53 protein-coding genes and 1 riboswitch (2 of these 54 cut by a window edge) are annotated in these 57,671 nt (G+C 49.9%); of the genes, 21 read left to right on the forward strand and 32 right to left on the reverse strand.

Annotated features, from left to right (window positions below; translation table 11 throughout):
- Both BFW38_RS06050 and BFW38_RS06055 read right to left on the reverse strand, forming a co-directional pair.
- Positions 1–633 carry the beginning of a carboxyl transferase domain-containing protein gene (locus BFW38_RS06050; protein WP_068997589.1) on the reverse strand. The gene continues 975 nt to the left of window position 1, outside the view, so the window shows 633 of its 1,608 coding nt (coding positions 1–633); its start codon is at positions 631–633; its stop codon lies off the left edge, out of view.
- Between the two features lie 121 nt (positions 634–754).
- On the reverse strand, positions 755–1,924 hold the full coding sequence (locus BFW38_RS06055; RefSeq protein ID WP_068997590.1) for an isovaleryl-CoA dehydrogenase: 1,170 nt from the start codon (positions 1,922–1,924) through the stop codon (positions 755–757).
- A 406-nt stretch (positions 1,925–2,330) separates the two neighbouring features.
- Between BFW38_RS06055 and BFW38_RS06060 the strand changes: the two genes are divergently transcribed.
- Positions 2,331–3,374: a ChuX/HutX family heme-like substrate-binding protein gene (locus BFW38_RS06060; RefSeq protein ID WP_068997591.1), complete on the forward strand. Its 1,044-nt coding sequence runs from the start codon at positions 2,331–2,333 to the stop codon at positions 3,372–3,374.
- 166 nt (positions 3,375–3,540) lie between these two features.
- Here BFW38_RS06060 and BFW38_RS06065 read toward each other — a convergent pair whose 3' ends face one another.
- The 6 genes from BFW38_RS06065 to BFW38_RS06090 form a co-directional block, all read right to left on the reverse strand.
- Positions 3,541–4,761 carry a multidrug effflux MFS transporter gene (locus tag BFW38_RS06065; protein ID WP_069000253.1) on the reverse strand — a complete coding sequence of 407 codons (1,221 nt, stop codon included), beginning with the start codon at positions 4,759–4,761 and terminating at the stop codon, positions 3,541–3,543.
- A 209-nt stretch (positions 4,762–4,970) separates the two neighbouring features.
- Positions 4,971–5,828, reverse strand: coding sequence for a universal stress protein (locus tag BFW38_RS06070; protein WP_068997592.1), 858 nt, complete (start codon positions 5,826–5,828; stop codon positions 4,971–4,973).
- A gap of 32 nt (positions 5,829–5,860) precedes the next feature.
- Positions 5,861–7,351, reverse strand: a complete 1,491-nt coding sequence (locus BFW38_RS06075; protein WP_068997593.1) for a SulP family inorganic anion transporter — start codon at positions 7,349–7,351, stop codon at positions 5,861–5,863.
- Between the two features lie 453 nt (positions 7,352–7,804).
- Entirely contained in the window at positions 7,805–8,422 is a 618-nt protein-coding gene (locus BFW38_RS06080) for a TetR/AcrR family transcriptional regulator (protein ID WP_068997594.1), read from the reverse strand.
- A 420-nt stretch (positions 8,423–8,842) separates the two neighbouring features.
- Positions 8,843–9,805 carry a ribonuclease Z gene (locus tag BFW38_RS06085; RefSeq protein ID WP_068997595.1) on the reverse strand — a complete coding sequence of 321 codons (963 nt, stop codon included), beginning with the start codon at positions 9,803–9,805 and terminating at the stop codon, positions 8,843–8,845.
- A 22-nt stretch (positions 9,806–9,827) separates the two neighbouring features.
- Positions 9,828–10,721, reverse strand: coding sequence for a LysR family transcriptional regulator (locus BFW38_RS06090; protein ID WP_068997596.1), 894 nt, complete (start codon positions 10,719–10,721; stop codon positions 9,828–9,830).
- Between the two features lie 109 nt (positions 10,722–10,830).
- On the opposite strand from BFW38_RS06090, the gene BFW38_RS06095 reads away from it, so the two are divergent.
- The 3 genes from BFW38_RS06095 to BFW38_RS06105 all read left to right on the forward strand — a co-directional run bounded on the left by BFW38_RS06095 (position 10,831) and on the right by BFW38_RS06105 (position 13,433).
- Complete coding sequence (locus tag BFW38_RS06095; RefSeq protein WP_218186370.1) at positions 10,831–11,244, forward strand: CidA/LrgA family protein; 414 nt, start codon at positions 10,831–10,833, stop codon at positions 11,242–11,244.
- A gap of 2 nt (positions 11,245–11,246) precedes the next feature.
- A complete protein-coding gene (locus BFW38_RS06100) occupies positions 11,247–11,957 on the forward strand; it encodes an LrgB family protein (RefSeq protein ID WP_068997598.1) in 711 nt (236 codons plus the stop codon).
- A 204-nt stretch (positions 11,958–12,161) separates the two neighbouring features.
- A complete protein-coding gene (locus BFW38_RS06105) occupies positions 12,162–13,433 on the forward strand; it encodes an Nramp family divalent metal transporter (protein WP_084004489.1) in 1,272 nt (423 codons plus the stop codon).
- A 43-nt stretch (positions 13,434–13,476) separates the two neighbouring features.
- Here the strand turns inward: BFW38_RS06105 and BFW38_RS18310 are convergent, their stop codons facing one another.
- From BFW38_RS18310 to BFW38_RS06125, 5 genes are all read right to left on the reverse strand, one after another.
- A complete protein-coding gene (locus tag BFW38_RS18310; RefSeq protein WP_281180370.1) occupies positions 13,477–13,611 on the reverse strand; it encodes a hypothetical protein in 135 nt (44 codons plus the stop codon).
- 163 nt (positions 13,612–13,774) lie between these two features.
- Positions 13,775–14,617 (reverse strand): amino acid ABC transporter ATP-binding protein, encoded by an 843-nt coding sequence (locus BFW38_RS06110; RefSeq protein WP_245686085.1) that lies wholly within the window; start codon positions 14,615–14,617, stop codon positions 13,775–13,777.
- Complete coding sequence (locus tag BFW38_RS06115; RefSeq protein WP_068997599.1) at positions 14,610–15,275, reverse strand: amino acid ABC transporter permease; 666 nt, start codon at positions 15,273–15,275, stop codon at positions 14,610–14,612. Before BFW38_RS06115 ends, BFW38_RS06110 begins: the two co-directional genes overlap by 8 nt.
- 41 nt (positions 15,276–15,316) lie before the next feature.
- A complete protein-coding gene (locus BFW38_RS06120; RefSeq protein ID WP_068997600.1) occupies positions 15,317–15,958 on the reverse strand; it encodes an amino acid ABC transporter permease in 642 nt (213 codons plus the stop codon).
- 165 nt (positions 15,959–16,123) lie between these two features.
- Positions 16,124–17,026, reverse strand: coding sequence for a transporter substrate-binding domain-containing protein (locus tag BFW38_RS06125; RefSeq protein WP_084004789.1), 903 nt, complete (start codon positions 17,024–17,026; stop codon positions 16,124–16,126).
- A gap of 278 nt (positions 17,027–17,304) precedes the next feature.
- Here BFW38_RS06125 and pdxR point away from each other — a divergent pair, with 278 nt between their 5' ends.
- Positions 17,305–18,768 carry a MocR-like pyridoxine biosynthesis transcription factor PdxR gene (gene pdxR / locus BFW38_RS06130; protein ID WP_245686086.1) on the forward strand — a complete coding sequence of 488 codons (1,464 nt, stop codon included), beginning with the start codon at positions 17,305–17,307 and terminating at the stop codon, positions 18,766–18,768.
- Positions 18,769–18,955: 187 nt separating this feature from the next.
- Here pdxR and BFW38_RS06135 read toward each other — a convergent pair whose 3' ends face one another.
- On the reverse strand, positions 18,956–20,317 hold the full coding sequence (locus tag BFW38_RS06135; protein WP_084004490.1) for an aspartate aminotransferase family protein: 1,362 nt from the start codon (positions 20,315–20,317) through the stop codon (positions 18,956–18,958).
- Positions 20,318–20,619: 302 nt separating this feature from the next.
- On the opposite strand from BFW38_RS06135, the gene BFW38_RS06140 reads away from it, so the two are divergent.
- Both BFW38_RS06140 and BFW38_RS06145 read left to right on the forward strand, forming a co-directional pair.
- Entirely contained in the window at positions 20,620–21,378 is a 759-nt protein-coding gene (locus BFW38_RS06140) for an SDR family NAD(P)-dependent oxidoreductase (protein WP_068997602.1), read from the forward strand.
- Between the two features lie 571 nt (positions 21,379–21,949).
- Positions 21,950–22,378 carry a hypothetical protein gene (locus tag BFW38_RS06145; RefSeq protein WP_139116567.1) on the forward strand — a complete coding sequence of 143 codons (429 nt, stop codon included), beginning with the start codon at positions 21,950–21,952 and terminating at the stop codon, positions 22,376–22,378.
- A gap of 150 nt (positions 22,379–22,528) precedes the next feature.
- Here BFW38_RS06145 and thiE read toward each other — a convergent pair whose 3' ends face one another.
- The 9 genes from thiE to BFW38_RS06190 all read right to left on the reverse strand — a co-directional run bounded on the left by thiE (position 22,529) and on the right by BFW38_RS06190 (position 31,431).
- Positions 22,529–23,230 carry a thiamine phosphate synthase gene (gene thiE, locus BFW38_RS06150; protein WP_084004491.1) on the reverse strand — a complete coding sequence of 234 codons (702 nt, stop codon included), beginning with the start codon at positions 23,228–23,230 and terminating at the stop codon, positions 22,529–22,531.
- Entirely contained in the window at positions 23,227–24,048 is an 822-nt protein-coding gene (gene thiM / locus BFW38_RS06155) for a hydroxyethylthiazole kinase (protein ID WP_068997604.1), read from the reverse strand. Before thiM ends, thiE begins: the two co-directional genes overlap by 4 nt.
- Positions 24,049–24,159: 111 nt before the next feature.
- Positions 24,160–24,253, reverse strand: a riboswitch (TPP riboswitch).
- Between the two features lie 129 nt (positions 24,254–24,382).
- Entirely contained in the window at positions 24,383–25,333 is a 951-nt protein-coding gene (locus BFW38_RS06160) for a HEPN domain-containing protein (protein ID WP_139116568.1), read from the reverse strand.
- Between the two features lie 912 nt (positions 25,334–26,245).
- Entirely contained in the window at positions 26,246–26,779 is a 534-nt protein-coding gene (locus BFW38_RS06165; RefSeq protein WP_068997605.1) for a hypothetical protein, read from the reverse strand.
- Between the two features lie 3 nt (positions 26,780–26,782).
- On the reverse strand, positions 26,783–27,286 hold the full coding sequence (locus BFW38_RS06170; protein WP_068997606.1) for a hypothetical protein: 504 nt from the start codon (positions 27,284–27,286) through the stop codon (positions 26,783–26,785).
- Between the two features lie 453 nt (positions 27,287–27,739).
- A complete protein-coding gene (locus BFW38_RS06175) occupies positions 27,740–28,480 on the reverse strand; it encodes a DUF4145 domain-containing protein (protein WP_068997607.1) in 741 nt (246 codons plus the stop codon).
- The gene (locus BFW38_RS06180) at positions 28,477–29,049 is read right to left on the reverse strand and encodes a hypothetical protein (protein WP_068997608.1); all 573 of its coding nucleotides are present in this window, start codon (positions 29,047–29,049) and stop codon (positions 28,477–28,479) included. The genes BFW38_RS06175 and BFW38_RS06180 overlap by 4 nt, the downstream gene beginning before the upstream one ends.
- Before the next feature lie 98 nt (positions 29,050–29,147).
- Positions 29,148–30,065 carry a hypothetical protein gene (locus BFW38_RS06185; protein ID WP_068997609.1) on the reverse strand — a complete coding sequence of 306 codons (918 nt, stop codon included), beginning with the start codon at positions 30,063–30,065 and terminating at the stop codon, positions 29,148–29,150.
- Positions 30,066–30,540: 475 nt separating this feature from the next.
- Complete coding sequence (locus tag BFW38_RS06190) at positions 30,541–31,431, reverse strand: LysR substrate-binding domain-containing protein (RefSeq protein WP_068997610.1); 891 nt, start codon at positions 31,429–31,431, stop codon at positions 30,541–30,543.
- A 209-nt stretch (positions 31,432–31,640) separates the two neighbouring features.
- Here BFW38_RS06190 and BFW38_RS06195 point away from each other — a divergent pair, with 209 nt between their 5' ends.
- The 6 genes from BFW38_RS06195 to BFW38_RS06220 all read left to right on the forward strand — a co-directional run bounded on the left by BFW38_RS06195 (position 31,641) and on the right by BFW38_RS06220 (position 37,846).
- The gene (locus BFW38_RS06195) at positions 31,641–32,018 is read left to right on the forward strand and encodes a carboxymuconolactone decarboxylase family protein (protein ID WP_175400946.1); all 378 of its coding nucleotides are present in this window, start codon (positions 31,641–31,643) and stop codon (positions 32,016–32,018) included.
- Complete coding sequence (locus BFW38_RS06200; protein WP_068997611.1) at positions 32,009–32,416, forward strand: tautomerase family protein; 408 nt, start codon at positions 32,009–32,011, stop codon at positions 32,414–32,416. The genes BFW38_RS06195 and BFW38_RS06200 overlap by 10 nt, the downstream gene beginning before the upstream one ends.
- Before the next feature lie 241 nt (positions 32,417–32,657).
- Positions 32,658–33,764 (forward strand): glycerol dehydrogenase, encoded by a 1,107-nt coding sequence (locus BFW38_RS06205; RefSeq protein ID WP_068997612.1) that lies wholly within the window; start codon positions 32,658–32,660, stop codon positions 33,762–33,764.
- Positions 33,765–33,908: 144 nt separating this feature from the next.
- On the forward strand, positions 33,909–35,165 hold the full coding sequence (locus BFW38_RS06210) for a glycosyltransferase (RefSeq protein WP_068997613.1): 1,257 nt from the start codon (positions 33,909–33,911) through the stop codon (positions 35,163–35,165).
- Positions 35,166–35,172: 7 nt separating this feature from the next.
- Entirely contained in the window at positions 35,173–36,498 is a 1,326-nt protein-coding gene (locus tag BFW38_RS06215; RefSeq protein WP_068997614.1) for a PIG-L deacetylase family protein, read from the forward strand.
- Between the two features lie 235 nt (positions 36,499–36,733).
- Positions 36,734–37,846, forward strand: a complete 1,113-nt coding sequence (locus BFW38_RS06220) for a hypothetical protein (RefSeq protein ID WP_068997615.1) — start codon at positions 36,734–36,736, stop codon at positions 37,844–37,846.
- Positions 37,847–38,073: 227 nt separating this feature from the next.
- On the opposite strand, the gene BFW38_RS06225 is transcribed toward BFW38_RS06220, so the two are convergent.
- Positions 38,074–40,146, reverse strand: coding sequence for a TonB-dependent receptor family protein (locus BFW38_RS06225; RefSeq protein WP_084004493.1), 2,073 nt, complete (start codon positions 40,144–40,146; stop codon positions 38,074–38,076).
- Positions 40,147–40,631: 485 nt separating this feature from the next.
- On the reverse strand, positions 40,632–41,963 hold the full coding sequence (locus BFW38_RS06230) for a 2-hydroxycarboxylate transporter family protein (RefSeq protein WP_068997617.1): 1,332 nt from the start codon (positions 41,961–41,963) through the stop codon (positions 40,632–40,634).
- Between the two features lie 537 nt (positions 41,964–42,500).
- On the opposite strand from BFW38_RS06230, the gene BFW38_RS06235 reads away from it, so the two are divergent.
- The 6 genes from BFW38_RS06235 to BFW38_RS06260 all read left to right on the forward strand — a co-directional run bounded on the left by BFW38_RS06235 (position 42,501) and on the right by BFW38_RS06260 (position 48,827).
- The gene (locus BFW38_RS06235; protein WP_139116569.1) at positions 42,501–44,165 is read left to right on the forward strand and encodes an ATP-binding protein; all 1,665 of its coding nucleotides are present in this window, start codon (positions 42,501–42,503) and stop codon (positions 44,163–44,165) included.
- Positions 44,146–44,886, forward strand: coding sequence for a response regulator (locus BFW38_RS06240; protein WP_342668842.1), 741 nt, complete (start codon positions 44,146–44,148; stop codon positions 44,884–44,886). Before BFW38_RS06235 ends, BFW38_RS06240 begins: the two co-directional genes overlap by 20 nt.
- 97 nt (positions 44,887–44,983) lie before the next feature.
- A complete protein-coding gene (locus tag BFW38_RS06245) occupies positions 44,984–45,691 on the forward strand; it encodes a TIGR00266 family protein (RefSeq protein ID WP_068997618.1) in 708 nt (235 codons plus the stop codon).
- A 179-nt stretch (positions 45,692–45,870) separates the two neighbouring features.
- Positions 45,871–46,536, forward strand: coding sequence for a response regulator (locus BFW38_RS06250; protein ID WP_068997619.1), 666 nt, complete (start codon positions 45,871–45,873; stop codon positions 46,534–46,536).
- A complete protein-coding gene (locus tag BFW38_RS06255) occupies positions 46,533–47,993 on the forward strand; it encodes an ATP-binding protein (protein ID WP_342668844.1) in 1,461 nt (486 codons plus the stop codon). Before BFW38_RS06250 ends, BFW38_RS06255 begins: the two co-directional genes overlap by 4 nt.
- A 423-nt stretch (positions 47,994–48,416) precedes the next feature.
- Positions 48,417–48,827: a helix-turn-helix domain-containing protein gene (locus BFW38_RS06260; protein ID WP_068997620.1), complete on the forward strand. Its 411-nt coding sequence runs from the start codon at positions 48,417–48,419 to the stop codon at positions 48,825–48,827.
- Between the two features lie 403 nt (positions 48,828–49,230).
- On the opposite strand, the gene BFW38_RS06265 is transcribed toward BFW38_RS06260, so the two are convergent.
- Positions 49,231–51,126 carry a HAMP domain-containing methyl-accepting chemotaxis protein gene (locus BFW38_RS06265; protein WP_068997621.1) on the reverse strand — a complete coding sequence of 632 codons (1,896 nt, stop codon included), beginning with the start codon at positions 51,124–51,126 and terminating at the stop codon, positions 49,231–49,233.
- A gap of 192 nt (positions 51,127–51,318) precedes the next feature.
- Entirely contained in the window at positions 51,319–53,010 is a 1,692-nt protein-coding gene (glpD, locus tag BFW38_RS06270) for a glycerol-3-phosphate dehydrogenase (protein WP_342668845.1), read from the reverse strand.
- Between the two features lie 187 nt (positions 53,011–53,197).
- Between glpD and glpK the strand changes: the two genes are divergently transcribed.
- The gene (gene glpK, locus BFW38_RS06275) at positions 53,198–54,691 is read left to right on the forward strand and encodes a glycerol kinase GlpK (protein ID WP_068997623.1); all 1,494 of its coding nucleotides are present in this window, start codon (positions 53,198–53,200) and stop codon (positions 54,689–54,691) included.
- Positions 54,692–54,947: 256 nt separating this feature from the next.
- Positions 54,948–55,838, forward strand: a complete 891-nt coding sequence (locus BFW38_RS06280) for a PAS domain S-box protein (protein ID WP_068997624.1) — start codon at positions 54,948–54,950, stop codon at positions 55,836–55,838.
- 90 nt (positions 55,839–55,928) lie between these two features.
- Here BFW38_RS06280 and BFW38_RS06285 read toward each other — a convergent pair whose 3' ends face one another.
- The 5 genes in view from BFW38_RS06285 to BFW38_RS06305 are tightly spaced (at most 53 nt apart) and all read right to left on the reverse strand, a layout consistent with a single transcriptional unit that may run on beyond the window.
- Complete coding sequence (locus BFW38_RS06285; RefSeq protein ID WP_084004495.1) at positions 55,929–56,288, reverse strand: Mor transcription activator family protein; 360 nt, start codon at positions 56,286–56,288, stop codon at positions 55,929–55,931.
- 1 nt (position 56,289) lies between these two features.
- Positions 56,290–56,727, reverse strand: coding sequence for a gp16 family protein (locus tag BFW38_RS06290; RefSeq protein WP_068997625.1), 438 nt, complete (start codon positions 56,725–56,727; stop codon positions 56,290–56,292).
- Between the two features lie 53 nt (positions 56,728–56,780).
- Positions 56,781–57,392 carry a DUF3164 family protein gene (locus BFW38_RS06295; protein ID WP_068997626.1) on the reverse strand — a complete coding sequence of 204 codons (612 nt, stop codon included), beginning with the start codon at positions 57,390–57,392 and terminating at the stop codon, positions 56,781–56,783.
- A gap of 44 nt (positions 57,393–57,436) precedes the next feature.
- Positions 57,437–57,616, reverse strand: coding sequence for a hypothetical protein (locus BFW38_RS06300; RefSeq protein ID WP_068997627.1), 180 nt, complete (start codon positions 57,614–57,616; stop codon positions 57,437–57,439).
- A 1-nt stretch (position 57,617) separates the two neighbouring features.
- A protein-coding gene (locus tag BFW38_RS06305) for a hypothetical protein (protein WP_068997628.1) crosses the window boundary here: on the reverse strand, positions 57,618–57,671 show its 3' portion. The gene runs 180 nt beyond the window's last position; only the last 54 of its 234 coding nucleotides appear in the window; its start codon lies beyond the right edge, outside the window; its stop codon occupies positions 57,618–57,620.

Here is a 57,671-nt window from a genome sequence, read left to right on the forward strand (position 1 = left end):
GATGGTGCCTTGTGACTTGACGATGATGGATTCATCCGCCATCGCCGGGACATAGGCGCCCCCAGCGGTACAGGCCCCCATGACCACCGCAATTTGCGGAATGCCCGCTGCTGAAAGGGTGGCTTGGTTATAGAAAATGCGGCCAAAGTGCTCGCGATCGGGAAAGACTTCATCCTGGTGCGGTAAATGAGCCCCACCCGAGTCGACCAGATAAACACAAGGTAATCGATGCCGACGGGCCACTTCTTGGGCGCGCAGGTGTTTTTTGACGGTCAAAGGGTAATAGGTGCCCCCCTTGGTGGTGGCATCATTCGCGACAATGACACATTCAACCCCCTGAATCCGCCCAATGCCCGTGATCAGCCCAGCACTGGGTACTGGATCGTCATAGACCTCCCAGGCGGCGAGCGCAGAGAGCTCCAAAAAAGGGGCGCCTGGGTCGAGTAAACGCTCAATTCGAGTTCTCGGCAGTTGTTTGCCCCGAGACAAATGACGTTGCTGTGCCCGCTCACCCCCTCCGGCTTGTACTTGGATCGTGGCCTCTCGCAGCTGATCGAGTAAAAGGCGCATTTGGCGATCTTTTTCGATAAATTCAGCGCTGCGAGTATTGACTTGAGAGGTCAGTCGACTCATAGAGTTCCACCTTGAACAATGGCCAATGAAATGATGACGTGCTGTCAGTGATCAAGAGACGCGGCTTTATACCTGCGCTCACTAGGCGAGTACCGATAAGCGTGTACCGATTCACTGCGTTTTATGCCGATTCATTGAATAGTTCTCGGCCGACCAGCATGCGTCGAATTTCACTAGTGCCGGCGCCAATTTCATAAAGTTTGGCATCGCGCAGCAGGCGGCCGGTGGGGTAATCATTGATATAGCCATTGCCGCCGAGCAGTTGGATACCATCAAGAGCGATTTGTGTGGCTTTTTCGGCGCAATAGAGGATCACGCCAGCGGCATCTTTTCGGGTGGCTTCACCCCGGTCGCATGCGGCGGCAACGGCATAGAGGTAGGCTTTACAGGCATTCATGCTGGTATACATATCGGCCACTTTGCCTTGGACTAACTCAAAAGTGCCAATGGCTTGGCCAAACTGCTCTCTATCGTGAACATAAGGCACAACGATATCGAGGGTGGCCTGCATAATGCCGGTAGGGCCACCGGCCAGCACGACGCGTTCGAAATTGAGCCCGCTCATCAGTACATCGATGCCCTGGCCTAAACCGCCGAGCATATTCTCCTCAGGGACATCACAATCCTGGAACACAAGCTCACAAGTGTTGGAGCCTCTCATGCCCAGTTTGTCTAATTTCTGATGGCGGGAGAAGCCAGGAAAATCGCGCTCTACAATAAAAGCGGTAATGCCGTGTCGGCCTGCATCAGGATTTGTTTTGGCATAGATCACATAAGTGTGTGCATCGGGCCCATTCGTGATCCACATTTTGTTACCGTTAAGACGGTAGTAATCGCCATGCTTGTCGGCACGGAGTTTCATGCTGACCACATCAGAGCCCGCGCCGGGTTCTGACATCGCCAGTGCGCCAATATGTTCACCGCTGCAAAGTTTAGGTAAATAGCGTTGTTTCTGAGCTTCAGTACCATTGAGCTTGATTTGATTGACGCACAGATTGGAGTGGGCGCCGTAAGACAGCGCCACTGAAGCACTGGCACGAGAGATTTCTTCCATGGCGATGCAGTGCGCCAGGTAGCTCATGGCTGATCCGCCATAAGCCTCGGGCACTGTGATGCCGAGGAGCCCCATGTCTCCAAACTTGCGCCATAAATCGGCAGGGAAGTCATTGCTTTGGTCAATCTCAGCTGCACGCGGCGCAATTTCTGCATGAGCAAAGTGGTTCACCTGCTCGCGTAGCATGTTGACTTCTTCACCCAGGCCGAAATTCAACTCCTTGTAAAGGGACTTCATGGCGATCACCTCAATTGACGAGTCAAAAAGAATGTCAGTAGATCAAGCATCATGACATCTTACTGCCTTATTTAAGCAGTAGAATTGTGATGAAAAGCATAGAGCAAGTTTACGTAAACGTAAACTTGTGATGTCGGCAGAGTAAAGGGTTATGGGCTAGACTTTAGTTAGATATACAGGCGTTAGCCAAGCATTCGGTCATTCGGCATACGGGCATTAGATAGGTCATCTGACGAAATGACGTCGAAGGTGTATTTTATCTTGAAAATGAGAATTGTTCTCAATATCATAAGCGCATTCATAACTCAGCATGTTGAGTTGATCTCGGCTAATTCAATCCGCAATAGGTGGATATGATCGAGATGAGCATGCCAAGAGTTGAAATGTCATGAGAGGGAGGTGTGTGATGAATCCACAGCAGCTATTGAATATTCACACCCAAGGGCGAGGACTTTGGGCTCAGGGAGAGCCTGCTAGAGCCAGTCTGCCAACAACCGCTCAGCGCCGAGCGGATATGAGTGAAGGTGAATGGGTCGTTTCTCAGGTCGGGCATGCCACACTCTGGGCGCTGCGCGATCCTGTCTCTGTGATGCGCCGTTTACCCTTATTGGGGAAGGTTAGAGCCATTCAATCGAATGGGGCGGTCACCCATGAGCTGGTGGGGCGATACCCCGTGCCCAATCTACGTAAAGGGCGACAGCCTGTAAGCCGTTTTATCGCGACTTCGGGCCTTGATGTGCGTTTGAGTGTGCAGGACTGTTACTGGATGGTTCTGCGTCAATTCCGCCATCGCCATTGGTCGTTACAGTTTTTTAATGTTTATGGGCAAGCCTTGCACCAAATCAGAAGTACCCCCCACTCTGACTTTACCGCATGGCAATCTCTGCGTGACGAAATGCAGGATGTTTCCGGCTGGATACCCGATTTTCTAACGCCCATGAGTGCTCCGCCGGTGGTGACTTTAGTCCCGAGTTGGCAGGATTTTCGTCAGCAATGGATGGCCAAGGCAGCGCATTATAGTTTGGATCAGCAGTTCAAAAATCATGCGCATGAGCGTTATTCGGGGCTTATTCAGCTGGGGGCCCCGTTAGCCGAACCGATGGCATGGCCCAAACTTGAACGCTTATTGCTCGGTGCCCATGCCCGCCATTTATCGTTGCTGGTCACGGCGGGTCAAGCGGGTGCTGTGCAGCGTTATGCCGGTCCGATTGATCGGTTGCATGCCATTCCTGGTGGTTATTATTTACAGGGCAAGGGGTTCAGTTTGTTCATTGATCATGAGCAGATGGCGGAAGCTTTTATTCTGCGCCAACCAGGCCCACTGGGGGAGCTGACCGCTATCGAAGTGTATGATCAACAGCAAAAATTAGTGCTACGAATTGAAAGTGCTGATGCTGTCGAGAGCAGCGAGCCTTTGGAATGGCGACTTCTGGTTGATAGCTTAAGTTAATATCATGTGAGCTTGGGTCCGTCCGAGCTTATATCGTCGGTGTGATCATGACGTGAAACACTGAATGAGCTAATGACTGAACAACAGGAGGCCTTTGGCCTCCTGTTTAACGTCAGGTCTTTCCTCTAAATACCTTATCCTCTGAATGTCTTATCTTCTGAACATCTTAATGTGATGCGCTACGGCGAGCTGCCCCCCCTATGCGGTACTCCAAGAGCATAAATCCCCAAGCGACGGCGACACATATCGACATGGCGGCAATCACTGCAGACAGCGTTTGAGGCAGCATTGTTGATAACCCACTGAGTAGCCCAGCAATAGAGAACTGAACCGCTCCCATGATGGCTGCTGCCGTGCCACTATTTTTAGGAAAAAACTCTAAGTAAGAGGCTTGGAGATTGGGCGTGATGGCCCCCATGGCGCCGATGGTGATCATCATGCACGGCAAAAATGCCATGACGGGACCTTCCTGCCACACGGTGATGGACAGTGCCAATATCCCCATTCCTTGAAGCCCTGTGGCGCACCTGAGGAGAAAGCGTGAGCTTACCCAGTTCAATAGCCAGCGACTGGTCAGATTGCAGACCATCATAATGACGATATTGGCACCAAATAATAAGGCGAAGGCTTCTTCTGTTTGATCGAAGTGTTGTTGATAGATGAAGGATGAATGCGTAATGAAAATCATCATGGTAGTGAAGCAACACGACTGCCAGCCAATAAAAGGCAAGGCGAGGCGGGTGGATAACACACTACGATATTGCTGCCAGAGTGATGCACGGTCATGGCCCTCAGCAGGCCGATGAGGATTACCTTGCAGCACAAAGCGAAATAGCAAGGGCATGATCAATAGGGCATAAACACCCAAGAATAAGAATAAGAGATGCCATGAGCCCAGTTGAAGCAGAAAACTGCCCAGCGTCGGGGCCATTGCGGGCGCAATAATCATAATCAGGCCGACCATTGAGAACAGGCGCGCGGCCGCTTTGCCGGATGTTCGATCTCTCACTAATGCGGGAATGGACACGAGTACCCAGCCGCCGCCAAAGGCTTGAAGGACTCTGAATCCCAATAAGCTGTTCAGTGTACTCACCTGGGTCAGTGCAAAGCTGGCCAAGGCAAATAATATGAGCCCGCCGGTCAATATGGGTTTGCGTCCTAGTCGGTCTGATAAGGCGCCACCGATCAGTTGACTTAATGCCATGGTGAAGACGTAAAACGAAACGCTTAAACCTATATCATCCGTTCCGACATTCAGATCAGCGGCGATGGCGGGAAAAGCGGGCAGATAAAGGTCAAGCGCTAAGGGCCCAATTGCCAGTGTGAGGGCCAGTACGAATGTCAGTGCTTTATAAGAAGGGGAAGGGGGCTCGGAAGCGTTGATCATCTGAGACACAGAGACCTCTGGAATTTAGTTGATAAAGTCATCTAATGTATTGTCAGAGTAATGCTCACCAGTGTCAACTCAATCTGTTCGATCGGGCATGTGCGGGGACGCATCGTATAGGCCATAACAAACTGTGCCAGACCGGTCGGTCTGGCACGGAACATCACATCGCTGCGCCTCAATGATAAAGGCGATCATATGCTCAGCGATTAGCGCAGCAGCAATAGCGGAATCTGACTCCGGCTGATCATACTGGTGGTGGTGCTGCCTACTAGAAATTGACGAATACGCGAATGGCCATAAGCTCCCATGACGAGGAGGTCGATGTGGTGCGTCTCGCGATATTCACGCAGTGCCTGATGAATGTCGCCTTGAAGTAAGGCGCTTTCACATTTAAATCCAGCCGCTTCTAGAACGCCTAAGCCTTCCGCTAAACTCTTGCGGTGCTCATCGGTATCCGTGTTGACCATGACCAAATGACAGGCTAAGCCTTTAAATAGGGGGCTGCCGGCCAGCGTTGTCAGTGCCTTGTGTGCGGTGGCACTGCCATCATAAGCGAACATGATCCGCTCAGGCGCGGTGAACTCAGGCAAGGCGATGAGAATCGGCTGCGTGATGGTTCGAATGACACTTTCCAGTTGGCTGCCAATGGTTTCGCTCATCTTGTCATGGGCTTCACCTTGTCGCCCCATGACCAATAAACGCATGTCGTTTTGATCCGCAGTCAAAGTCTCGACCAGGTTGCCATGGCGCTGTCGGGTTGATATCTGCTGGGCGCCTGCACGGCTCGCGCGGGCCTGGGCCTCATTCAACATGAGCTTGCCTTGTTCTAGCGCCAGGCGATTGCGTTGCTCATCCAGCTCAACCATTTTTTCTAATAGATGCGTCTGGGTATCAAGGCCAAGGTTGCCTGAAAGGTTGTGCTGTGATGCTGTCGGAAATTCGCTTTTATCCAGTACATGCAACAGTGACAGCGGACAATTCAATTGCTGGCTGGCCCAGCTGGCGGCATCACATACGCCAGGGGCCATGCTGGAGCCATCAATGCAGGCGATGACGTTACTCATTATGATCTTCTCCCGAGAGGGTGTAAGAGGGATTAGTGTCCAGACAGCACATCGTCAGAGGCGCCCGCTTTGTCATGAGTACCAAAGCGATCGACAATGGTGGCACTGGCTTCATTAAGCCCTTTCACTTCAACGGTTGTCCCTTCGCGGCGAAAGCGTAAAACAACTTTATCTAATGCTGAAACCGCGGTGATGTCCCAAAAGTGAGCTAAAGATACGTCGATGGTGACGCTATCAATGGCTTCTTTAAAGTCAAAGGCACTATTGAACTTCTTCGATGACGCAAAAAAGACCTGACCCGTGACGGTATAGGTGCGGTGCTGTGTCTGTTCATCCAAATCGCTGCGCACCGCCATGAAATGCGCCACTTTGTTGGCAAAGAACAAGGCTGCCAGTAAGACCCCGACAAATACCCCAATGGCCAAGTTATGAGTCGCGACGACCACCACGACTGTTGCGACCATGACCAGGCTTGTCGACAGCGGATGGCTTTTCAGATCTCGAATCGACCCCCATGAGAAGGTGCCTATCGAGACCATGATCATGACCGCGACCAATGCTGCCATTGGAATCTGGCGAATCCAGTCACTAAGGAACACCACCATGATCAATAAGAACACGCCTGCACACAAGGTGGAAAGGCGGCCACGACCACCTGATTTCACATTGATGACTGATTGACCGATCATGGCACAGCCTGCCATGCCGCCCAGTAAACCTGCCCCAATATTGGCTAACCCTTGACCATGGCATTCACGATTTTTGTTGCTGGTGGTGTCGGTCAACTCATCGATAATGCTGGCGGTCATCAATGATTCCAAAAGCCCGACCACGGTTAGACTCAGCGCATAAGGCAGGATAATCCATAAGGTCTCTAGGTTCAGAGGGACATCGGGCAATAAAAATATCGGCAGGCTATCGGGTAGATCGCCTTTATCGCCGACGGTAGGCACTTCAATTCCCATATAAATGGCGACCAGCGAGATCACTAAAATGGACACCAGCGGTGAGGGCAGCAAAGTCCCGATTTTAGGGAGATATGGGAACAGGTAAATAATGCCCAGCCCGGCTGCTGTTAGGGCATAGACATGCCAGGTGACATGGGTGAGCTCGGGCAGCTGTGCCATAAAGATAAGAATGGCCAGTGCATTGACAAAGCCGGTCATCACCGATTGTGAGACAAATCGCATTAACCGATCCAGCCGGATCGCCCCTGCCAAGATCTGGAAGACACCGGTTAATATCGTGGCGGCCAAGAGGTACTGTAAGCCATGGTCTTTGACCAGATCACCAATCACTAAGGCCATAGCCCCAGTCGCGGCAGAAATCATGCCCGGTCGCCCGCCCGCAAATGCGGTAATCACGGCGATGCAGAAAGAGGCATAAAGCCCGATTTTGGGGTCTACGCCCGCGAGGATTGAGAACGCAATGGCTTCAGGGATCAACGCCAGTGCGACGACCGTTCCGGCGAGAACGTCATTACGGATATTCGAGAACCAGTCCTGTTTCCAGTGATGCAGCATAGGGTTTATCTCGTTGTCATGCAGGTTAAGCAAAGCCGTGATGGTTTGGCGCTTTGAATGTCAAAGGCCATCATGCAATGAAGATGTGAAATTTAATGAACGCGTGGTAGGCCCCGTGCGCAAGCAGGCTGATAGTGGGGAGTTGGCACGGTTCAAGTCTCTAAGGTATACGCTGTTGTAAGGTATACGCTGTCGGCGTTCTCAATCATGGCGTAATGCCCGCAATCAGGGGCTTAATGCCTGTGCAGCTTCAGGCGTTGATCCCACCGTATTGTGAGGTGGAGGCGCTAACCGCCACCTTGCCTTTCTGTTGGAACGCCGTTCTTTTTTCAGAGAGCCGCGTATGCTACCTGAAAGTCATGCGTGAGACCATCATGGGAGCGCCCGGAATGGGTCCAGCGGCCTGTCGCGTAGGCCTGACCGTCATGATATCGGCATCGGTCAGTTAAACGGTTAGGCGTTGGCGGCTTGGTTTTGGGCGAGTTGTTCGATGTCTTGTGCCATCTGTTCAGCGACGGCGATGACTTCCGCCGCTGGAATATGACGTTGGGCCAAGGCTCGAAGCCCCATGATTTCGGCCATCCAGCGGCGACATAAGTGATGTGTATCGGTGTGTGGGCTCAGCGCTCCTTGAGCTTTGGCTGCTTCCGCTGTATCTAGTAAGCATTGATCCAGTTGTGCAAATAAGGTTTCGAGCCATACCTGCATCTCAGGATCTGCGGTATTGAGCTCAAGCAATGCCTTGACCAGCATACAGGCCTTGCTGCTTGATTGGCCTTCGCTAATACAAAGGCCGCCCAGATGCCGGAAATAATCCGCTAGCCCAGCCAGTGGACTGGCACTGTGTGATAACGACTGTCTCATCTCTTTGAGTACGAGCTGGCTATAGTGCTCTACAGCTTCTTTAAACAAACTTTCTTTACAGCCAAAACACGCATAAATGCTACCTGGGCGCATATCTAATGCCTGTTCCAGGTCTTTAAGTGATGTGGCATGAAACCCCTGGCGCCAAAATAATCTCATGGCTTGATCCAGTGCCTCATTGCGATCGTAAAGACAAGTTCGTGACATAAGGCTCCGCCTAGCTTTTTATGATTCCAGTCGTTAGATGATGTTAAAGACATTTATCATAACTTGAGTGATCGCTCAAAAATAGGTATGATTTAAAGCCTCTGATGATTCATGTCTTTTTTTGTTTGTTTTTGAGTGATCACTCAAAAACAACGACATTGATGCTTCATGCATTGTCATACGCTGTATCGAAGCGTTTTTTATTCAAGCGCTTTCTCGTCATTTCAGAACGCTTATATCTAAGAGTTCTTTATGTGTAAGCGTTATTGATATATGAGTGTGCTTCGGTCCAGGGTCGAGTCCTTCCGAATCTCTATGGCAGTTATCAATGTGCAAATTGGTTCCGCTGACATAGTGTTTCGGGTTCCTTTGGCGACAGCTTTGCTGTCGCCTTTTTTTATGGCTCGGTCTCGATGCGGGTTATGTCTCAGTTTTTTGAGTCAATTGACCATTTTTATCCAAATGGTAGTGATCAAAATCCTGGGCGAGCTTAAGCGTCCCGGTGTAAGCGGCACCTGCTTCGGCTTCGAGTTCTGAAAGTGAAGGGGAGTGTCGGGGATCAAGGTGATAGCGCGGGCTGAAGTGAGTCAGAATAAGCGCAGGCAGACCTTGCTGTTCGGCAAATTGAGTAACGCGAGCGGCATCACTATGGCCGACATCCCCCACTTTTTGAGCAATATCCTGCGTATAGGTCGCCTCATGGATCAAGAGCTGGGCGTGTCGGCAAGCCTCTGTGAGTAAGCTTGGCGTGTCATTATCGCCTGCAATAACCACTTGGCGCGGCGCGCGCTGAGCATCGACATAATCAGCGCTGCAATAGGTTTGGCCATTAAGCTGAACATCATGCCCGCGCTGGAGTTGCCCCCATAGCGGCCCTGCCGGAATCCCCGCTGCTTTAAGGGCTTGCACCTTCAGTTGGCCTTCCACCGCATGCTCGGTGAATTGATACGCATAAGACGGCACGCGGTGAGATAGCGGCGTTGATTGAATGCGATAAGCCCCTATCGTGATCTCATCGAGTGTTTCTGTCGCGACAAAATCAAGCGCATAAGGCAAGGCGAGTGCAGTATGGGCTTGCACCGCTTCAAGCCACTCTGCGATACCGGCTGGCGCGATAATGGTTAACGGGGCCTGACGTCCACTCATGGCGGCTGAAGCCAGTAACCCCGGCAATCCATAGCAATGATCGCCATGCACATGGGTAATCAAAATGGCCTTAAGTTGAGCGGCCGAGAGGCGTGTATGCAACAGCTGATGCTGAGTGCCTTCACCGCAATCAATCAAAAACCAGCCGCGCCCTTGAGGCTCAGTGAGGGCTACGCCTGAGACATTGCGCTGTTTGGTGGGGACACCCGATGAAGTGCCTAAGAAAATTAAATCCATAGTGATCAACGTTGTTGGGCGTTTAAAAATTGAGCGATGATTGCATCATCTGTTTCATGGCTTCGGCCGCAAAAGAGAGTTTGACGTTTTTACGCCAGATCAGTGACAACTGCCAGCGCAGTGATTCACTGTGTAATGGTTTAATGGCTACCCCGCTATTGGGATGACGCTGGGTGATCAGCCGGGGCAGTAACATGGCGCCTGTACCCGCGGCCACTAAGGCCAGCCCAAAGTCTGGGTGGGTCACTTCAGTCAGTGCAGGGGGTTCAAAACCGCTATTTCGGCAAGCCTGTAAAATGACGCGATTGAGCATAAACGTATGCTCAAAAATCACTAAAGGTGTTTGAGCAAGATCGTTAAGATGTAGCGTGTCAGCATTTGCGAGTGGGTGAGTGAGGGGGAGCGCCACCATCATGGGGTCATCGCAGATGAGCATCCAATCAATATCACTGTCACTCGCAGCCGGAATCAGGCTGGTGGCTAACTCGATTTCTCCGCGACGTAATGCGACTTCTTGTTCAGCGCCACCACGCTCCATCAGATTGATCGTGATCTGAGGGTAAGTGGCCCGAAAACGGGCAATGATCGGGGCAAAAATATCGGCACTTCCCAATGGCGACAAGCCAATATTGAGATGGCCGGTTTGCAGCCCTTGCAGCTGCTGTAATTCATTCAGTAACTGTTGCCGGTTGTTCAACATCGCCAAGGCATGACGATGGACAATCTCGCCAGCCGCTGTGACGCCAATTTTTCCACCTCTATGACCGCGTTCAAGCAAGGTCACGCCGAGCTCTTCTTCCAGCGCGCTGATCGCCTTGCTTAATGCCGGTTGTGAGATGTGAATGTGTTCAGCGGCTTTGCCGAACCCTCCCCATTGCACGATCTCCACAAGATAGTGCAATACGCGTAGGTCCATTTTCATAACCTCATGGCATGTTTTTCATATTTAACATTCATTATATCTATGATGAACCCTGTATTAAACTTTGGTCTAGTTTCTTCTTCCATACGACTCGATGACCACGATGATGACGCTAATACAGAGTGTCCGGAATTTCAGCCTGACTTCTTTTCAAATTGCCGCTTTTTGCGCACTTTTCTGGCTTTCAAGCTTATTAGTCAGCGAGGCTCACTGGTCTATTCCAGGTGGGGTGGTGGGCCTTTTTATTTTGATTGGCTTGATGATGTTGAAAATTGTGCCAGAGGGCGCGGTTCAACTGGGCTCATGCTGGCTGTTAAGTGAGCTCTTATTGTTTTTTATCCCGCCGGTTGTGTCGGTGCTCAAGTATGGCGTACTCATTCGTGAAGATGGTGGCATGATCATGGCCACGATTATACTCGGTACCGTCACGGTACTGGTGGGGACGGCCTGGGTGGTTGATCGCGTCTTTGCGCTTGAACAAAAACGTAATAAACGCCTCCAGTTAGAGCGCATTTGATCATGAACTTGTTTGCTATAGACCTGCCTGATATGTACTTGGCTTTTTTGAGTCTTTTAGCCACGATCGGTTTTTATTATTTGGCGAAATGGCTTCACCAGAGAAAGCGTGTGGTGTGGCGTGCGCCCATCCTGGTGGCGCCTTTAGCGATTATTGCGCTGGTCATGATGACCGATATTCCGCTTGATGATTATTACCTGTACACCCACTTTCTTGTGCTGATGTTAGGGCCGGCGACGATTGCCTTTGCGGTACCGATCTATCAGCAGCGTGATGTGATTCGACGTTACCCGATAACCTTGATCATGGGGGTCTTGACCGGTTTGCTACTGGGACTCGTATCATCATGGGCTTTGGTGCATTTGTTTCCATTGCCCGATGAATTAGCGCGCAGCATGTTGGTGCGTTCGGTGTCGACTCCGTTTGCGATTGAGGCGGTGGCATCCTTTGGCGGTGTACCGGATTTAACCGCGATGTTAGTGGTCATCACGGGCATTATCGGCATGATCGTATGTGAGCCGGTCTTTAAAGTGGCACGCATTCGTTCGCCCCTAGCCAAAGGCGCTGCATTGGGGGCCGCCTCTCATGGTGCGGGCACAGCTAAAGCGACTGAGCTAGGCCGTGAAGAAGGCGTTATTGCGAGCTTGACCATGATTTTTACTGGGATTTCGATGGTGGTGGGAGCGCCTCTCTTTGCTCATGTCTTAAGTTAACGCTTCTTCTCCGCTTGCTAGGATCTTGTCATCTGCTTAAGTGCTGACGATCTCGTATTCACTGCCGCTGGCTGACCGTGATAGGTTCACGCTATCTCAATGTGTAAATGATATTTATTATCGTTTGGTGTTATATTGCCTCTTCCAGCCCGTCTTTTGAGTGACGTTGCGCTCGGTTATCGTAGCTTGATTAAAGAGGTTGATATGTTAAGTGCCATTAATGATCACCAAGTTCGATCAGCGGCTGCATTGGCCTTGAAAGGTGAGCGCCGACGTGGCGGTTGGCTTGCGTTTTTTGGGCCCGCACTGATTGCGGCTGTGGCTTATATTGATCCCGGTAATTTCGCGACCAATATTGAGGCGGGGTCACGCTATGGCTATGCCCTGCTATGGGTCGTGCTGGTGGCTAACCTGATGGCGATTTTAATTCAAAGTATGTCCGCTCGGCTGGGCTTGGCGACGGGGATGAATTTGGCCGAGGTGATTCGGGCACGCTACCCAAGGCCGTTGGTGTGGTGTTATTGGGTACAGGCTGAGATCGTGGCTATTGCGACGGATTTGGCCGAGTTCTTAGGGGCTGCCCTGGCATTGAATTTGTTATTTGGTATGACGCTCTTTGAAGGGGCACTGCTGACAGGCGTTATTACCTATATCGCATTGTTGATGCAGCGTTTTGGCTTCCGGCTGATGGAAATCGTCATCGGTAGCATGATCCTTGCGGTCGCTGCAGGATTCATGATCGAGTTATCACTCAGCCGCCCTGATGTTGAGCCTTTATTGAAAGGGTTGTTCGTTCCTGGTTTTAGTGATGGCTATGCCCTTTACTTGGCTGCTGGGATCTTAGGGGCAACCGTTATGCCTCACGTGATTTATTTACACTCAGCGTTGTCACAGCGTCGAATTAGACCTCAAGGCGATGACGAAAGATTAAAAGCGATGCGCTTTTATCGCTGGGATGTTGTTGTGGGCATGGCGCTGGCGGGATTGGTGAATTTGGCTATTTTGGCGCTTGCTGCGGCGGTTTTCTTTGACCAAGGGCGTACGGATGTGGCGACCATTTCGGATGCTTACCAGTTATTGAGCCCGGCGATGGGCCAGCAGATTGCCAGTACCGTGTTTGGCGGCACCTTGTTGCTGGCGGGTTTGTCCTCTTCTGTGGTGGGCACCTTATCGGGGCAGGTCGTGATGCAAGGCTTGGTGCACTTTACGATTCCCTTGTGGCTTCGCCGATTGGTGACCATGTGCCCCGCCTTAGTGATCATCATGCTGGGCATTCCCGAGCAAGAGGCGTTAGTGGCCAGCCAAGTGGTGCTAAGCTTTGGTATTCCATTTGCGTTGGTGCCTCTATTGATGTTCACCAGCAATCGCACCTTAATGGGGAATTTGGTGAACAGGCCCTGGACCCATTATCTAGCGATGCTGGTGTGCACTTTGACCATTCTATTGAATCTCTATGTGCTGGTGTTTTCATTCTAGCGTTCTTCATCCCAGCATGACCGTGAGTGGGGCCTATACCGGGCTACTGAGCGGTGGAGTGGCTTGTTTGCTCCGGTACTTGGGGCTGGTGGCGAGCATTGCGGTCAATGTCACTGCAAGCACTCAGAGTGGTTAGCGCCACGGCCAGCAGTAGAAGGTGTAGTCGTGTCGTCATCATATATTGCCCTCTTTGCTGATTAGAGCACTGAGCATTACGTGATCAGGCGAAACAAACAAGCGTCCGGTGATGGCGACAGGTTTTTCCTCTGAGGCCGCGTCATGAGCTTTAAATGAAAACCCCGGCTTGGATGCCGGGGTTTTGAATATCAGCGCTGATGAATTCAGTGCTGTTTTTCTAAAAAGCGTTTGACTCGATCTGTTTTCGGCTGAGTAAAGAAAGTCTCTGGATCGGCCTTCTCTATCAGCAGCCCCTTCTCAAGAAACACTACTTGATCGGAGACTGCACGAGCGAAATCCATCTCGTGAGTCACGATCACCATCGTATACCCTTCGGCAGAGAGTGACTTGATCACCCCCAGCACCTCACCCACTAGCTCTGGGTCCAGGGCCGAGGTGGGTTCATCAAAGAGAATGACTTCAGGTTGCATGGCCAGTGCTCGGGCGATCGCGACACGTTGCTTTTGCCCGCCTGAGAGCGTGAAGGGGTACGCATCGCGTTTATGGGCCATGCCCACTTTTTCAAGAAACGACAGTGCCAGTGCTTCGGCCTCTTCACGTTTTTTACCTTGAACGTGGATAGGGGCTTCAGTCACATTGTTCAGCACCGTTAAATGGGGCCATAGATTAAAGCTTTGGAACACCATAGCGGTTTTGGCGCGCATTTTCGCCAAAGCTTTTTGGCTCATGGGCTTACGGCTGTTCTCATCTATACCGATGCGTTGGCCGCTAATATGGATGGTGCCGCGATCAGGCTTCTCCAACCAATTGATACAGCGCAGTAACGTCGATTTTCCTGATCCTGATGAGCCCAAAATCGTGACCACATCGCCACTGCTGACTTCCAGATCGATATCGCGTAGCACCTCGACTTCATCGAAGCTTTTGGATAGCCGACGGACTTCGACAACATGATCTGACCTGTTGCCTACAGCATGATCTGTCGCCTTGTTGTCAGCAGAGGCTTCGGTTGATGGCATAGACACATTTGAAGCGATATTAGACATGATCAAATCCTCGTTTATGGCCAAAACGACCGGCATAGCGAATGGCCATTTCCATCACCAAGCTAATCAACCAATAAAACCCGATGACAGCGACAAACGCTTCGGTAGGCACAAAATAAGTGGCTGAAATGGAATTGGCGGCCCAGGTCAGGTCTTTCACCGTGATGATGAATAAGAAGGCGGTATCTTTAAGGGCGTACACCAATTGGTTCCCGATCAAGGGGCGGGCCTGAATCATCAACTGAGGTAAGATCAGGCGAATAAACATACGTGACGGCGTAAACCCGTGGGCATAGGCGGCTTCGATCTGGCCATTGGAGAGTGTGACGCGACACCCCCGTAGAATCTCCGCAAAGTAAGCACCATGATAAAAGGTCAGCCCGATTAAACCGGCCCACCAGGCCTCTAGTCGAATACCCGCACTGGGAAGGCCGTAATAAAGCAGGTAGACCAAAACCAGAAAAGGGAGCATTCGCATGATGTCGATAAAGCTTCTTAAAGGGAGGCGCCAGCGGGTTTTAGGATCCTCCAGACGGTAGACAATCAAGCACCCGAGCAAGAAGGCCAGTGCAATCGCGACACTAAAAAGTGACAAGGTATTGAGAAACCCCTGCCAAAGTAAATCTCTTGAATCCCAGACAATATCCCAGTTGGTCATACTTGATTCCTCATCAACGCTCTGTCATTGAGTGGCTATCATCAGATCGCCAGTCGGTTGGCGTGACGCTCAGCGATGCGTTGTAACCAGATCAAACCGCCAATAATGGCCATGTAGAGCACTGCAGCGGCAAGAATGGGGGGAAGTGGCTCATACGTTACGGCAGAGATTCGGTTGGTGACACGGGTTAAATCGACGATACCAATGACGGCAATCGACGGGCTGCCTTTGATCAGAAATGACATTTCATTGACGAGCCCAGGCAAGCTGGTGATCACCATTTGCGGCAACATAATGCGCCGAAAGCAGGTGAATGACGTCATGCCGCAAGCCATGGCCGCTTCACGTTGATCTCGGGAGAAGTTGTTAAACGCACCCCGCCAGACTTCGGCATTAAATGCGGTGGTATTCAGGGATAACGCGAGAATGCCCGCCAGGCTTCGATCCATGTTAAGCCCCAGGCTTGGCGCGGTGAGAAAGATAAATAGCGTTAAAGTTACCAGCGGGGTCGCACGCCCCAGGCTGATATAAAGCACAAGACATTGTTCGAGTACTGGGATTTTGGCGATGCGCAGCAACGCAATCCCCAGCCCGCTGATAATCCCGATGGCAATGGATATGCCTGAAATCCATAGGGTGGTCCAGGCGCCCTCTAATAACATGGGCCATGCAGAAGCATCCATGATCACTCCTTACGTGATAGCTACTGGGTGATAAGCCCCGGGTGACAAGAGCCGAGTGACAAGCCCCGAGTGACAAGCCCCGGCGTGCCTTATGGGCGTGGACGGCACCACAGAACCCCAGGCCAGAGATTCTGTGGTGGGCTTGATATGCGGCGAAGGGCTCGATCAAGCGTCACTGTCACTGATTAAGTCATGGAACTGGTCGACACTTTTGATGGGTGTTTGAGGCATATTAGGGAAGCTTTCACCGAACCATTTCTTTTGCAGTTCTGCCAATTGGCCGCTTTCGCGCATATGCTTCATAAAGCCCGTCATGTACGCCAATAGCTCAGGAGAGCGTTTCGGGATCGGCCAGGAGACAAAGCCAGGGCCTGAGACCGCCTGACCTTTGGCGAAGAGATCCGGTTTAGAGGCCACCAGGGTATTGGCTGGAATGACCGCATCGATGACATAGTCCAGGCGACCGTTGGCTAAATCAGCAAACGCTTCGGGGTAGGATTCGTACTCAACGACATCCCCCAGTTGCTTGCCTTGATCCGAGAGCATGGTCTTGAGTTCAGGTAGCCGCGCGAGCAAAGCGCTACCGGCTTGCACCCCGAGCTTTTTCCCATCCAGATCGGCAATGCTATTTAAGCGGTCGTCATCAGCACGTTTGATATAAAAGTGTTGGGCTGAACCATAAGGCGGGGTGTAGTTGAAAACCCTTAGCCGATCATCGGTGACCAGGGCACCTGTAAACGCCATATCATATTGGCCCCCAGCTACCGCAGCGAGTAGCCCTGTCCAAGGCAAAATTTCCTGACGCACTTCAAAATCAGCATATTGGCGGAAGGCTTCCAGCATATCCTTGTTAAAGCCAGTGGCTTTGCCATTTTCGATAAAGTTAAAGGGTGAGTAGTTATCTTCGGTGGCCACGACCATGTAACCGCGTTCTTTAATCTCATCTAGATCTGCTGCGTGTGCGATTGAAAGCGTGAGAGAGGCGGAGGTAATCAAGGCGCCAATGGCTGCTTTAATCAGTGTTTTACGGTGATGTCTTGGTTTTGTACTTGTCGCAAATAATGTCATGGCAGCACCCTTAATCATTGCTTGTGTTGTTATTAATTGATGTCATCGGTTGGCTTTTGCTTGGGTCTTTCAAGCTGACCTTTTCACCCTAGCCAAGGGGATGTCTTGCTGAGTAGGGCCAGTTTTTCCTTCTGATGGGGCCAGCGATGAGTGAGGGCAATTTCGTGCGAAGACTCACCCTGGCCTGCTCTTTGCAATGCTTCTCTTCGTGATTAAACGCTGATGGCAAATAAGCCTAAGCAATGATCAGGCCAAGTCTTGAATCTTCACGGGAGAGCATGATGTTGAGTCACTATTTCGCGCTAGATAGTCATACCGGAGGCGGCCTCCAAGAGCAGCTGCGCAAAGCGATGCTGGATGCGATCCATGCGGGTGTGATTCCCCCTGAGGAAGCCTTGCCATCGTGCCGTAAACTCTCCACCCAGCTTGGTGTTTCACGTAATACCGTGGCGCTGGTATATGAGCGCCTGGTTGATGATGGTTACTTAGTCAGCCGCCCTCGGAGTGGCTATTACTTACATGATGCGTATCGCGCCGATGGGAGCGAAGGGGCTGCTTCAATGATGCTCCCTCAACCGGTGATGGATGCACCAAATTGGAACAAAAGACTGACGTCACGGCCCAGTTATTTGCAAAATGTGCTGCGCCCCAGCCAATGGATGACGTTTGATTACCCCTTTATTTATGGCCAACTGGACCAGCGTTTATTCCCGATGGAAGCTTGGCGTGGCGCTTCAAGGCGCGTCATGGGGGCACAGCGTGAGCGTTGTTGGTTGCATGATCGCTACGATCAAGATGACCCCATGCTGATTGAACAACTCCGCAGCCGGGTGCTCCCCAAAAGGGGGATCCATGCACAAAAAGATGAAATTCTGATCACCATGGGGGCTCAGAACGCGCTGTTTCTGATCGCTCAACTGTTATTGAATCGCCAGACGCGCGTTGCGGTTGAAAATCCGGGGTATCGAGAAGCGATTAATGTGCTGCTACACCAGGGCGCCGAAATCAGCTATCAGCCGGTGGATCATGAAGGGATTTGTCTGGATGACAACAGTGCGCGCTGTGATTACCTCTATGTGACCCCCAGCCACCAAGTGCCTACGGGCGTGACGATGAGTGCTGAACGACGTCAGCAGTTGATGCAGCAAGTCAATCGTTATGATCAGATCATCTTAGAAGATGATTATGATGCTGAAATCAACTTTGATTATCAGGCCCAGCCCGCCTTAAAAAGCACCGCCATTGGATCGCGGGTGATTTATATGAGTAGCCTTTCTAAACCTCTATCGCCGGGGCTCCGGTTGGGGTACTTAGTGGCTGATGCGGAGTTGATTGATGAACTCAGAGCCTTGCGCCGCCTGATGTATCGTCATCCCCCCTCAGGATTACAGCAGCAACTGGCCCAGTTTCTGGCCCAAGGTCACTATGATCGTTATCTGAGAACCTTTAATGCCGAGATGCGCGCCCGCTGGGAAGTGCTCGAAGAGACCGTCTGCCGCGAAATGCCTCATTGTCAGCGGATCAGTGAAGCCTATGCCAGTGCTTTCTGGCTGGCCTTGCCAGAGCAATACGATAGTCAACGATTAGCCTGGCAGGCAGCACAGCAGGGCGTTTTGATTGAGCCGGGCTTTCAGCACTTTTTCAGCCAAGTCCCGCCGCGACATTACATGCGGTTGGGATATGGGGTGATCGGCGTAGAGGCGATTCCAGAAGGGATTAAACGGCTGGCCTCGGTGCTTTGAGTGGTGTGAGTCTTGTGACACAGAGATTCTATGGTCTCTAATCTGTCTGCTTAAAAGACCCTCTGTATGGTGTTTTTATCCGGCGTTTGTATCTGTTGTCTGGTGGGGGCCTCATTTATGCTGAGGCTCTGTTCGGAACAGCCCTCATCGAATCAATGACGAGGGCTGACGGGGCAAGCGGGATGAACTAGGCGATTTCTCCAAGCGCTTGATCGATCAAGCTCAGGCCTTCTTGGACTTCGGCTTCGGTGACGATACAAGGCGGCACAACGTGGATGCGATTGGCGGCGATAAACGGTAGCAGCCCTTTACTGATGAGGCTGGCTTTCAACTGATTCATCTTGTCCGCCGCCAGTGGGGTCCGGGTCTGACGGTCCTCAACCAGCTCCAAGGCATGGAAGACGCCGACGCCGCGTGTTTCGCCGACAATGGCATGTTTTTGGCTGATATGCTGTAAACCTGTCGCTAACACGCCGTTGCCAATGGTGGCTGCATTGTCGACGATATTGTGGGCTTCCATTGTATCGAGTGTGGCGACAATGGCGGCCATGGCCAAAGGATGACCCGAATAGGTTAAGCCGCCATAGAACATGTGATCGTCGAAATAATGGCTAATAGCCTCGGACACAATGACCCCCCCAGCGGGGACATACCCTGAGTTGACGCCCTTGGCAAAGGTAATTAAATCAGGTTTAACGTTAAACAAGTCAAAGGCGAACCAGCTGCCCGTGCGGCCGAAGCCTGCCATGACTTCATCGAAAATGAGCAGAATACCGAACTCATCTGCCAGGGCTCGAACGCCGTCAAGATAGCCCTGAGGCGGGATTAGAATCCCTGCTGTACCGGGAATAGTTTCTAATAAGATAGCGGCAATGGCTTCAGGGCCTTCACATTCGATCACGCGGCGAAGATGCTGAAGTGCCCGTTGGCATTCTTCTTCTTCATGACTGGCCCAGAAATCGCTGCGGTACAGATAAGGGTTAAAAAAGTGAGCGTGGCCGCGGGCAAACTCATTGGGCACTCGACGAGGATCACCCGTGGCGACAATGGCGGCTCCCGTGTTGCCATGATAGGAGCGGTAAGCCGAGAGGATTTTATCTCGGCCAGTAAAGCTTCGGGCCATACGAATGGCGTTCTCGTTGGCATCGGCACCGGCATTGGTGAAAAACACTTTACTGAAGCCTGCCGGGGCTCTTGCCAGAATACGTTTTGCCGCTTCGCCACGGGCTTGGTTCGCATGGGCGGGGGCAACGGTGACTAAGGTCTCCGCTTGAGCCTTGATGGCGGCAATGACTTTGGGATTTTGATGACCGATGTTGGTGTTCACGAGCTGACTGCTGAAATCTAGATACTGTCGGCCCTCGAAATCCCACATCCGACAGCCTTCAGCCCCGGCAATCGCCATCGGATTGAGCTGGCCTTGTTGAGACCAAGAATGAAAGACATGCTGACGATCAAGTGAGATGATATCGGCATTCGTATTGGGGGCGTGCCGGGGATTGGGGGCGTGCAGGGGATTGGGGGCGTGCAGGGGATTGGCGGTATGCATCGTGGAGCTCCTGAGTCATGTCAGCCTTGAGCGTAAGTGGTCTTGCCGATAGCCCATAGAGCCAGTCCTGGGCGCGGCATGTGACAGTTCCGCCCCAGCGTGATCAAGATCGTTCTGGCTGGCATGCCCTGATGGATATGCCGTCATCAATATTGTCCTGAGTGACAGTGAAACTGGCCCTACACAACCAGGGCAGGCGGCGGTAAGCTGATCCGAAGTTTTGACGTTGATGTGATATCGCATCGCATCAATGGCAGACACTGAATCATATGATAACGACTGACTCACCCATGGAGATCATGATGGAAAAATGTGTATTTATCACTGGGGCGACATCCGGATTTGGACGTGCCGCCGCAAAACGTTTTGCTCAGGCGGGCTGGTCTTTGGTGTTGTCTGGTCGTCGTATTGAACGGCTTGAAGCTTTAAAAGAAACCCTAGGCGACCAAGTGCCTGTTCATATTATCGCCTTGGATGTACGTGATGCAGAGGCCGTGCAAGCTGCGGTTGATCAATTACCTGAACCGTTCAATCGTATTGGCACCCTCATCAACAATGCTGGGCTGGCGCTGGCCCCTCAAGCTGCGCAAAAAGTGGATCTGAAAGACTGGCATACCATGATTGACACCAACGTGACTGGGTTCGTCAATGTGACTCATGCCGTGATGCCCAAATTATTAGAAACCGGGGAAGGCGCCACCATTATTAATGTGGGGTCTGTGGCGGGGCAGTGGCCTTATCCTGGCAGCCATGTTTATGGCGCCTCAAAAGCCTTTGTGAAGCAATTCAGTTATAACCTGCGTTGCGATCTACTGGGTACGGGGGTTCGCGTTACCGACATTGCGCCGGGCATGGCCGAAACAGAGTTTACTTTAGTGCGCACCCGCGGTGATCAAGCTGCATCCGATGCGCTGTACCAAGGAACAACCGCCTTGTCTGCAGAAGATATTGCGGAGCAAATGTTCTATATCGCCACCTTACCGCCGCACATTAACTTCAACCGTGTTGAAGTGATGCCGACCCGACAGGCATGGTCTCCCTTTGCGGTCGATCGCGACTAAAACCGGCTGCACCCCAATGTTATTGCCTTTAACGCCCACATTCGTGGGCGTTTGTGTCTTATCATGCCCAACACTCGTATGCTTGGTGCCTTTGTTTTCGTCTCGATATCGACGCCACAAGGGCCGACCGGCCATACCTGACTGATGACCTCAACGCCGCCAACTTTTAATTGTCGTTAACTTGATTGTCGTTAGCTTGAGTGTCGTTAGCTTGAGTGTCGTTAGCTTAACTACCGGCAATTGAATAGCTAGCTATTTAGTTGCTGGCTATCTATTTTAGTGCTATGATCTACCCCACTTGAATGAATCACTTAGCACTCAAGCCCCAGTATCTCAGTGAAATCATACGCCTGATCTGCTTCGGCGTAGTGGTATCTATTGTGATGCTGATTATTAAATAGTGGTTAATTCTGTTTTAACAATGGCTTGCCCTTTAAATGCTGTGAAGTATCTCCACTTTGTTAGGCAAGACAAAACACACCTTGTCGAATCGATCTAAAGGTTAAAACGAGCAAACGTTAAAAACCTTGATATCCAATAGATCGCATTTTATTGATGTTTGGAGGTTAATATGAAACGGTCCATGATTCCCGCTATGGTCTTCGGTATTGCTGCGGTTGCCCTCTCAGCAACCTCTATGGCTCAGGGACGCTACGAAGTTGATCAAGGGGCCGTGGGTAATATGCACACGGCGAGTATCCAATCCCTCGTCGCCGAGGGTCAGAGCCAAGCGATGGCAGAACAGATTCAGCGCAGTGAAGCAGACCATGCCTATGGCACATTGCCTGAAACCCAAGTGAAATCACTGGTGGCGGAAGGGCAAAGCGGTGCACTGGCTGAGCTGACGCTCAAATCAGCGCAGCAGGATGCGGCTTATATAGAACGCACTTCTACCCAAGATCCTGCGATGCAAAATGCCTCTGCCTCACAAGATGCTCTGAATGATCTGGTCTCTGAAGGCCACAGTGCAGCCCAGCAGGATCACATCGAAAATATGTAAGACTGGCAATCAAGTCTCAGCATTGTGCTGAGTCACCGTTGCAATGATTGAAAAGGGGATGGCGATGCCATCCCCTTTTGTTGTTTAAAATCTGTTGTTTAAAGCCTGTTGTTTAAAATCTGCTGTTTAAAATCTGCTGTTTAAAGCCCGTTATTTCACACCGGCTTGCCAGGCGGCAGCCAACTGCTGCGTTGAGGCTAAAGGGTTCGGTTGACCACAAATCGCGGAAACCACCGCCGCTGCACTGACGCCAGTGGCCGCGACAACCCCAATATTGGCGTGATTGATACCGCCAATCGCCACAATCGGTTTCTCCGTCAGCGCCTTCAAAGTGGCTAAACCCTCGGGCGACAACACGGGGGCCGCATCGGTTTTGGTTTGGGTCGCGAACACCGGGCCCACGCCAAGATAATCCGCCGCCGCCACATCTGCTTGCTGAATTTGTGCGCTATTCGACGCCGATAACCCGATTAAAGCCCCTGGCCCCATTAGATCGCGCACGGTTTGAACCGGTAGATCGCGTTGCCCCACGTGAACCCCATCCGCACCGCAAGCCAAAGCCACATCAACTTCATCATCAAGCAAAAACGGCACTTTAGCCGGACGTGTTAAAGCGAGCAGCGCATTGGCGAGTTCGAGTAATCGGCGTTTCTTCCAACCGGGAGCCCGCAACTGAATACAGGCGACACCGCCTTGCAAGGCCGCTTTAACGGTCTCAATACAACCTTGTTCGCCACCGCACATATCCGGATCAAGCACCAGATAAATCGGCCCAAGGGTTTGGGCATTCGCCGCGTGTTGAGACGACGCGGGCTGAGAAGACAGGGGCTGAGAAGAATAGGGGGCATTCATGACTCAAGGCGCTCCAAATCGTGTAAGTTCAGATCATATAAACTATCGAGCAAAGCCACCGAGAGTGAACCGGGCCCTTGGCTACGCTCTTCAGCAATTTCGCTGGCCGCCGCCATAAAGGCACAAGCACTGGCCGCGGCCTCAAGAGGTGCCCGACCAGTGCCTAAACAGGCCGCGACCAGAGACGACAAAGCACAACCCGCCCCAGTAATACGGGTTAACAAAGCGCTGCCACCTTCCACCCTCAACACTTGCTCGCCATCGGTAATGTAATCACGTGCGCCTGTGACCGCGACAATGGCATCAGTCTGCTGAGCCAGTGACCGTGCCGCCTCAACCGCATCATCACTCAAGGCCACTGATTCTGGGCCACGGCCCACACTTTCAAACCCGGCTAACGTCATAATCTCCGACGCATTACCGCGAATCGCGCTGGGCGCTTGTTGAATTAACGCCTCACACAAGCGTGTTCTCAAACTCAGGGGGCCAACCGCGACCGGATCGAGCACCCAAGGATTACCCGCCTCAAGCGCCGCATCGACCGCCGCACGAATCGCAACCGCCTGAGATTGGCTTAAAGTGCCCACATTAATCGACAACGCTTTCGCTAATGACTGGAACTCAGACGATTCTTGAGGATCACTTAACATCGCAGGCGTCGCCCCAATCGCGAGTAACAGATTCGCGGTGAAATTAGTGACCACATGATTTGTAATGATATGTGTCAGCGGCGCCTGACAACGCAGCTGGAACAACACATCGGCCGCCGTAGCGGCAGGGAATGGAGTTGAGCCGACCGGCTCGAATTCTTGTGCCATCGTGACTTTCCAAACAATAACGCGAAACGATGCGCACAGCTTAAGAGTCTGACATCAATGATTGAAGCGGCCATTCAAGAGGCATCAAGCGTCAACTTGAAGGGCACACCCAAAGCGTGATCAGTGAACTCCCTACGCTGGCACAACCCAGATCAGGTGTTACGGGTTTATCTCAGCCGCATACACGGCACCCCGGTCACAACTCACTATGTTAACGCCTGAACTCACCGAGTGCACGCCAGCCCCAACAATCCCCCGCAAGCAGGCCCCTACAGAAAATTCCGAGGTTCATCGAAGGGTTGTAGGAGCTTGCTTGCAAGCGAAAGAGACTAGCTCAAACTTCTCCAACTCTCTCCCGGCAAACACGCTCCGTTAACTCCTGTAAACGCTGCACTTCACCGGCCAGATAATGAAGCTCTTCTTCGGTGATTTCATAATGCATCGAATACCGCGCATCAATATATGCCCGTTGCAGGCGGCGGAAGCTGCGGCGGTGGAGTTTGTCGTCCATCGGGAAAATATCGGCGAAGGCACGGTCTTGCTCGGCGCAGTATTTTTTCAGTTTTTCGATATTGTGTGTTTTCGGCAGGTAGTTACTCATGACCAGTAAGGTACAGGCGAAGAAGCGCTCTGTGGCTTGATGAAGATTAAAAGCTGCAATGGCAAGAGAGCCCCTTTCCAGATAAATACCGTAACCAAAAAGAAACTCATTTGCGGACTTAAACCAATGATCAAAGTGCCCCTGTGCAATTTCCCGACGCTCTTCTTCGGTTAAGTTCCCCGGTTCAACGAGTGCCTTCCCGTTGGCGTTATAAAGCAAGATACCTTGTTCACGAATATCGGTAAAAAAGTAGTGACCTTGTCTGAGCTGTTCATTCACCTCTTCCAAGGTATGTACAATCAGCCCTAACGGTGCGCTTTTGACTTTACGCTCGATCTGCTCTTCCGCCCTGCGCCAGACAAGGTCGTCTTCCACCAGCGCGGATTTGTTGACGATGACCAGAATGTCATAGTCACTGACATAACCGTTGGGAATGTCCCGCACCCAACCGCCTTTAGCATGGCTACCAAACAGAATGATTTTTAAGATCCGAAACTCGCTTTTACTCCCGCTCTTACCCTGAAGATAGTCTTCTAGCGTATCGCGCAGAATCGTCGAGATCGTCGCCAGCTCACGCTGTTTATATTCGGGCAGATGGTCGAGGGATCTTCTCATAAAGCCATGCTTGGTCTGTGACTGAATCGCCATAGCATAAAAGAAGGGGCAGACAAAGAACACCGCCACCGTTCACTGTGCGCACATCACTGAAAAGAATGTGATTCAATTCAAAGCGGTGCTTGTGATATTCAACACTTGCCCGGCACGTAATCGAAAAACGGGAGATGAGAAGGAGTGGCTTTCGGTGGTGGAACCTAAGCGGACTTACGGCAGGCTTGCGGACACCATGAGCTTGATTCGGGGGGATAACCAGTCAAAAGTGCGCATTAGTGCGCATTGATTGATATCGGTTGAAAATCGCAGGCAGATTCCCACAGCAAGTTCAGCGGTTAATCGAGGGGCTGTGGGAGCTTGCTTGCAAGCGAAGAAATGCTCGCTTATGCCTCCTTATCTTCAGCAATCGAGGAGCCTATGCCCGCTTCATTGCCGAAGTTCAGACACGCGCTGGCGGTTTTGAGCAAGGCTTTGTTCTCATCTTGATCAAGCCCGCTGTCTAGGTACCGCACGGCCGCAACCAGCCCGCATTCCAATTCGCTAAAAAAGTCGACCACTTGACCACGCAGCGCGCTTATTCAGAGTGGCCGCTGCGCTCAACCTCACCTCGACGTTTAGTTATCGTCGTAGTGCTTGAATCGAGCCATCAACGCCTCCTGCGTTTCAAAACCCGATCACATCATAGTTCCGGAGGTTTTTCTACAGCCTGAACGCCGCCAGCAGGGGCAGAAGCACGCAGTGCGGAGGTCCCACTGGCTGGCTTTGTTAGGGCCTTCACTTGAATACAATGCCAACTAAATCTTCTATAAAACTGCTGGCTTTCTTTGGCCCAATTTTGTATTTTCCGGGGTGGCCACATTTATTTCTCAAGTTCAGGCAATCTTCTAATACCGATCGTTGATTTTTATCAAACAACCCTAGTTCCTGTGTTGCCATTAATCGTACTGATTCTTTTATTAGTACTAGATCATCAAGCTTTTTAATTTACTTTGCTTTCGGGTCAAATTTCTGTACCGCTGGGTTTACATTAGAAACACCACACGAAAAAACTTCGTCCCTAATTTTTTTTACGGCTCCCGACCAGAGATAAACAACACTCGCACGCAACGCATTGACCTGCAGACATTTTACAGCCTCACTTAGATAATCAGTAAGGTCATTGTCGCTGATGCTATCTATGAGGCTTTCCAAAGAAGATACATCGTTTTCTATCTCTATATCATTAGCTGGTAGATTCAGAAGGTCGCGGACATGAGTTTCACCAGTACTAGTAAGTTTCCATAGAAACTTGTTTCCATCCTTGCCAACTGTGTCAACCAATGGAGCAGATTGGGATAGAGTAGCCGCTAGGTTCAACTTATCAGCTCTAGGTATTTTTGCTCGCTTCAAAAGAGCTCTCAACCCTTCGACAGTTATGGCATCCCCGTTCTGGTATCTCTGAAAAAAATACATTGCAGACAAACAGATATTCTTAAGACCACCTGTTTTGATTGGGTGTAAAAACTCAACGATAGTCATCTATTAATCCTTGGGGATTTCCTTGTTTCCTTTAACAACATTGTAAGTGTCTTTCAAATAGAGTTCCCCGCTGACAGTTAACTTCCATCCTTTACCTTGTTGATTGAATAGAGCTTTCCCACTCCTTTTCGCTTGTCGCATCGTATTGTCTGCTCTGCCCGGAGTAACGAGCCCACAAGCATCACCCAACTCCTTTATTTCTTTAGCTTGAATTGGATAAGCGCCATAATTCGAATAGAGCCATGCCACCAGAAGCATCACGTTATCCTTCGGCTTGTCGTGCTCAAAGCTTGAAATAAATGCGCCTATATCGGTGTTATCAGGCGCTGGATTTTCCTGGGGCTGAGTAACAGCTGGCTGCGTTTGTTGAGGTTTATGTTTCGCCGGTGCATCTTTAAAGTAATATGGAATCATTACCTCAAAGGCTGATTCTCGTATAGCCGGATCGAGCTTGGAGATTAGCTCATTCATCTCCAACAATGTGGTTTTTACTTTTTCTTTGTCCATCTTATATCCTTGCAGATTGGTTGATATTTATTGTGTAGCCCTAACCAGCCTGTAGAAAAACCTGTTTTCAAACCTGCCTGCCCCACCAATAGCTCGCTTTCTGTTGTTTATTTCCGATTGCCGGTTTTCATCGGCCATCGTTTGTTTATTCTGTGTTTTTGGTCTTTTTAGGCTTTGGCTACCTGTAAGCTCGATTCGTGCTACTTTCAGTGCCTATTTTAGGCTGACAGATCCAGCTTTTCAGAAACGAGTCATGCAGGGCATATTCAAATGACCTCGGCTGCAGCTGATATTGATCATTGATGACCACCATCGACGTTTGGTTGTAGTCGTAGTGCTTGAATCGAGCCATCACCGCCTCCTGCGTTTCAAAACCCGATCACATCATAGTGCCGGAGGTTTTTCTACAGCCTGAACGCCGCATTGCAGCGGCTTGTCCGCTGCAATGCTTTGTTAGCTGCTCTGTGCGACCAGCCCACTTGCATATAGCAACTCCTCAATTGTTGCCCTATATTCGAGCTTTGTCGTCCTTATATCATCTCTCCGGCAATTATACTTAACCCTATGTGCTGACAAATTACCCAACTCTCGAAATTTATCTATGTCCTTTTTCACATCATTCGATATATTTATTTCAGGTCTAGATATGGCTTTATTAATGAGTGTTTTCAAATTTTGGTAGTTTCCTTCAGAATCTTTAACATCACCCTCAATCCCTGCTTTTTCAAATGCATGAATTAACAAAACTTCCAACAATCGGCGCATCATTAGACTGCAAGCATCAAAAAGATTGTTTTCATAGCTTGCGTTTATTTGTTGAGCCAACTTTATGAGGTATGGCCGCTTTGTTTCCTGGAGAAGAACTTCCGGAAGAATCGAATCATCAGAGACAATTTCTTCTGCTTCACTTATTTTAGGCAGGATATCTCTAAGCTGCTCTAATTTTTTAACCGAGAGCCTGTATGTATCTTTTGCTGATCCTTTAACAAATGATTTTGACTTAATAACTTTATTTTTCAATCGGCTTTGATTTGGCTTTGCGAAGCCAAGAGCAAATATAAATGATGAAACATCACTTATTGTAAATTCAGATTCTTGCTTGTTCTCTGATAGGTAGTACGCAAGTAGTTCCACTTTCTCAAGTTCCGTTCTTTCCGAAAGCATGGCCAGTTTAGAGAAATTCTCGATTTTCATGATTCAGGGAGCATATCAGATACGAATATTTCGCCAGCACGGGTAAGGTGCCACTTAGTGTTATCCTCTGCATTAGGCTCAAACAAATCCCTTTTATTCTTTTCATTGATCATGATCTGGCGCAGGTGACTTGGACGTTTAATTTTTAGCATCTTGTATGCGTATTCAATTTGCCCCTCCGAGAAACTATCTTCACCCAACAGCTCAGTGATGTAATGACCAATAACAGCAATAATATTGCCATTTCCTGTCCCTGGCTTTTTATCTTCTATGTAAGCTTCCAGAGATGGGGTTTCCCCATCACTATGGATGCTAAATCTTTCCATTGAGACTTTAGGAGCAGATCTTTTGCTGGTGCTGGATTTAGTTGTAGTCGATTTATTAGCAGGTGCTTTTTTGGCGGCAGGAGCTTTGGGTTCCACATCTTGCGATGGCGAAATATCAACCTTCGATGGGGATTTGAGAAGCTCTTTGAACTCATCAAGGTAGCCCCTAACAAAGGATTCGCTGCCCTCAAGCTCAATAGTGCCTTCTTTTACATTGATTTTTGCTTTTGTTGTCTCAGCCACTTACATCTCTCCTTAATTTTTCTAATCTATCTGTGACAGCTAACGCCCGCATAAAGCGCCCGAGGTACGAGGGTCGCCTTTGATGCGTTTGTTAAAGGTCATATAAACACCGAGCTGAATACATACCAACCGCCAAAACCAACTATAATAAGGCAAAGCATAGCGCCAGCTAACGGAGATTCATCAGATAGCATAGTGCTTACTTGCAAGATCAACTCTTCTGTCTGTTCCTTGGATAGAACGTCTACCCCTGTTGGTATGATTTTCTTTAGAGCTTCCCTTTTCTTTTTAGTTAACATTGATAAATCAATATCTATATATGAACGAACTACACTAGCAGATTCTCCTGTATGTAGCGGGGTATCGGAATTACGAATTGCTTTTAACTGCTGCTTTAACTTTGGGATTTCTGCGAGCAGCCCTATGAAAACAAAAATAAATAACATTGTAAATACAGCGACTACATATACCCAAAAACCAATATTTCCACTAACTTTAACCTGATCTTCAGCCTTAACAACTTGCAGCGCTTTAACATTTTTAATTCTCGATGAAGCAGAGAAAACTGGATCACTAACATCGGTCAATGCACTAAATTTTATGTAATCACCTGGATTTAAAAGCTTAAAATTCAGAGTTATTACTGAGCCTACTGCCGAAACACTTGCGTCAATATTATCTGGAGACGTTTCATCTAACTCAGCCTCAAAAATCTTTCCGTCTTTCAATTCCAACTTAGGATCAGAAATCAGGTCACTAGCTGTTATCGCAGTTCTTCCTGTATTTTTAAATTCAAAACTAGATTTAGATAACGTATTTATTTTTTGATCGTCATATAGAATAACCAAGTTTTCAACATCAGTTTTTTTCTCTACTATCGTAACTGTATGCGCTGTAGTTAAGGTAACTTCAGCCGAAGAACTCCACAAATCCCATATTATGGGTGCTAATACCCCGACTATCGCAACGATTAAACCAACAACTGTTAGAGATAGTCCTTTCTTGTTACCTGCCATATTCTCCGATCCTATTTACCATTTAACATTTTAATACTGCGCATGCGCATTTTCTCAAGCGACAACGACTCCAAAAAAATCAGCAACCTATTGAATTAGATAGTTTTTCACATATCCCTAACCATTGTCGCTTGTAAAAAAGGCGCATGCGCGTTTGCATAAAATACTCTGCTCAATATCGTACAACGACACACCCCTAACAGATTGATATTGAAACATCTTGTGCAATGGCGCTAGTGAAAAGTGCGCATTTATTGACATGTATTGACGCAGAATAACGCCACACTGCCCAATATACTGTATTTATATACAGTCATATATGGGTGTTCGAGTATGGGCTGACTTCGGCGGGGCTAAAGGGGGGGGTTGGCACGGGTGGTTTGATCGCAGTGCTTCACACCATCGCCTATGAACAGACGATTTAAACCTTTGTGGCCAAGGCTGCGCCGCAGGCGGTTAGGGGTTTTGGGGCGGGTTAGGTGTTGGTGAGTAGGTCTTGAATGAGCATGTGTTCCAAGCTGGATAAGGCGGGTGAGGGGGTGTGGGTGGAGCGGAGGATGCCGACTTGGAGTTCGGGCAATGCTGGGAGCCGGTTGAGTGACGGTGTGTTTGAAAGCACTTGCAGGTTCGCGGGGAGGCCAAAGGGGGTTCTGAGTGTAATGCCTAATCCGGCGGCAACTGCTGACCAGATGCCTGAGAGGCTGTGGCTGGTCATGTTGATGGTCCACGGGATGCCCGCTTGGTCGAGTGCATCTAAGGCTTGTTGACGCATGAGGCAGGGGGCATCAAATAAGACCAGTGGTAAAGGGTCATGGGCCTGAAAGTGTGGGATTGAATGTTCATCACGAGCGCCAATCCAGCACATGGGGGTGCGGTGAACAATGCGGTAGTGATGCCTTTCGGTGAATCCGTCATGCCAGACTAAGGCGAGGTCGAGTTGGTCGGCGTGTATCGCTTGTTTGAGTTGTGCTTGACGGGCGACTTTGACTTCAATTTGTACCTTGGGGTGGGCGCGATAAAACTGGCCTAATGTGGCGGTGAGTAGGGATTCGCCAAAATCTTCTTGTAGCCCTAAGCGAATGCGGCCGGTGAGGGGGCCTTGCTGCATGGATAGCCAGGCGTCGTCATTTAAGGCCAATAGTTGTCTGGCGTGGCTTAATAGTTGTTCGCCTGCAGGCAGGAGTTGTAAGTGGCGCCCTTGTTTGATGAGAAGCGGTTGCTGCAGTTGATGTTCCAGTTTTTTTAAATGAGCACTTACCGCCGAGGTGGATCGGTGGAGTCGCTCTGCGGCTTGGGCAAAATTACCTAATTCGACACCGACGACAAAGCTACGTAGTGCGTCTAGATCAAACACGGGTTGGCGCATGAGGAACCTGTACGTTCAAAGGTTTTGTTTTTCGGGATGATTGATCCCAATAGATTTGATTTTAAGGATTATTGTCGGCGGTTAAGCTGGCCCCGTCAATCAGATCAGCCCAACGGTGTGGTATGGGCTTTGTGGATGACTGATCAGGTTTTACCCATTAATTGATGCCTATTCACGTGTGTGACATGTGAAGGGCGTAGGAGGTTTTTATGTCGTCAGTGGTGTCTGTAGAGAGCGCGATGGTGTCGGCTCAGCAAGTCTTTGGCGAGATCTCTCCTCAGTTCGCTCGCCTGACAGAAGAGGTGCTCTTTGGTGATGTGTGGCAACAGGGCGAGCTGAGCCTTAGGGATCGCAGCTTGATTACTGTGGCCGCTTTAGTGGCGCTGGGGCGGACAGGGCAGTTGCCTTTTCATTATCAGTTGGCACAAACGCATGGGGTGGATTCTGCCCAGCTTTCAGCCCTGATCACTCATTTAGCCTTTTATGCCGGTTGGCCTGCTGCGGCTTCGGCGTTTGAGGCGATGCAGCCGGTCATGGGGTCGGTATGTGACGATGAGTCGAAAGAGGAGACAGCATCATGCCTTTAATACGCATCAGTTTACCCGATACTTATACCGAGCTTGAGCAGCAAGCCATTTCTGATGGCCTTCATGAGTCTCTTGTGCAGTGCTTTGATGTGCCGGAAAAGGATCGGTTTCACATTATTGAGGGGCTACCGACTCGGCAGTTGGTGATGGACCCGGATTATATGGCGCCGGATGGGCGCTCCGATGCCGCATTGATCGTTCAGGTGACCGCAGGGCGGGTGCGTTCTGAGGCTCAACGTCGGGCTTTTTATGGTGAGCTGGTGAAACGGCTTGAATCTTCGGTTGGGATTCGCCCGGTTGATGTGATGGTGGTGATTTCAACGAATCAGGCGGCAGAGTGGTCATTCAGTCAAGGCATTGGGTTGTCTCAATGGTTAGAAGAGGGGGTGCCATCATGATAAGGGCACTTGATTCAAGAAAGTTGAATCAGTGTGAAAGCCTTTATACTGAGTGGTTTCGAGTGGGGTATGTCGCTCGTGGGGGCTGAATGTTGGAGCCATGTTAGGCGATTGTTTTGTCGGCATCGCTTGAGAGACTAGGCTTTTGGCGTCCTAGATCAAATGATGGCTGAGGCGTGCGGGGTATAATCGTCTTATAGAATTTGATTATTGTATGTTTGTCAGATGATAGGAGCTTGTGATGAACGTTATGCCCCGTACGGTCACTTCACCAAAAAAATTTATGATTGGCGCTGGGTTGTTAGCGCAGATGCAGGAGTATGTGCAAGATTTTGGCGATCATGCTTGGATCATCTGTGATGAGTTTATTTTGGGCCAGGTTCATGACAAGGCGGTACCGGCATTTGAACCGGCCAACATGCGTGCATCCATATCAACCTTTGGGGCTGAGTGTACTGCCGCAGAAATTAAACAGCAGGGGGCGGGTGCGCTAGAGGCTGGGGCTAATGTGATTGTGGGCGTCGGTGGTGGGAAAACGCTGGATTGTGCCAAAGCGGTGGCTTTTGAGCAGAAGTTGCCGGTGGTGTTATTCCCGACGATTGCATCAACTGATGCACCTTGTACGGCGTTGGCGGTCATTTATACCGAATCAGGGGCGTTTGAGCGTTATTTATTCTTGCCGCAAAACCCTGATGCGGTCATTGCCGATACTCAAATCATTGCGGCGGCGCCTGCACGATTTTTTGCGGCCGGGGTGGGTGATGCCTTAGCGACTTATTTTGAGGCACGGGCGTGCTATCAATCCGATGGGGTGAATTTGGTGTTGAAGCGTCCCTCGCGGACGGGGTTAGGTTTGGCGCAGTTGTGTTATCAGTTATTACGCGAGAATGTGGCGGCGGCGATGGATGCGGTACGGCATCAAGTGGTGACGCCTGCGCTTGAGCAAACCATTGAGGCGACTATTTATCTTAGTGGGGTGGGGGCTGAAGCAGGTGGTTTGGCGGCGGCGCATGCGGTCAATAATGGGATGTCGGCCGTGCCGGATCTGCACCATGTTCAACATGGCGAAAAAGTGACTTTTGGTCTGTTGACTCAGCTCGTGCTGGAAAATGCACCTCGCGAGGAAATCGAAGAGGTGATTGAGATTATTCAAACGGTGGGTTTGCCGCTAACGTTAGAGGATATGGGGCTGACCGAGTTTGTCGAATCGCAATGGCGTCAGGTGGCGTCTATCGCTTGTGATCAAGATGACACTATGGGCAATATGCCCGGTAATGTGACTGAAAATGATGTTTACAATGCGATGGTCGCGGCGAATCAGATGGCTCAGCGCTATGCTCAATCATGAAACATCTATGATGTGATGGTGCTTGAATATCAAACCCGGCTGCAGATGGCCGGGTTTTTTTATGGGCAGGTCTCGTGTTTGAGCTAGTGACGTTATAGGCCCTTCGGTATCATAGCGCTTGATTTGGACTTGATTGGGTGAGAGATGAAAGTCGCTGTTGTGGTGAATTGCCTGAAGTTGGGCGGAATGGAGCGCGTTGCGGTTAATTTAGCCGATGCTTTTGCTAAACAAGGCGATGAAGCGCATCTCATTTATCTCAAAGATCGCAAGGTCGAGGTGAAGCCGCAAATGCCCGAGGTTAAGGTGCGATTGTTTAATGTGCGCCGCTTGGTTTTGCAGACGGGTATTGGGGTTTTCTGGCTGATCATCTGCCAAGTGCTCAATCTTGTGTTTAGAAAGAGCTTTCCCTTGTTTTTTGCATGGGCTCAAGCACAGGCTTTTAAGTATAAGCTGCGCCAATTAGAAGCGGAGGTCGGGGCCTTTGATTTAATTATTTTTAGAGGCCAAGGCACTTTTGGGCAAGTGTGGCCATTGAAAGATCCCCGCTTTGTTTTTGTCAGCGAAAGCACTACGGATAGCCGTTTATATGGTGGCTTTTCTCGTGTGTTCTTTAAGTGGTTGTATCAGGATCGCCAAGTGGTGTGTGTGTCAGAAGGGGCGAAGGTGACTTTTGAGCAGATGGTCGATCGTTATCATATTCACTGCCGTTCCGTTCATAAAATTTCAAATCCGAATGATTACGACCAGATTCGCCAGACCGCTGATGTGCAAGCGGCTAATGAGTGCCACCCGCGCCCTTATATTTTAGGGCTCGGCCGGTTGGTGCCGATGAAGCGTTTTTCTTTGTTGATTGAGGCGTATGCGTATGCAAGAAAAACGTTCGGCTTGAGTCAGGATTTAGTGATTGTCGGTGAGGGGCGTGATCGGGCGGTGATTGAAGAAAAAATTCAGGCGCTGCAATTGCAAGATTGTGTCTTTTTAAAAGGACAGCAATCTAATCCTTATCCTTGGTTCCGGCATGCCGATCTCTTTGTTTTAAGTTCGCAAAGTGAGGGTTTGGGCATGGTGCTGATTGAGGCGCTGGCTTGTGGTACGCCAGTGGTGTCGGTGGATTGCCCCGGTGGTGTGCGCGATATTATGCAAGGCCAGTTGAGCCATTTTTTATCGGCTGAAACGCTGGAGGCCTTGGCGGAAAAAATTCAGCAGGGGTTGGCCGGGGCGTTAGCGGATGAGCACGTTTTAGTGAATGAAGAACCTTCAACAGATGACACTGCATCAGCTGTTGTGACGCCCTATTGGCAGGCCTGTGAGCAGGATATCGACAAGACGCTGATGCAGTTTGATCAAGCTTATATCGTGAACCAGTATAAGCACATTTTCTTATCCGGTTTGCGGAGCTGAGTGGTTTATGGTCTCTAAAGATTATCAATATGCGTTAAAGCCCGATAACGAGTTGGCGTTAACGTTGGAAAGCTGCGGGCAAGATCAATGGCAATTGCCGGTATTGGGCCCATCTTTTGTGGGTGATCAATCTGGTGATACCTGGCTGTTGCAGCTGACTTACCAGTCTACCCATAAGAAAAAGCTCGGTGAGATCAGCATCGTCTCTGAGGGCAAGGAAAAAGGGGCTGAGGGGACGCAGTACTTTGAAGCCAACCAGCAAGGCGTGCGCTACCTCAATCTCACTGGACTCTCGTTAGATCGCCCCGTTCGGCTGCATACTGAGTATTGTGAGATTACCTCTGATGTACGGCTGCTGGGGTTTAAATCGCCAGATTTTTCGGATGGCCCCATTTTGATTCTGGCGCCTCACGCGGATGACGCGGAGCTGGCAGCTTATGGGTTTTATCGCCATTGGTCTGCTCAAACTTGGATTGTGACGATTAACGCCGGGCAGAGTTTACCTAAGCTTGATCGTCAATATATTCGTCGGTTGGATGATCAGCTGAGCGATGCCGCGATTCATAAAGCTCAAATCAGGGCGTGGAATAGTGTGACGACACCGCTTCTAGCCGGTGTTGATCAGCAGCGCCTGATTAACTTGGGGTATTTTGATTTAACAACGCCGTTGTTGTACCAGCGGCCTGATGAGGCGCAGACCAATGCTCAGGCGCCGGATTTATCGCCACAAGTGGCGCGGCGTTGGAACCCGTTGGCGTTGCCCTCTGATGACCAAAATATCAGTTCAGGGGCTGCTTTGATTGATGATCTGGCTTATCTGCTTGAGCATATCAAGCCCTCTACCGTGCTGGTCACCGAGCCTGAAATCGATCCGCATGCTGAACATCAGATGACCGCTCATGCCTTGGCATTGGCGATGAAGAAAAGCCAGCATCGCGTTGAACGTGTTTTGATGTATGTGAATCATCTGCATCAGACTAAAGCGTTTCCGTATGGGCCTGAACACGCTCGCACAGCGCTTCCTCCTTGGTTTGATCCTGACAGTGTGTTGGGCGCTTATCAGTGCTACAGCTTTGGCCTTAGCGGCTCGGTGCAAAAAGAAAAAATCATGGCATTCGATACCATGCATGATTTGCGCAGCAAGCCGCGTTGGGAGAAAACCTTTAAGCAATGGTGGTCTCGAAAAGTGAAGAAGAGTGGCTATCGTTTTTATGCGGATCATGCGTATTTTCAAACGCATATTAAAGCGGATGAGGTGTTTACCTGGGTGAATGCTCAACATTTTTCTGAGTGTTTAACTCGGTCTCAAGGCGCGTCACTTTTATCTTCATAAGATGCTTAAAATAAGTCACATATCATTTGATATGTTGCTGTTGTTGTTGGCTTGCCCGTTTGATTGTGTGTGGCTTTATTTTTAGCGGTATTGTTTTAATTGTTACGTATGAGAAAGCTCAGTATTGACGTGCTTTCAAAATGATTGAACCGGGTGCATCTATGCTATAGTTTGCTCGGAGAAAACCCGCTTAATATATTTAAAATTGTGCACTATAAAAAAAGGGAGCCTTCACGTGAGTCACTCATTACCTTTGTTTTCTGCAGCTTTGCTGGCTGCTGCCTTGACCGGCTGCGCGACCCAAAAAGTTGAGGATAAAACACCGCTTGTTGATACCAGTGTGGTTAAAGCCGATTATGTGATTGCCGGTTATATTTTGCCGGATATGAAGGGTGAACAGGTGACTTACACACGGCCTGATCGGCGTTCCATTACCAGTACCACTGAGTATGATTCATGGTTCTCTCGTCAATTTTTTGGGAATGCTCATCAGGCGGATATTGCACGTTTGGATAAGAACTTAGCTTGGTTCGTTGATTACGAGAACGAAACGTATCGCGAGTGTCCGCTGAAGGGATGCGATGACATCAATATCTGGGACGAGCTTGCCAGCTCAGGAGATGAGGAGGCCGAAGAGGAGGCCTACGATCCTTCTGGGGGGGAATCCTGTCAGATGACTACCGCTAACTTCGATTTTTCGGTGACACCGAAAGATCGTAACCGTGATATCAATGGTTTTCGCGCTGACCAATATGTCGCGACTTGGAAGATGGTCGCGACTGATGATAAAGGTAAGCAAGACAAGCATGTGGTGACGATGGATTTCTGGATGACAGAGGCTCGTCAGCAACATCAAGCGGTTTGGGATATAAACGGCCAGTTTCAGAACGGTTATTTGAGTAAGGTGGTGAACCCTGCCAACCCGTTATCTCGTTTCTTTGGTGAAGATATTTATAAAGCCATTGCCATGGTGTCAGGTGATATAGAAAAGAAAGAAATGAACTCTGATTCAGTCGTGTTGAGAAAATTGAATGCAATCAAGGGGTATCCCGTTTCGATTAAATTGGAATGGTATGCGGATAGTCAGGCCTGCCAAGATCAAAAAGAAGCCGTGGCTCAAAATGAATCCAGTGGGTTTGATATGAATGATCCGCTTGGTTCTCTGGGCCAGATGGCCGGTGATATGGTTCAGAGCGCAGCGGAGAAGGAAGTGAAAAGGCGTATGGCTCATGATAAGAATGATCCCTTGCTGACTTATATCTATGACATTACCAGCGCCAAAGTGCAGCCCGAGCATGAGAGCCGTTTTGAAGTGCCCGCAGGTTACATGATGCAGGATCGCCGCTAAAAACTGATGCTCTATATTCCGTTGTTGGGTCATTCAGTGATTCGGGTCTTGTCTCGGTATATTGAATGACTGAATGATTGCATGAAGAAATGATTGAATGAAGAAAGGCCCTCTGTAGGCACAATGCTGACAGAGGGCTTTTTTAGGGCGACCGATGGATGATGTTGAGGGTCATCGTGGTCGTGCCAGTGGGTGTGGTATTGAGCCTAACCGACTCATCCCTCGCCTTAAAAACTCACTTCTACACCGGCATAATAGGTACGATCTGCCGCTGGTTCGAAGTAGCGGTTATTGCTCGCATTGATACGCACATTGGCATAGTGATCTTTGTCCAATAGGTTTCGAACGCCGAGATAGGTGGTGAGCAAGGTGCTCTGACCGAGCTGCCAGCCGTTGCCCGCGCGAAGGTTAAGCAACCAATAGTCATCAACGTCGACGGTGTTGGCATCGTCGGCGACCATGTCACCGATGTAGCGGGTTTCCAAGGTGGCGAAACGGTGGTGTTGATCTTGCCATTGGAGTTGGGTAGTCCAGGTTTGCTCCGGCAGGCCGGGTAGGCGGTGGCCGCTGAAATTCTGACCGTCAATGGGATAATCATCAAATTCATACTGGGCCAGTGTCAGTGCACTGTCGATACGCCAGTTGTCGGCAATCTGCCAACCTAACGACAGCTCAATGCCTTTCCGGGTGGTATCGCCAGCATTGCGATAGAAAGTGCGGTTACTATCGCCAGCGAGTTCGTAAGGGACCAACTCATCGCGCACATCAATCCAGAATAAGGCGAAGTCATAATTGATGCCTGTGTCCCAGTCACCTCTGAGTCCGAGTTCATGATTAACGGATTTTTGTGGGTCGATGCTGGCGTTGAAGCCGCCGGTACCATTGGGGTTGGCAAATTCAGAGAAGGTCGGTGTTTCATAGGCGGTGCTGATATTGAGGTAAGCCTGATGATTAGGCTGGTAACGGTAACTTAAGCCTAATGAGCCACTCCACTCATTGAAGGTTTTGTCACCGCTTTGATCGCCATTACTCATAAAGTGATCATCGGCTTCGAGCTTAACACGATCAAAACGCCCCCCTAAGGTCAGCGTTAAGCTGTGTGGCAAGGTCATATCCGTTTGCGCAAAAGCCCCCAGTGTGGTGGCGGTTTGTGTTTCGTCTTGGGTTAGGCCTTCTTGATGACCCGCGAAGCTGATGGCTTTGCGATCTCGATGATCTTGTTGGCGGCGTGCTTCAACCCCAGCGGTATAGTGAAGTAAATGGGGCCCCATGGTGACGTACTGGCGGTATTCTGCACTGGCGCCGTAATAATCTCGATCGTAGCTGATCAGGCTGTCACCGGGGTAGGGCAATTGCTGTTCGAAATCCCGCTGCATGAAAAAGCTCTTGAGATAAAGTTCGCCGGGCCCGGCGGAGAGGTCTTCATATTGCAAGCCGATCACTTGTTGGTCGACCGTTTGGCCGGTCTCAAATTTTTCAGTGAACTTGCCTGACTGGGTGCGATCGTCTTTGACCTGTGCGCGAGTCAAGGCGCCAGGGTCCTCCGAACGAGGATTATCCATCAAGTTGATAATAAGCGTGAGTGCCCGGTCATTATCCAGCTGTCGGCGGAGTTTGCTGTTGAGCAGGTATTTTTCGACGTGGCTTTGATCCCGATAGCCGTCAAAATTTAAGCCCGAAACACTGACGCTGTGTGACCAGGGGCCATTTTGCCCACTATTCTTCAGGCTAAGCTGACCATACCCATCACTGCCGCCTTCAGCTCGGATGGTGGTCCCTGGTGGTGTTTGTTGACCATCCGATGTCGTGATACTGAGCACACCACCGGCTGCGTTGCCATAAAGCACTGATGCGGGCCCACGAATCACTTCGATGCGTTGTGCGCTATTGAGGTCAATGGCATCCAATTGAGCTTGACCATCGACCAGGGTATACGGAATGCCGTCGACCATTACGGTGACCCCCCGTACGCCAAACTGTGCTCGTGATCCAAAACCCCGAATGGCAATGCGCTCACCCTGAGCAAAGTTTTCCCGATTCTGCAGGAAAATGCCGGGTTCTGTGTTCAGGGTTTCATCTAGCTTCAAACGCTGCTGCCCCTGACTGATCGACTCCTCTCCAATAGACGATACGGCTGCGGGGGTGCTGTAAAGATCGCGGTCAATCCGAGGGGCTTTGATGGTGAGAGTGCTTAATGATTGAGGTTCGGCGTGCGTTATCGACGCGAGCCCAATGAGTGCGAGCGCTAAAGGAGAACGGAGCATCGGATGAGCATATTTCGGTCGATGGCAAGACGGCATGGGCGGTCACTTCTGTTGATGTTTTCGAGGACATGTTTTTAAGGACATGCTTTTAAATGCATATTTTTAAATACATGTTTTTAAGTACATGTTTTTAAGTACAAGGCATCCCCAGCGCTGATGACGCGCTGAAAATCGCAGGCTTGGAACAGTACGGGTTGCTGAATAGAGGGATTTTGGTGAATTCGGCGGTGGAGGTCAAATTAGATAGCCTGCTTATCAGGACTTTAGCCAGCGGCGCAGAATACGTATTGGCTACAAGTTTTAAGTTGAAATGAACTTTTTAAGTGACATAAAGCCTCTCGCGAGCGCCCATGAGCATCATATGACGCCAGTTGATGTCGACATGTTAAAACGGCCCGTCATGAGTCATCTATGACGGGCCGCTTTATTGCTTGGGGGGATGGATGCAGCCTTGTTCAGTATCGATTTAGGTCAACAGCAGATTTTGGTAAACACAACGGATTTTGGTAAACACAACGGATTTAGGTAAACAACAGCGGCACCATCAAGCTGGAGATCAGTAGAATCAGTGCGCCGCCTAGGCGTGATGAAATCTGTGCAAAGGGCATCAGTTGCATCCGTTTGGCTGCAGATAGAACGGCGACATCGCCGGTGCCGCCCATATTGGCCATACATAAGCCAGCAGTGATAGCGGATTCGACCGGATAAAAACCGACCATTTTGCCGAGTAAACCCGCGCCAAAAGCAGCGCCTGCAACAACGGCGAAGACAATCAGCACATAGGTGATGGAGATAGCGTCAATGACTTGGCCCAGGTCGGTGTAGGCGATACCAATGCCAAACAGGAGGGCGAAGGTCCAGTTTTTGGCGACAAATTTAAACCAGTGTGAGGCTGAATCAGTGGCGAACTCTGGCATCAGATTGGAGATTTTGACGGTGGCGACCAGAATGATCATCAGTGCGTAGGGATGCAGGGGGATAAAAGCCCCTAAGATACTACCTCCGGTGAAAAAGGTTAATGCAATGACGAGGCCGATGCCGAGTTTGTTGATATCGACAGGGGTGTTGCTTTCGGTGATTTCTACACCGGGCATCATCTGGCCACCACCAGAGAGCCCTGGCACTCGTTTGGCTAACCCATCCAGCAAACCGGCGATGATAATGGCGAATACATTGCCTAAGGCAAGGGCCGGCACAAGAATTGAAATATAGTAGCTGGCGGGTTGTCCCAGCAGTTGCTCATAAATTTGGCTCATAGGCACGGCACCCGCACCCATTCCGCCCCCCATAATCGGTAAGGTGATCACAACAACGGCATCTTGCACTGAGAAGCCCAGTAATTGCCCCATGGCCACCGCAAATAAACAGGCAAAGAGTACGGCGGCCAGTAGTGGTAACGCAAAGCGGGTTCCCACTTTGACTAGGATCTTAGAATCCATACCTAATATGCTGCCGGTGATCAGTGCGGCAATATAAAAGTTGAGAAAGCCACCCCCTCTCATGAAGCTGGTGACATTGTCACTGATATGAGCGGGAAGCGCGCCGATATAGACCAGTGTGGCTGCACCGAAAATGGCCAGAATAGCGCCGCCGCCCAGGTAACTTTTGATGATGGGTAGGCGATCGCCGATAAATCCGAACAGTTCACCCAGTACCATGATCACCAAGAAAGCGCCAATCATCCCTTTAGGCAGTACATCAAGGTAAATCGCAACCACCATCACTAAGGCGATGAGGCTAAAAAGATGCAACGGCATTCCAAAAATGTGCAGCTGACTGACCTGAGAATGTGCGGCACTGCTGGTCGCTGCTTTGTTGCTAGCAGGCCCGGCACTGTTGATTGTGTGGTTCATGGCATCACTCCAAATCGTTTAACCCTTTGCTCGACGGCACTGGCTGCTCGACGGCTCTGGCTTGGCCTTGCGTGTTATGATTTTCGCTTCTGATGAGCGCAGAATGTGCAAGGTTTCGGCGAGAATACGGGTTTACGGCGGAAGGCCAATCTTTGGGTAATTAAAAAAACATTTCGTAATTAAACAAAGCCGATGGGTCGTTGGCTGCATAATTTGTGGCTTGAAAAAATGCCACCAAGGTCGAATGCATTGGCGCATTCGTGTGTTGTCTAGGGGCCTTGCCGATCAAAGGGTATTTGAGAACAAGGTTTGGATATGAAATCTTTTGGAAGATAAAAACCTTGTCAGATAAAAGTTTTGTTGGATAAAGGCCTTTCATGATGAATGGTTTTAAAATAAAGGCATTTGAAAATAAATGTCGTTAAAGTGGCGGCTTTCGATTGAATGCTTCATGACATGATCAGTGGGTCGTGGGGTTGATCTATCCATCGAGGGTTGATCCGTAGCGGGTTGATAAGCAATGGGGTTGATGATCTCTTGACTAAGCAAGCACAACAACACATTCGATCACGCTGGCCGCTGAGTCTCTTGATCGCTTGGGTCTGTATCGTGTTGATTGCGATGACATTGGTCGCGGCCTTTACGTTGTTTAACCAGCAGTTAGTGACCAGCCTTGAGCAAGCTCAATCTCGTCGGGTTGAGAATCTTGCGTTATCCGTTGCGCAGCGGCCTGATGTTGTACAAGCGCTAAACCATCAGCCATCAGGTTCCGTGCGGTCTGATCCCGCGCTACAAGCCGCTATTGAGGCGCTGCGTCAGCAGGCGGGCATGGACTTTATTGTACTGATGACGCCGGCATCTCAACGCTTAACCCACCCAGACCCCGATAAAATTGGTCATCATTTTCAAGGTGATGATGAAGCCGCTGCACTGGCGGGGTCGGTGTATACATCACGAGCAGCAGGGACTTTAGGTGTGAGTCTCCGAGGTTTTGCCCCAGTGAAGGATCAAGCTCAAAACATTATTGGTGCGGTGTCGGTAGGGGTGACGATGAACCGGCTGACTCCCTTGTGGGATCGACATCGTACGCAGCTTGTTCTGACGCTTATGTTGATTGGTGTGGTGGGCGCTATTGTCGCGATGTGGTTTGCGCGAACGGTCAAGCGTCAATTATTGAATATGGAGCCGCAAGATATTGCCTATCTGGTACAGCAGCGTCAGGCCATGTTGGATGCGATTCAGGAGGGGGTGTTAGCGGTTGATGCTGAAGGCCGCTTGACGATGCTTAATCCAGCGGGACGTCAATTGTTGTCAAGGTTAAGTCGGCCGTTACCCGAGCCTGGTGAATGGTTATTTCAGCGCTTTCCTGAGTTTAAACGCCCTCGTTTACAGTCTGAAGCTGGCGCTCAGGCCCGTGATGATGGTGCTTTTGCCTATCAAACGGTGACGCTGGATGGGGTGACGCTGCTGGTGAGTTATCAATCGGTACTCTGGCATGATGAAACGCTAGGGGCATTATTCACTTTTCGTGATAAAGATGCTGTGCATCTATTGGCTGAAGAGCTGACGGGCGTACATCGGTATGCAGAAGCCTTACGCGCCTCTACACATGAGTTTAAAAATAAGCTACATGTCATCCAAGGGCTGTTACATCTACAAGATTATGCGACGCTGAATGATTATTTGCAGAGCGTGCAAGATGCCCGTTTGGCCCCTTCTGAAATGTTAGCGACTCAATTGCATGAGCCCGTGCTGATAGGGTTTCTGCTAGGTAAGCAAAGTGAGGCGCGTGAGCGTGGTGTACAGTTTGATCTTCAAGTTGAAAGTCAGATTCCCGCTTCATCAAGCCCTCGTGCTGTCCATGACTTGGTCACGGTGGTGGGCAATATCATTGAAAATGCATTTGAGGCATTACTGGACCAGCCTTCACCTCATTTGGTGATGACGTTAGCCCGAGAAGATGATGCCTTATGGTTGCAGTGTCAGGATAATGGGCCAGGGATTGACCCAGATTTGTTGCCTCATGTGTTGGCTAAAGGCGTGTCGGCCAAAGGGGAAGGCCGAGGTCTTGGGTTGTCTATGGTGAAAGCCCGGCTGGATGATGTCGGCGGTGATATCAGTGTGTATTCAACACCTGGTCAGGGCACTTTGATTGAAATTATGTATCCCTACTGGAGTGAGTATGATGCCAATGAGCACTGATATGCGGGTCATGATTGTCGAAGATGATCCAATGGTCATGAAGCTCAATGTGGAATATCTCGCTCGGGTTGAAGCCATGACGCTAGTGGCTCGATGTAGTGACCTGACAACGGCCCGTGTGGTGGTTGAGCGTGAACCCGTGGATATTGTGTTATTGGATGTGTATCTGGGGGCGCGCAATGGCTTGGAGTTGGTTCGTTTATTGCGTGAGCGGGACGATGTGCCTGAGGTGATTTTGATTACTGCGGCTTCTGAGTCGGAAACGGTGCGAGAAGCTCGCCGCTTGGGAGTGACCGATTATTTAGTTAAACCGTTTGAGTTTAAGCGCTTCCGGGAGGCGTTATTGAATGCACAGCGTCAGCGTGTGACCTTACGCCAAGCGCGCGAGTCGTTTGATCAGTCAACGCTGGATACGGTCTTTCGTGCATCAAAAACGGAGGTCGGGCGTCCTTTTGGGCTACCTAAAGGACTCACACATCCCAGTCTTGTACAGGTGATTGATGCCATTAACCGAGTTAATGGCAGTACTTTTTCCACCGAGGATATTGCCCGTATGACGGGGATGTCTCGGGTTTCGGTGCGCAAATATTTAAAGTATATGGTAGAGAAGCATGTGTTGAGTGAGACATTTGCTTATGGCCAGATTGGGCGCCCTTCCTTTACCTATACTTGCCTGGATCTAGACGGTCTGGAGTGCTTGCGTGATCCTGTTGACCTATAAAGACACTCGCCGTGATTGATCGTTTTAGCGCTAATATGGGATCGACAGTTGGATCGACCGATATATGGGCAGTGATTTTCAATGGAAAGGAGGCAGTATGGCTGATGTGATTGATTTTGAGATTCATGGCGCAGAGATGCAGTTGGTTGAGATTGAGCTTGATCCGGGGGAAGGCGTTCGAGCCGAAGCCGGGGCCATGATGTATATGTCTGACGGCATTGCGATGCAAACGGGCACTGGTGGTGGGCTTTTCTCTGGTTTTAAACGCATGCTGACCGGCGAGAGTTTTTTTATTACGACCTTTTTGCATGAAGGTGAAGGTAAAGCTCATGTGGCCTTTGCTGCCCCTTATCCGGGGAAGGTGGTGCCACTTGATTTAGCCCAGTTGGGCGGACAGGTGTTGTGTCAAAAAGATGCGTTTTTATGTGCCGCCTCAGGCATTGAAATTGATGTCGCCTTCTCGAAGAAACTGGGCGCGGGTATCTTTGGTGGTGAAGGTTTTATCCTTCAACGCTTGTCTGGAGATGGCCTGGCTTTTGTTCATGCTGGCGGCACGATTGTGCGTAAAGATTTATTACCCGGGCAAACGTTACGTGTCGATACTGGGGCGCTAGTGGCTTTAACGCCTTCAGTGGATTATTCGGTGAAGTTCATTGGCGGGTTCCGTAACGCACTCTTTGGTGGAGAAGGGCTCTTTGTCACCACCTTGGAAGGCCCAGGAACGGTGTGGCTACAAAGTTTACCTTTTGCGCGCCTCGCCGACCGTATTGTGGCTGCCATACCTCAAGATCGTAATCAAGGTTAGAGGGCCGGGTTAGGCAAGAGGGCATGGCCGGAAGGGCACAAGAGTAATGTCAGTCTATGCGGTTAGATCAATGTTTTGTCTACTGGACTTGTCGGCCTGTTTTAAAAGCGGGTTTTAAAAGCTTAAGTTTATCTTAAGCATGCTTTGACATGCTGCGCTTGAACGAGAGAGGTGCGAGCATGCGTGCGTTATTAATCGAAGATGATCCGTTATTAGGCGATGGCATTAAAATTGCCATGGAGCGTGAGGGATACACCGTTGATTGGTTGACCCGTGGGCAAGCGGGGCTGTTGGCTGTCCGCAATGATGAGTTCAGTGTTGTCGTGCTGGATTTGGGCTTACCGGATATTGATGGTCTGGATGTTTTGGCGGGTATTCGTCGCTACACGGCCTTGCCGGTGTTAATTCTGACCGCCCGAGATGCGGTTGAAGATCGTATTCGTGGGCTCGATGCGGGGGCGGATGATTATGTGCTCAAGCCCTTTGATTTACAGGAGTTACTGGCACGGTTGCGGGTGGTGATGCGGCGTGCCGAAGGGCGTGCTTCGCAGCTGTTGACGATCGGGCAGTTGACCATTGACGAAGCCCAGCACAGTGTGTGCTGGGCAGGGCACAATGTGGCCTTGGCCCGCCGTGAGTATACGCTGCTCTTAGAGTTGGCGCGCCATGCCGATAAGGTGTTATCACGCCCACGTCTGGAGAGCTTGTTATACGGCTGGGATCAAGAAGTGGAGTCGAATACGGTGGAAGTTCATATTCACCATTTGCGTAAAAAACTGACTAAAGGTTTGATTGCCACCGTCAGAGGTGTGGGCTATCGCTTGGATAGTGGTGCTGCCGGATGAGGTGGGGATTACTGTGGAAACGCTCAGAGCGGCGACAATCTGAACGCCCGATAACATCGGTACGACGTTATTTATTAAAGGCGCTGATGGCGGTGCTGGCGGTTGCAGGCGCGGTCGCCGTTCTAGCGGCTTATCTGATTACCGATCATGAGATGGAAGAAATTCTAGATACGCAGCTGAGCTTGCATGCGCGGATTGTGGCCAGCCAGCTTTCCTCTGAACCGACTGCTGAAGCATTAACAGCTTTAGCCACACATCTGAATTTGCCCGGTCATCCGGCGGGATTTTATCCTCAGTCAGGTGCTCATGCCCAAACGCAGCCGTTGAGTCGTGATCAGCGTTATCACGAAGAAGAACGGCGTTTAGTTGTCGGGTTCTGGCGTCCAAATGGCCAGCCGTATTTGATGGGGGGGCCGTGGCAGGATCATGGTGCTTTTCCAGCCCCAAGCGAAACAGGCTACCGCTGGGCGGACTACAACGGCTATCGCTGGCGTGTTTTCAGTATGCAAGATCAACACAGTGGTCTGTGGATCAGTTTAGGGCTTAGGCGTAGCTTTCATGATGCGATCGTTCAGCGTATTACACTGAATAATTTATTGCCCATGCTATTGTTGTTGCCTGTGCTGTTATGGAGCTTGAACCGTATTATCCGTCGTGGATTGGCGCCCATCAACCAGTTATCTCAGCAAGTCCAGGGGCGCGATGCCCAGGATTTAAGCCGACTTGATGAGCCTGTCCCACGAGAGATTGAAGGGCTACAACAGTCCTTGAATGGTTTTATTGATCGTTTGGATAAAACGCTAGAACGTGAGCGCCGCTTTAGCGCTGATGCTGCCCATGAAATGCGCACTCCGTTGGCCGCAATTCGCATTCATTTAGATAATGCCTTGGCTGGTGAGCAGGCCTCATTACATAAGGCTTATACCGGTGTTGAACGCTTGCAGCGTGTTGTCGAGCAGTTGTTGACTCTGGTACGGCTGGATCGTGGAGGGCGTGTTACACCCAAAACGTCGATCGATGTATATCCCATCGTGATTGAGTTGATGGCTGATCTCTATACGCAAGCACATCAACGCCATCAGCGATTGAGCTTGACCGGTCTCATGGCATTGAATGTTCGAGCTGATGCCACTGAGGTGGGGATTTTATTCCGGAATCTGGTCGATAATGCGCTGCGTTATACCCCTGAGGGTGGGGAGATTGAAGTGATGCTCGGGTGTCGGGCAGGCCATCCTTTTCTATGCGTACAGGATTCTGGCCCGGGTATTCCCGAGCATTTGATGGCGCATATGACGGAGCGCTTTCGCCGGGCATCTGATCAAAGTATTACGGGTAGTGGGCTGGGCCTTTCTATTGTTCATGAGCTGGTGACGTTACAACAAGCAGAATTACAGTTGAGTAATCGCCAGCCTCATGGCTTAGAGGTCACGGTACTCTGGCCTGCTGTCTCGCGTTGACTGCTACGCTGAAAAGTCGAGACGATGTCTGACCGCGAGACGATTTATGGTGGCGAGGCGATAATGCCGGAGATCCGTTCACGTAGCCAGCGGTGAGCTGGATCGACTTCCTTACGTTCAGGGTGGCCCCTAGGCCGATCAAGATGATGTGCCCTCCTGTGGCTAAATCGAGTGCTGTCCCCTTTAGCAACATCTTCGTTATTGTGGCCTCATTCATTGGTATCACCTTCTGGTTGTTACTGTTGTTGAATGACGGTTGTTAAATCACTGCTGTTGAATCACTGTTTTAGATAGCACTTGCTAAGGTTACAACTTAAAGTTAACTTTAAGTCAATGCCTTATTTTATGGGCTCAGCAGTCAGTAGAAACTGAGAGCGATGTGCGTTAAGGGCTGAAAAATGTGGGGCCTGATAGGGGACAGTGATGAAAGTATTGGATATCGGCGAGGTAGCCGCATTAAGTGGATTTAAGACTTCTGCTTTACGTTATTACGAAGCACAGGGATTGATTTCCCCGCTGGGGCGCCATGGACTAAGACGTCAATATGCCGACTCCGTATTGCAAACCTTATCGTTGATTGCCCTGGGGCGTCATGCGGGGTTTTCGCTTGATGACATTCGAGAGATGCTGGGGCCGCAGGGGAGTGTATCGATTGACCGCGAAAAGATGCGGCAAAAGGCCCAAGAGGTAGGGGATACCATTAAACATTTGACGCTGATTCAAAAGACTTTAGCGCATGTGGCTGATTGCCCCGCTGAAGACCATTTGGCGTGCGCTTCATTTCGCAAATTGCTCAAACGCGTGAACCGCAACCAGGGCGCTATCAAGACTTGATTGCTGACCCGTCAGATTGCTTGGCTGATATCCCCGTGTATGCTTGAGTTGGCCTTGCTCGATGAGAGTTTTTAAAAGAGCTTTAAAGCTTATGTCGATATATGCGTTTTATCTTATTTTTATAAGGATTGTCGATTGTGTCTACGACGTCGCTGATCGAGTCGCTTTTATTATGAGGCGGTGAGGGTTGGACAGGATTATTTTGACTTGTGTGAGGGAGGAATATATATCTATTTTTTCTTTATTAGTTTTATTGATTGTATTCTGGTTGATATTTTAAGTCGATGTCCTGTGGCCAACATGCTGGAAATGTCATAAACAGCAAGGCCGCCCTTAAAAGAGCGGCCTTGAGCACTTATAATCGATGAAGTTTTATAGCATGCTGAACTTAAAACGACTGCTTTTATAATTTAAAACGCTGAAGCGTGGCTTTTAGCGTGTTCCCTAATTGGGCCAGCATTTCGGTAGCGCTTGCTGTTTCTTGAGATGCGGCGGCATTTTGTGCCGAAATCTCACTCACTCGCGTGACGCGCTGATTAATATCTTCCGAGACGCTGCTTTGTTCTTGTGCCGCTGTTGCAATTTGTTGGTTCATTTGTTGGATATGAGCAACAGCATCACCGATTTGGCGAAGCATCTGAACGGCTTGTTCTGCATTATCGGCATTCTCTTTCGCCATACTTCGGCTGTTATCCATCATTTCTGCGGATTGGTGAGTGTAATCTTGCAAGCGTGTAATGAGACCGCCTATTTCACCTGTTGAATCTTGGGTTCTACGCGCGAGGTTGCGGACTTCATCGGCGACGACAGCAAACCCACGCCCGGCTTCCCCGGCTCTGGCTGCCTCGATTGCCGCATTTAACGCTAATAGATTGGTTTGTTCTGCGACATCATTAATCACTTCCAGTACTTTGCCAATGTTGTCACTGGCTGCTTTGAGCTCTTCAATCATTGAGGCTGATTGGCTGACTGAGTCTGAGAGGTTGTTAATCAATGTGGCAGAATCTGTGATTGCCTTAATGCCATTCTGAGTCAAGTCATCTGCGGTTGTCGCCGCTGCCGCTGCTTCTTCTGCATGTTGGGCGACTTCTGCCACAGTGGCGGTCATTTCGTTCATCGCTGTCGCGACTTGATCTGTCTCTTCTTGCTGGGCTTGGGTGCCATGACTGTTTTGTGTGGCTGATGCTGACAACTGGGTTGATGTTGAAGCCAGCTGAGTCGTTGAATGCTCAACCTCGCCGAGGACTTCACGTAACTTGGCTTGCATATGGCTTATCGCACGGATCAGAAGACCGATCTCATCCTGGCGCTGGCTCTCAATACGTTGTGTGAGGTCGCCCTGAGCAATATTTTGGGCCATCTCAACCGCACTCGCCAACGGTGGGGCAATCATACGGGTGATCAGTATTGTGGCACCAAGCCCAATGGCTAATGCCGCAAGACTGATACTCAACAACGTAACTTGGGTCTGCTCGGCTTCGCTGTCGCTTTTCTTTAGTTGTTTAGCGACTAATGCTTTGATGTTTTGTTCAATATTGCTTCCCAATTGACCAAGCTGGGTTCTAAGTGTTTGAGCTTGGGTTTTGATCTGACGATACTGTTTGGCCGTGACTTTATATTGACGCAACCCATCATTTAATAATGTTTGAGTCTGCTGATAAGCCCCTTGTGTTGGTAATGCATTAATGGCGTTTTGAAAACGGTCTTGTGATTGTGATGTGCCTATATTTTGGCTGTCATCCTGCCTGATCAGTGAGTTGGCTTCCTGACGTAGTTTTTCGTGAGAAAATCTTAGGTTCGCTGCGGCAATCAGTTCTTGTGTATCATTACGGCCCGCTGCCATCTCAATGACGCTATTCACCGGCTCATCCATACGACGCAGGTCTTCTCGCCAGTTTGCCGCAATGTCTTCGGCCATTTCGATTTTTGCGGTGAATTCTTGAAGAGTCGTAAGGTATTGAGCCATATGGTCGCTAGCTTTTTTGATAAAGCCTAAGTCGACCGGATCCTTGTATAGTGTTTTCTCTTGTTTGAGCTGCTGGTCAATGGTGTTTGCAGCTTTATTGAGAGCCTGCTCATTTTCATCAGAAGGGGTTTCAACATAGAGTATACGGCGAACCTGGGCGGCATAAAGTAACGTCTCAAGTTCTTTTGCATGCTCGACCTTAGTGAATCTTTCTTGAGCATTTTGAAGGTTACTTAGCCCGACTACTGTGATCACAATAGTTAAAAGAATTAGGCTACTAAAGCCTATGGCAAGCTTCGCCTTCACTGTCAGGTTGCTGAAATAATTTAGCATTATCTAATGGTCCTTTAATTTTAGCCAACATCGCATAACGATATTATAGTATATGATTTAAATATTAAAAGATTGAAAATTAAGTTAGATGCAATCGGTTGGCATTTCTGGACTGTAGATAATTTTTTCATTTATATTAAGATGGGCGCATATTTCGGTGTGTCATTGTTTTTTTAGGCATATGAAATGGCCTTATTGCTCTTGAATTAATGTTTTAATAAATTCTTGTAAGCGCATGGTTTGTGACTTGGGCAGTTGTAACTGAAGTTTGCTTCTTCGCCACAGAATGTCTTCAATGGTCCGAGCCCATTCGTATTTGATGAGGTAATGAACTTCGGCCTCGGTCAATCCTGCGCCGAAATCCTCTCCCATGGCCGCCCAATGGGTTTTATCTGCAAGAAAACGTTCACATAGGCGGCCATAGCTACTGGCATAACGTTCGGCCAACGCTGCTGTCAGAAAGGGGTAGCGTTGTTGTAACCATTGCGCATAAGTTTCACGATTGTCGATATCTCCTCCCGGTAGAGGCGCTGTGGCTGTCCAGGCGGGTGCCATCTTCGGGAAATAAGGCGTGAGCATCTTCAATGCGGTTTCTGCGAGCTTTCGGTAAGTGGTGATTTTTCCACCAAAAATGGACAGTAGCGGGGCCCCCGCATCGGTACTCAGGTCTAGGGTATAGTCGCGTGTCATGGCCGAAGGGTTATCGGACTCATCATCACATAGAGGTCTGACACCCGCGAAAGTGGTGACAATATCATCATGGGTGAGGGGTTGTTTGAAATAATCTTTGATGACATCCAACAAGTATTGAATTTCGGTATCACTGATTTTGGCCTCAGCGGGATTGCCATGATAGGGCTGGTCGGTGGTACCAATCAGACTGAAGTCTTTTTGATAGGGGAGCACAAAGACAATGCGTTTATCTTGGTTCTGTAAAATATAAGCGCGGTCATCCGTATTCAGCCGCCGTGTAATCAAGTGACTTCCCTTGATCATCCGAATGCCATAGTGGGGTTTCTGATGGATTTGCTGGCGAATGAAAGACTCAACCCAAGGGCCCGCGGCATTGACCAGTGCTCGACTGCGACACTGCCACTGCTGGCCGGTGGTTTGATCGCTTAGAGTTAATAACCAATAGCCCTCTTGATCAACTTCGGCATGGTCACAGCGAGTGCGTACATAAATATCAGCGCCTGCTTGCTGTGCTTGAAGGGCATTAAGAATGACCAAGCGGGCGTCATCAACCCAGCAATCTGAGTATTCAAAACCATGGGTGATTGAGGGTAAGAGTGGTGACTCTGGCGTGAGTGGGCTTGTGTTGTCAGCCGTAGCGCTTTTGTTGACGTCGACTGCATGAAATTTGAGCGTTTTGGTATTCGGCAGGCTATCTCGATGGCTTAAATGATCATACAAAAAGAGACCTGTTCGTAGCATCCAGCTCGGCCGCAAGTGTGGGCGATAAGGTAGAATAAAACGCATCGGCCAGACGATGTGGGGCGCTTTTTTCATCAAGACTTCACGTTCGTGAAGCGCTTCCCTGACTAGTCGGAATTCGTAGTACTCCAAGTAGCGTAAACCGCCATGAATTAATTTGCTCGATGCTGATGACGTGGCACTGGCCAGATCGGCCTGTTCGCATAAGCCTGTTTTTAACCCCCGCCCGGCGGCATCGCAAGCAATGCCCGTACCATTAATACCGCCGCCAATGATCCATAAATCGTAGAGCGGTAAGCCCATATCGAAAGCACTCCTTATGGATAACCGATAGTTCTGGATAACCGATAGTTCTGGATAACCGATAATCTGCTTGGCGGTGATTTGCCTCACGTATTTTGCTTCATGCCCGCATGACCATAGCATGCCGGAATTGACGTTGTTCAGCATCCCTATTCCCGCTGATGTTGAAGTCTCAACGGCTTTCGTTGACTTGTGTCTAGGCATTGGGCACGGCAAGCTAACCGGTATTGAGCTGATGAGTTGGAGGCTCCTGGTCATCCGTTGCGGTGATACGCTGCGGTTACGTTGTTGTCATAAACTGTCTTTTATAGGCTGCTGACATAAGGATATCTGCATGACTCCGTTAATTCTGGCGATTGATCAGGGCACGACAAGTTCTCGCGCTATTTTATTTGATGCTCAAGGTGATCGCGTTGCTTTTGCTCAACAGGAGTTCCCCCAGCATTTTCCGCAAAATGGTTGGGTGGAACATGACCCTGACGATCTTTGGCAATCGACGTTACACACAGCACGAGATGTATTGGCCTCTGAGGGGATTGACGCTCAAGCCATTGTCGGGATTGGGATTACCAATCAGCGCGAAACGACCCTGGTATGGGATCGTCATACCGGTACGCCTCTTTATAATGCCATTGTCTGGCAGGATCGACGGACCAGTGAGCAGTGCCAAACGCTAAGAGACGCTGGTCATACTGGGTTGATCCAAGAGAAAACGGGGCTGCTGATTGATCCTTACTTTTCTGCCACCAAGCTGGGCTGGATCTTAGATCATGTGGCGGGTGCACGAGACCGGGCCGTTCGAGGGGATTTGTTATTTGGGACGGTTGATACTTATTTAATTTGGAAGTTAACCGCCGGTCGATCACATGTGACGGACGCGACCAATGCATCACGGACATGCTTATTTAATATTCATGATCAATGCTGGGATGACGATCTTTTGGCGCTGTTTGATATTCCTCGCGAGATGCTGCCAGAGGTTAAAGATTGTGCCGATGATTTTGGTCAGACTGATCCGGATTGGCTGGGCCTATCGTTACCTATCGCAGGGGTGGCGGGTGATCAGCAAGCGGCCCTCATTGGCCAGACGTGCTTTGAGCCCGGGATGGTGAAAAGCACTTATGGGACGGGCTGTTTTATGATCATGAATACGGGGTCATCGGCACAGTCTTCTGAGCACAAGCTGTTAACGACGGTCGGATATCGGCTCAAAGGCGAGGTGACTTATGCCATGGAGGGCAGCATCTTCATCGCCGGGGCGGCGATTCAATGGCTCCGCGATGGATTGCGTCTGTTCTCTAATGCTGAAGAGACAGAATCTTTAGCACGGCAAACAACGGCGGGACATGGCGTTTATTTAGTGCCCGCCTTTACAGGGCTTGGTGCGCCACATTGGGACCCTCAAGCACGGGGCGCGATTTTTGGGCTGACGCGAGACACGGGGATTGCGGAGATCGTGGCAGCAGGGTTGCAGTCAGTGTGTTATCAAACCCGAGATTTACAAACCTGTATGAATCAGGATGTCGGTTGTGAAGCCCAGACACTCCGTGTTGATGGGGGTATGGTCAGTAACAACTGGGTGATGCAGTTTCTTGCCGATATTTTGAATGTTCAGGTGGACCGGCCGACGCTTTTGGAAACGACTGCGCTCGGTGCCGCTTATGTGGCTGGATTGCAATTGGGCTGGTATGACAGCCTGGATGACATTGCCGCTTTATGGCAAAAAGACTGCTCTTTCTCACCCCAGCTGGATGATGATACTCGCCAGCGCCTGTATGACGGCTGGTTAAATGCGGTGGCTCGGGTTAAGTCGGATATAGCTGAGTGATCGACTTGAGCCCAGTTGGATGGAAGGGGGATTCAGGTTCATTATACTGATGAAGGGCTTTGGGCTCATGAAGGGCTTTTGGTTCAGGGGGGGCTTGTTGTGTTCAGGAGGGCTTGTGTCAATAAAAGAAAAGTCCTGAATCGCGTGCTCTCAATACGCTCTGAATGCCACTGAAGGTGGGGTGTTGGATAGCGCTGATCATTGGATAGCGCTGATAAAGTACTCAATCTTTGGTGCTGTAATAAGGATGTTTTAGATGGAAATCACGTCACTGGCGTCTAGCGGGTTATCTTCTCAAGCGGTTTCAATTGTGCTCCAAGTCTTTGAATCTATGGAAGAAGCCGTTGTGATCGCAGACTCAAAGCGCTGTATTGTTATGATGAATACAGCAGCGGAAAAGCTTTTTGGTTGTCGTCAAGCTGATGTGGTGGGGTTGCCAACGAAAGTCTTTTATGCAGATGAGAAAGATTTTGAAGCGCGGGGGCAGAACACATTTAATCCGAGTGTCAATCAAATCTCAGATCCCTATATCGTGCGTTACCAATCGATGGATGGTCATATTTTTTATGGTGAAACCATCGGTGGGCCTATTCGTGATGAATCCCTCAGTGAAGTTTACTTTTTTGCCATTATTCGTGATGTCAGCAAACGAGTTCGTTCTGAGCAGACGATGAGTCGCTTACATTCGATTACCTCTTCAAGAATGTTGGAATATGAGCGCCGAATCTATGAACTTCTCAAGTTAGGATGCGAGCATTTTGGCATGCTGATGGGCATCGTCTCTTGTATAGAAGGACAAAATTACGTTGTTGAGGCGGTTTACCACCCGGAAGATGCGGTACCGGAAGGGGCGGCTTTTGAGCTGGAGAATACCTATTGTGTCCATACCTTGGATGCGGATGGCCCGACAGGATTTTATCATGTGGCCCATAGCCGTATTCAATATCATCCTTGTTATTTGAATTTTGGTCTGGAAGCTTATATTGGCTGCCCGATTGAGGTTGATGGTGAGCGTTACGGCACGATCAATTTTTCTAGCCCCGATCCTGTTGAGGCCTTTGATGGCAGTGATTTGAATTTGGTTCGGTTGTTTGCTGAATGGGTGGGACACGAAATTGCCCGTAACCGGGATCTTGAGGTTGGTTGAGATAAATATACCAGGAGTGGTGCGATAAATGCGGGACAGTGCGGGATTACATGAGAAACCATGGGACAGAAACTGAAAGAGCGTTTCAAGTTAGCGATCATCAAATCCAAACATATCATCTTGACGCTCGCTGATCGCTGCTTTCTTTGCGCGCCTCAAAATGCTGTAGATTGCTTGGACGGTTAGGTTGTATTTACGGGCTAGCTGAGGTGGCGATAGCTGGCCCCACTCGGCATAAATCATTCTGTCCCGTTTTGCGAGTTTAAAAGCAGAGTCTTTTGGGAAGCTGATTGTTTGGCCGCCCCAGTTTGCAGCGAGTCGATCAGCAACAGCATATCCCACCTGTTCAGCTAGATCTTCATCAACTTTATGGTCGCGCATCACGTCGGCTACGTGTCCGGCGACATCGATCAGTAGCTCGTGGCGCAGCTCAGCCATTGCTGATTTCATTTCACTTCTCCTTCTGACTAGAGAGCTTTCGCTGCCTGTTATACAGAGCAGCAATGATCGCTTTCAGCTGTTTTTCTTGCCGGACCCAAGAGCACCGCTCTATGCCAAACATTTGCTGGGCGATCGCGTCAGCATATGACCAGGGCAGCGCCATATCTGCCAGCAAAGCTTCTATTTTCGTGATCATGTCTGGCATGCTTCTGCTTTCAAAATTGTGTGGTTTTCCCCGTGTTTTTGGGCTTGGAACAACCTTGAAGCCACGCTTTTTAAGGGCATCCAAAACCCTATTCAGATTTGGAACTGAAAGCTCAGATGTCGATTGCACTGCATCCAATCCCTGTAAGCCGCGCACCATCTGCATATACGTATCACGATCCATGCCTAGCTCACGCCGGGCAACGTGAATAATCTTGATGAGCTTTAAGCGATTGTTAGGCATGGTTGTCTTTCCTCTTTTGAAGTGGCCGCCTCGTTTGGATTTTCTGATCCATCTCACACTCCAGCGATATCTAGAGGAATAGGCTTGAACTGATCAGAATTGCCGACCCGTTCATAGAAGCGGACATACGACTTGCTGCCGACAACCTGGCATGCATCTCCGATTGCTTGCATTGCACGCTGCCAGCGCTCATCTTCGATATCCATGCGCCTCAGAGCCAGCACCCGAGCGGTTCGTATATCGCCCTGCTGATCGACCCGAAATGCATCATCTATTAACGTCAGAAGCTCCGGCTTTGCGCCCTCACTCCAATCTCTCAAGCATTCGTCAATCAAGGTTTTAGCCGCTTGCAAACGCTCATCAAACTGAATGCTTTCTTGTATGGCGCGCACCACTTTGTACTTGCCGTCAAAACTCAAGAGCGACAGATTGCCTTTACGACCGCCCATCTTGACGCCATAGGCTTCGGCACTCATCTCAACAAATGCCTCAATATCGCCAAATGCTGCAGCCTTGAACTGACTTATCTGGTCGTGCAGTTTGAGGGCTCGCCCCATCATCTCCATCACGAGCTCATCACGAGCCAGATCGATGGGCTTGATCAGTTTTTTAGGTACCAGCCGACCCTGTGCATCTTGCTGGTAACCTTCTGGGATATTGTTCATCACAACCTCCAGTGAGAAACGGCCTCCCTAGGAGGCCGCATAAATTAACTTCGCATCGACGTAATGATGTGCTGAGTTTCTACAGATCGATCCTCAATGGCCTGTAGTGCTCGCTGAGCCTCACCAAGATCATGGGCACGCACAGCATGATCCAGTCGCCGCAGCAGAGCTTTCAGTAACTCACTGGTCACCTGCACATCTTCGATTGTGTATGCTGAGCGCATATCAACTTCCTTGGCGGCGAGCATAGATGCCGTCCACGCGTTTGAATGACTCGGG

This window comes from Terasakiispira papahanaumokuakeensis, assembly GCF_001709345.1.
GTDB lineage: Bacteria > Pseudomonadota > Gammaproteobacteria > Pseudomonadales > Halomonadaceae > Terasakiispira > Terasakiispira papahanaumokuakeensis.

Bases quoted from the DNA above. Each gene is read 5' to 3' on its own strand.
- BFW38_RS06055 (WP_068997590.1), bottom strand. From the start codon at position 1,924: ATGAAGTCCCTTTACAAGGAGTTGAATTTCGGCCTGGGTGAAGAAGTC.
- BFW38_RS06060 (WP_068997591.1), top strand. From the start codon at position 2,331: ATGAATCCACAGCAGCTATTGAATATTCACACCCAAGGGCGAGGACTT.
- BFW38_RS06065 (WP_069000253.1), bottom strand. From the start codon at position 4,761: ATGATCAACGCTTCCGAGCCCCCTTCCCCTTCTTATAAAGCACTGACA.
- BFW38_RS06070 (WP_068997592.1), bottom strand. From the start codon at position 5,828: ATGAGTAACGTCATCGCCTGCATTGATGGCTCCAGCATGGCCCCTGGC.
- BFW38_RS06075 (WP_068997593.1), bottom strand. From the start codon at position 7,351: ATGCTGCATCACTGGAAACAGGACTGGTTCTCGAATATCCGTAATGAC.
- BFW38_RS06080 (WP_068997594.1), bottom strand. From the start codon at position 8,422: ATGTCACGAACTTGTCTTTACGATCGCAATGAGGCACTGGATCAAGCC.
- BFW38_RS06085 (WP_068997595.1), bottom strand. From the start codon at position 9,805: ATGGATTTAATTTTCTTAGGCACTTCATCGGGTGTCCCCACCAAACAG.
- BFW38_RS06090 (WP_068997596.1), bottom strand. From the start codon at position 10,721: ATGGACCTACGCGTATTGCACTATCTTGTGGAGATCGTGCAATGGGGA.
- BFW38_RS06095 (WP_218186370.1), top strand. From the start codon at position 10,831: ATGATGACGCTAATACAGAGTGTCCGGAATTTCAGCCTGACTTCTTTT.
- BFW38_RS06100 (WP_068997598.1), top strand. From the start codon at position 11,247: ATGAACTTGTTTGCTATAGACCTGCCTGATATGTACTTGGCTTTTTTG.
- BFW38_RS06105 (WP_084004489.1), top strand. From the start codon at position 12,162: ATGTTAAGTGCCATTAATGATCACCAAGTTCGATCAGCGGCTGCATTG.
- BFW38_RS18310 (WP_281180370.1), bottom strand. From the start codon at position 13,611: ATGATGACGACACGACTACACCTTCTACTGCTGGCCGTGGCGCTAACC.
- BFW38_RS06110 (WP_245686085.1), bottom strand. From the start codon at position 14,617: ATGTCTAATATCGCTTCAAATGTGTCTATGCCATCAACCGAAGCCTCT.
- BFW38_RS06115 (WP_068997599.1), bottom strand. From the start codon at position 15,275: ATGACCAACTGGGATATTGTCTGGGATTCAAGAGATTTACTTTGGCAG.
- BFW38_RS06120 (WP_068997600.1), bottom strand. From the start codon at position 15,958: ATGGATGCTTCTGCATGGCCCATGTTATTAGAGGGCGCCTGGACCACC.
- BFW38_RS06125 (WP_084004789.1), bottom strand. From the start codon at position 17,026: ATGACATTATTTGCGACAAGTACAAAACCAAGACATCACCGTAAAACA.
- pdxR (WP_245686086.1), top strand. From the start codon at position 17,305: ATGATGTTGAGTCACTATTTCGCGCTAGATAGTCATACCGGAGGCGGC.
- BFW38_RS06135 (WP_084004490.1), bottom strand. From the start codon at position 20,317: ATGCATACCGCCAATCCCCTGCACGCCCCCAATCCCCTGCACGCCCCC.
- BFW38_RS06140 (WP_068997602.1), top strand. From the start codon at position 20,620: ATGGAAAAATGTGTATTTATCACTGGGGCGACATCCGGATTTGGACGT.
- BFW38_RS06145 (WP_139116567.1), top strand. From the start codon at position 21,950: ATGAAACGGTCCATGATTCCCGCTATGGTCTTCGGTATTGCTGCGGTT.
- thiE (WP_084004491.1), bottom strand. From the start codon at position 23,230: ATGAATGCCCCCTATTCTTCTCAGCCCCTGTCTTCTCAGCCCGCGTCG.
- thiM (WP_068997604.1), bottom strand. From the start codon at position 24,048: ATGGCACAAGAATTCGAGCCGGTCGGCTCAACTCCATTCCCTGCCGCT.
- BFW38_RS06165 (WP_068997605.1), bottom strand. From the start codon at position 26,779: ATGACTATCGTTGAGTTTTTACACCCAATCAAAACAGGTGGTCTTAAG.
- BFW38_RS06170 (WP_068997606.1), bottom strand. From the start codon at position 27,286: ATGGACAAAGAAAAAGTAAAAACCACATTGTTGGAGATGAATGAGCTA.
- BFW38_RS06175 (WP_068997607.1), bottom strand. From the start codon at position 28,480: ATGAAAATCGAGAATTTCTCTAAACTGGCCATGCTTTCGGAAAGAACG.
- BFW38_RS06185 (WP_068997609.1), bottom strand. From the start codon at position 30,065: ATGGCAGGTAACAAGAAAGGACTATCTCTAACAGTTGTTGGTTTAATC.
- BFW38_RS06190 (WP_068997610.1), bottom strand. From the start codon at position 31,431: ATGCGCCAACCCGTGTTTGATCTAGACGCACTACGTAGCTTTGTCGTC.
- BFW38_RS06195 (WP_175400946.1), top strand. From the start codon at position 31,641: ATGTCGTCAGTGGTGTCTGTAGAGAGCGCGATGGTGTCGGCTCAGCAA.
- BFW38_RS06200 (WP_068997611.1), top strand. From the start codon at position 32,009: ATGCCTTTAATACGCATCAGTTTACCCGATACTTATACCGAGCTTGAG.
- BFW38_RS06205 (WP_068997612.1), top strand. From the start codon at position 32,658: ATGAACGTTATGCCCCGTACGGTCACTTCACCAAAAAAATTTATGATT.
- BFW38_RS06210 (WP_068997613.1), top strand. From the start codon at position 33,909: ATGAAAGTCGCTGTTGTGGTGAATTGCCTGAAGTTGGGCGGAATGGAG.
- BFW38_RS06215 (WP_068997614.1), top strand. From the start codon at position 35,173: ATGGTCTCTAAAGATTATCAATATGCGTTAAAGCCCGATAACGAGTTG.
- BFW38_RS06225 (WP_084004493.1), bottom strand. From the start codon at position 40,146: ATGCCGTCTTGCCATCGACCGAAATATGCTCATCCGATGCTCCGTTCT.
- BFW38_RS06230 (WP_068997617.1), bottom strand. From the start codon at position 41,963: ATGAACCACACAATCAACAGTGCCGGGCCTGCTAGCAACAAAGCAGCG.
- BFW38_RS06240 (WP_342668842.1), top strand. From the start codon at position 44,146: ATGATGCCAATGAGCACTGATATGCGGGTCATGATTGTCGAAGATGAT.
- BFW38_RS06245 (WP_068997618.1), top strand. From the start codon at position 44,984: ATGGCTGATGTGATTGATTTTGAGATTCATGGCGCAGAGATGCAGTTG.
- BFW38_RS06250 (WP_068997619.1), top strand. From the start codon at position 45,871: ATGCGTGCGTTATTAATCGAAGATGATCCGTTATTAGGCGATGGCATT.
- BFW38_RS06255 (WP_342668844.1), top strand. From the start codon at position 46,533: ATGAGGTGGGGATTACTGTGGAAACGCTCAGAGCGGCGACAATCTGAA.
- BFW38_RS06260 (WP_068997620.1), top strand. From the start codon at position 48,417: ATGAAAGTATTGGATATCGGCGAGGTAGCCGCATTAAGTGGATTTAAG.
- BFW38_RS06265 (WP_068997621.1), bottom strand. From the start codon at position 51,126: ATGCTAAATTATTTCAGCAACCTGACAGTGAAGGCGAAGCTTGCCATA.
- glpD (WP_342668845.1), bottom strand. From the start codon at position 53,010: ATGCTGAACAACGTCAATTCCGGCATGCTATGGTCATGCGGGCATGAA.
- glpK (WP_068997623.1), top strand. From the start codon at position 53,198: ATGACTCCGTTAATTCTGGCGATTGATCAGGGCACGACAAGTTCTCGC.
- BFW38_RS06280 (WP_068997624.1), top strand. From the start codon at position 54,948: ATGGAAATCACGTCACTGGCGTCTAGCGGGTTATCTTCTCAAGCGGTT.
- BFW38_RS06285 (WP_084004495.1), bottom strand. From the start codon at position 56,288: ATGAAATCAGCAATGGCTGAGCTGCGCCACGAGCTACTGATCGATGTC.
- BFW38_RS06290 (WP_068997625.1), bottom strand. From the start codon at position 56,727: ATGCCTAACAATCGCTTAAAGCTCATCAAGATTATTCACGTTGCCCGG.
- BFW38_RS06295 (WP_068997626.1), bottom strand. From the start codon at position 57,392: ATGAACAATATCCCAGAAGGTTACCAGCAAGATGCACAGGGTCGGCTG.
- BFW38_RS06300 (WP_068997627.1), bottom strand. From the start codon at position 57,616: ATGCGCTCAGCATACACAATCGAAGATGTGCAGGTGACCAGTGAGTTA.